Origin of the sequence: Dactylosporangium sp. NPDC000244 (assembly GCF_040300725.1) — a bacterium.
In the GTDB taxonomy this organism is placed as follows: domain Bacteria; phylum Actinomycetota; class Actinomycetes; order Mycobacteriales; family Micromonosporaceae; genus Dactylosporangium.
Genome location: NZ_JBEPEH010000040.1, coordinates 57672 through 112839 on the forward strand (window position 1 = coordinate 57672; position 55168 = coordinate 112839).

General features: G+C 72.7%; 58 protein-coding genes (2 of these 58 only partly in view). 30 read left to right on the forward strand and 28 right to left on the reverse strand.

Annotated features, from left to right (window positions below; translation table 11 throughout):
• Positions 1–63: the 3' portion of a tRNA (adenosine(37)-N6)-dimethylallyltransferase MiaA gene (miaA, locus tag ABT369_RS43880; protein ID WP_350622043.1), read on the forward strand. The gene continues 840 nt to the left of window position 1, outside the view; only the last 63 of its 903 coding nucleotides appear in the window; its start codon lies beyond the left edge, outside the window; its stop codon occupies positions 61–63.
• Positions 64–67: 4 nt separating this feature from the next.
• On the forward strand, positions 68–922 hold the full coding sequence (dapF, locus tag ABT369_RS43885; protein ID WP_350622045.1) for a diaminopimelate epimerase: 855 nt from the start codon (positions 68–70) through the stop codon (positions 920–922).
• Here the strand turns inward: dapF and ABT369_RS43890 are convergent.
• A complete protein-coding gene (locus ABT369_RS43890) occupies positions 913–2355 on the reverse strand; it encodes an NAD-dependent malic enzyme (protein WP_350622047.1) in 1443 nt (480 codons plus the stop codon). The genes dapF and ABT369_RS43890 overlap by 10 nt on opposite strands.
• Positions 2356–2583: 228 nt before the next feature.
• On the opposite strand from ABT369_RS43890, the gene hflX reads away from it, so the two are divergent.
• Together hflX and ABT369_RS43900 are read left to right on the forward strand one after the other, a co-directional pair.
• Positions 2584–3915 (forward strand): GTPase HflX, encoded by a 1332-nt coding sequence (hflX, locus tag ABT369_RS43895; RefSeq protein ID WP_350622154.1) that lies wholly within the window; start codon positions 2584–2586, stop codon positions 3913–3915.
• Between the two features lie 87 nt (positions 3916–4002).
• Positions 4003–5673 (forward strand): hypothetical protein, encoded by a 1671-nt coding sequence (locus ABT369_RS43900; protein ID WP_350622049.1) that lies wholly within the window; start codon positions 4003–4005, stop codon positions 5671–5673.
• 658 nt (positions 5674–6331) lie between these two features.
• On the opposite strand, the gene lexA is transcribed toward ABT369_RS43900, so the two are convergent.
• Positions 6332–7012, reverse strand: coding sequence for a transcriptional repressor LexA (lexA, locus tag ABT369_RS43905; RefSeq protein ID WP_350622156.1), 681 nt, complete (start codon positions 7010–7012; stop codon positions 6332–6334).
• A 508-nt stretch (positions 7013–7520) separates the two neighbouring features.
• Between lexA and ABT369_RS43910 the strand changes: the two genes are divergently transcribed.
• From ABT369_RS43910 to ABT369_RS43920, 3 genes are all read left to right on the forward strand, one after another.
• On the forward strand, positions 7521–7844 hold the full coding sequence (locus ABT369_RS43910) for a LysM peptidoglycan-binding domain-containing protein (protein ID WP_350622051.1): 324 nt from the start codon (positions 7521–7523) through the stop codon (positions 7842–7844).
• Between the two features lie 338 nt (positions 7845–8182).
• Entirely contained in the window at positions 8183–8695 is a 513-nt protein-coding gene (gene nrdR, locus ABT369_RS43915) for a transcriptional regulator NrdR (RefSeq protein ID WP_350622053.1), read from the forward strand.
• Between the two features lie 119 nt (positions 8696–8814).
• Positions 8815–11667, forward strand: coding sequence for a vitamin B12-dependent ribonucleotide reductase (locus ABT369_RS43920; protein WP_350622055.1), 2853 nt, complete (start codon positions 8815–8817; stop codon positions 11665–11667).
• Positions 11668–11716: 49 nt separating this feature from the next.
• Here the strand turns inward: ABT369_RS43920 and ABT369_RS43925 are convergent, their stop codons facing one another.
• Both ABT369_RS43925 and ABT369_RS43930 read right to left on the reverse strand, forming a co-directional pair.
• Entirely contained in the window at positions 11717–12712 is a 996-nt protein-coding gene (locus ABT369_RS43925) for an ADP-ribosylglycohydrolase family protein (RefSeq protein ID WP_350622057.1), read from the reverse strand.
• 9 nt (positions 12713–12721) lie between these two features.
• Positions 12722–14596, reverse strand: a complete 1875-nt coding sequence (locus ABT369_RS43930; protein ID WP_350622059.1) for a hypothetical protein — start codon at positions 14594–14596, stop codon at positions 12722–12724.
• Positions 14597–14645: 49 nt separating this feature from the next.
• Between ABT369_RS43930 and ABT369_RS43935 the strand changes: the two genes are divergently transcribed.
• Both ABT369_RS43935 and ABT369_RS43940 read left to right on the forward strand, forming a co-directional pair.
• Positions 14646–15740, forward strand: a complete 1095-nt coding sequence (locus ABT369_RS43935; protein ID WP_350622061.1) for an acyltransferase family protein — start codon at positions 14646–14648, stop codon at positions 15738–15740.
• Positions 15737–16138 carry a GNAT family N-acetyltransferase gene (locus ABT369_RS43940; protein WP_350622063.1) on the forward strand — a complete coding sequence of 134 codons (402 nt, stop codon included), beginning with the start codon at positions 15737–15739 and terminating at the stop codon, positions 16136–16138. Before ABT369_RS43935 ends, ABT369_RS43940 begins: the two co-directional genes overlap by 4 nt.
• Here ABT369_RS43940 and ABT369_RS43945 read toward each other — a convergent pair.
• The 4 genes from ABT369_RS43945 to ABT369_RS43960 form a co-directional block, all read right to left on the reverse strand.
• A complete protein-coding gene (locus ABT369_RS43945; RefSeq protein WP_350622065.1) occupies positions 16121–16687 on the reverse strand; it encodes a hypothetical protein in 567 nt (188 codons plus the stop codon). The two genes, ABT369_RS43940 and ABT369_RS43945, sit on opposite strands and share 18 nt — an antisense overlap.
• The gene (locus ABT369_RS43950; RefSeq protein ID WP_350622067.1) at positions 16687–16917 is read right to left on the reverse strand and encodes a hypothetical protein; all 231 of its coding nucleotides are present in this window, start codon (positions 16915–16917) and stop codon (positions 16687–16689) included. The genes ABT369_RS43945 and ABT369_RS43950 overlap by 1 nt, the downstream gene beginning before the upstream one ends.
• A 119-nt stretch (positions 16918–17036) precedes the next feature.
• Positions 17037–17486 carry a RidA family protein gene (locus ABT369_RS43955; protein ID WP_350622069.1) on the reverse strand — a complete coding sequence of 150 codons (450 nt, stop codon included), beginning with the start codon at positions 17484–17486 and terminating at the stop codon, positions 17037–17039.
• Positions 17487–17489: 3 nt separating this feature from the next.
• Entirely contained in the window at positions 17490–18524 is a 1035-nt protein-coding gene (locus ABT369_RS43960) for an NAD(P)-dependent oxidoreductase (protein ID WP_350622071.1), read from the reverse strand.
• Positions 18525–18558: 34 nt separating this feature from the next.
• On the opposite strand from ABT369_RS43960, the gene ABT369_RS43965 reads away from it, so the two are divergent.
• Positions 18559–19749 carry a LysR family transcriptional regulator gene (locus ABT369_RS43965; protein ID WP_350622158.1) on the forward strand — a complete coding sequence of 397 codons (1191 nt, stop codon included), beginning with the start codon at positions 18559–18561 and terminating at the stop codon, positions 19747–19749.
• A 93-nt stretch (positions 19750–19842) separates the two neighbouring features.
• On the opposite strand, the gene ABT369_RS43970 is transcribed toward ABT369_RS43965, so the two are convergent.
• Entirely contained in the window at positions 19843–20886 is a 1044-nt protein-coding gene (locus tag ABT369_RS43970) for a lysylphosphatidylglycerol synthase domain-containing protein (protein ID WP_350622073.1), read from the reverse strand.
• Positions 20887–20953: 67 nt separating this feature from the next.
• Between ABT369_RS43970 and lhgD the strand changes: the two genes are divergently transcribed.
• Both lhgD and ABT369_RS43980 read left to right on the forward strand, forming a co-directional pair.
• Entirely contained in the window at positions 20954–22135 is a 1182-nt protein-coding gene (gene lhgD / locus ABT369_RS43975; RefSeq protein WP_350622075.1) for an L-2-hydroxyglutarate dehydrogenase, read from the forward strand.
• 10 nt (positions 22136–22145) lie between these two features.
• A complete protein-coding gene (locus tag ABT369_RS43980; protein WP_350622077.1) occupies positions 22146–22703 on the forward strand; it encodes a hypothetical protein in 558 nt (185 codons plus the stop codon).
• Positions 22704–22776: 73 nt separating this feature from the next.
• On the opposite strand, the gene ABT369_RS43985 is transcribed toward ABT369_RS43980, so the two are convergent.
• The 3 genes from ABT369_RS43985 to ABT369_RS43995 form a co-directional block, all read right to left on the reverse strand.
• Positions 22777–23715 carry a hypothetical protein gene (locus ABT369_RS43985; protein WP_350622079.1) on the reverse strand — a complete coding sequence of 313 codons (939 nt, stop codon included), beginning with the start codon at positions 23713–23715 and terminating at the stop codon, positions 22777–22779.
• Between the two features lie 148 nt (positions 23716–23863).
• Positions 23864–24244 carry a winged helix-turn-helix transcriptional regulator gene (locus ABT369_RS43990; protein ID WP_350622081.1) on the reverse strand — a complete coding sequence of 127 codons (381 nt, stop codon included), beginning with the start codon at positions 24242–24244 and terminating at the stop codon, positions 23864–23866.
• 60 nt (positions 24245–24304) lie between these two features.
• Positions 24305–24982 carry an iron-dependent transcriptional repressor DtxR gene (locus tag ABT369_RS43995; RefSeq protein WP_350622083.1) on the reverse strand — a complete coding sequence of 226 codons (678 nt, stop codon included), beginning with the start codon at positions 24980–24982 and terminating at the stop codon, positions 24305–24307.
• Between the two features lie 55 nt (positions 24983–25037).
• Here ABT369_RS43995 and ABT369_RS44000 point away from each other — a divergent pair, with 55 nt between their 5' ends.
• Positions 25038–25841, forward strand: coding sequence for a sulfurtransferase (locus ABT369_RS44000; RefSeq protein WP_502891900.1), 804 nt, complete (start codon positions 25038–25040; stop codon positions 25839–25841).
• Positions 25838–27013 (forward strand): acetoin utilization protein AcuC, encoded by a 1176-nt coding sequence (locus ABT369_RS44005; protein ID WP_350622085.1) that lies wholly within the window; start codon positions 25838–25840, stop codon positions 27011–27013. Before ABT369_RS44000 ends, ABT369_RS44005 begins: the two co-directional genes overlap by 4 nt.
• On the opposite strand, the gene ABT369_RS44010 is transcribed toward ABT369_RS44005, so the two are convergent.
• Positions 27010–27279 carry a DivIVA domain-containing protein gene (locus tag ABT369_RS44010; protein ID WP_350622087.1) on the reverse strand — a complete coding sequence of 90 codons (270 nt, stop codon included), beginning with the start codon at positions 27277–27279 and terminating at the stop codon, positions 27010–27012. The two genes, ABT369_RS44005 and ABT369_RS44010, sit on opposite strands and share 4 nt — an antisense overlap.
• Positions 27280–27317: 38 nt before the next feature.
• On the opposite strand from ABT369_RS44010, the gene ABT369_RS44015 reads away from it, so the two are divergent.
• Positions 27318–29930 (forward strand): bifunctional acetate--CoA ligase family protein/GNAT family N-acetyltransferase, encoded by a 2613-nt coding sequence (locus ABT369_RS44015; protein ID WP_350622089.1) that lies wholly within the window; start codon positions 27318–27320, stop codon positions 29928–29930.
• Between the two features lie 121 nt (positions 29931–30051).
• On the opposite strand, the gene sigB is transcribed toward ABT369_RS44015, so the two are convergent.
• The 9 genes from sigB to ABT369_RS44060 all read right to left on the reverse strand — a co-directional run bounded on the left by sigB (position 30052) and on the right by ABT369_RS44060 (position 36973).
• Complete coding sequence (gene sigB, locus ABT369_RS44020; RefSeq protein WP_350622091.1) at positions 30052–31056, reverse strand: RNA polymerase sigma factor SigB; 1005 nt, start codon at positions 31054–31056, stop codon at positions 30052–30054.
• Between the two features lie 118 nt (positions 31057–31174).
• Positions 31175–31597 (reverse strand): D-aminoacyl-tRNA deacylase, encoded by a 423-nt coding sequence (gene dtd, locus ABT369_RS44025; RefSeq protein WP_350622093.1) that lies wholly within the window; start codon positions 31595–31597, stop codon positions 31175–31177.
• Entirely contained in the window at positions 31585–33021 is a 1437-nt protein-coding gene (locus ABT369_RS44030; RefSeq protein ID WP_350622162.1) for a DUF7782 domain-containing protein, read from the reverse strand. Before ABT369_RS44030 ends, dtd begins: the two co-directional genes overlap by 13 nt.
• Positions 33022–33065: 44 nt before the next feature.
• On the reverse strand, positions 33066–33407 hold the full coding sequence (locus ABT369_RS44035; RefSeq protein WP_350622095.1) for a hypothetical protein: 342 nt from the start codon (positions 33405–33407) through the stop codon (positions 33066–33068).
• Between the two features lie 39 nt (positions 33408–33446).
• Positions 33447–33878: a hypothetical protein gene (locus ABT369_RS44040; RefSeq protein WP_350622097.1), complete on the reverse strand. Its 432-nt coding sequence runs from the start codon at positions 33876–33878 to the stop codon at positions 33447–33449.
• 27 nt (positions 33879–33905) lie between these two features.
• Complete coding sequence (locus ABT369_RS44045; protein WP_350622099.1) at positions 33906–34391, reverse strand: hypothetical protein; 486 nt, start codon at positions 34389–34391, stop codon at positions 33906–33908.
• Positions 34392–34435: 44 nt separating this feature from the next.
• The gene (locus ABT369_RS44050) at positions 34436–34903 is read right to left on the reverse strand and encodes a heme-degrading domain-containing protein (protein ID WP_350622101.1); all 468 of its coding nucleotides are present in this window, start codon (positions 34901–34903) and stop codon (positions 34436–34438) included.
• 10 nt (positions 34904–34913) lie between these two features.
• Positions 34914–36452 (reverse strand): glycosyltransferase 87 family protein, encoded by a 1539-nt coding sequence (locus tag ABT369_RS44055; protein WP_350622103.1) that lies wholly within the window; start codon positions 36450–36452, stop codon positions 34914–34916.
• Positions 36453–36493: 41 nt separating this feature from the next.
• Positions 36494–36973: a toxin-antitoxin system HicB family antitoxin gene (locus tag ABT369_RS44060; protein ID WP_350622105.1), complete on the reverse strand. Its 480-nt coding sequence runs from the start codon at positions 36971–36973 to the stop codon at positions 36494–36496.
• Between the two features lie 113 nt (positions 36974–37086).
• Between ABT369_RS44060 and ABT369_RS44065 the strand changes: the two genes are divergently transcribed.
• The 7 genes from ABT369_RS44065 to ABT369_RS44095 all read left to right on the forward strand — a co-directional run bounded on the left by ABT369_RS44065 (position 37087) and on the right by ABT369_RS44095 (position 42535).
• Positions 37087–38136, forward strand: a complete 1050-nt coding sequence (locus tag ABT369_RS44065; RefSeq protein ID WP_350622106.1) for a thiamine pyrophosphate-dependent dehydrogenase E1 component subunit alpha — start codon at positions 37087–37089, stop codon at positions 38134–38136.
• Between the two features lie 40 nt (positions 38137–38176).
• Complete coding sequence (locus ABT369_RS44070) at positions 38177–39124, forward strand: ATP-binding cassette domain-containing protein (protein WP_350622108.1); 948 nt, start codon at positions 38177–38179, stop codon at positions 39122–39124.
• Positions 39121–39870 carry an ABC transporter permease gene (locus ABT369_RS44075; protein ID WP_350622109.1) on the forward strand — a complete coding sequence of 250 codons (750 nt, stop codon included), beginning with the start codon at positions 39121–39123 and terminating at the stop codon, positions 39868–39870. The genes ABT369_RS44070 and ABT369_RS44075 overlap by 4 nt, the downstream gene beginning before the upstream one ends.
• An 85-nt stretch (positions 39871–39955) precedes the next feature.
• Positions 39956–40984, forward strand: a complete 1029-nt coding sequence (locus ABT369_RS44080; RefSeq protein WP_350622111.1) for a virulence RhuM family protein — start codon at positions 39956–39958, stop codon at positions 40982–40984.
• Between the two features lie 65 nt (positions 40985–41049).
• Positions 41050–41628: an HhH-GPD-type base excision DNA repair protein gene (locus ABT369_RS44085; protein WP_350622113.1), complete on the forward strand. Its 579-nt coding sequence runs from the start codon at positions 41050–41052 to the stop codon at positions 41626–41628.
• Between the two features lie 56 nt (positions 41629–41684).
• Complete coding sequence (gene mscL / locus ABT369_RS44090; protein ID WP_350622115.1) at positions 41685–42134, forward strand: large conductance mechanosensitive channel protein MscL; 450 nt, start codon at positions 41685–41687, stop codon at positions 42132–42134.
• Positions 42135–42172: 38 nt separating this feature from the next.
• Complete coding sequence (locus ABT369_RS44095) at positions 42173–42535, forward strand: DUF3099 domain-containing protein (RefSeq protein ID WP_350622117.1); 363 nt, start codon at positions 42173–42175, stop codon at positions 42533–42535.
• Here ABT369_RS44095 and ABT369_RS44100 read toward each other — a convergent pair.
• Together ABT369_RS44100 and ABT369_RS44105 are read right to left on the reverse strand one after the other, a co-directional pair.
• Positions 42532–43395, reverse strand: coding sequence for a carbohydrate kinase family protein (locus ABT369_RS44100; protein WP_350622119.1), 864 nt, complete (start codon positions 43393–43395; stop codon positions 42532–42534). The genes ABT369_RS44095 and ABT369_RS44100 overlap by 4 nt on opposite strands.
• Positions 43396–44304, reverse strand: coding sequence for a pseudouridine-5'-phosphate glycosidase (locus ABT369_RS44105; protein ID WP_350622121.1), 909 nt, complete (start codon positions 44302–44304; stop codon positions 43396–43398).
• A gap of 159 nt (positions 44305–44463) precedes the next feature.
• On the opposite strand from ABT369_RS44105, the gene ABT369_RS44110 reads away from it, so the two are divergent.
• Together ABT369_RS44110 and ABT369_RS44115 are read left to right on the forward strand one after the other, a co-directional pair.
• Positions 44464–44742 carry a DUF3039 domain-containing protein gene (locus ABT369_RS44110; RefSeq protein ID WP_350622123.1) on the forward strand — a complete coding sequence of 93 codons (279 nt, stop codon included), beginning with the start codon at positions 44464–44466 and terminating at the stop codon, positions 44740–44742.
• A gap of 246 nt (positions 44743–44988) precedes the next feature.
• Positions 44989–46713 carry a DEAD/DEAH box helicase gene (locus ABT369_RS44115; RefSeq protein WP_350622125.1) on the forward strand — a complete coding sequence of 575 codons (1725 nt, stop codon included), beginning with the start codon at positions 44989–44991 and terminating at the stop codon, positions 46711–46713.
• 926 nt (positions 46714–47639) lie between these two features.
• Here the strand turns inward: ABT369_RS44115 and ABT369_RS44120 are convergent.
• Entirely contained in the window at positions 47640–47873 is a 234-nt protein-coding gene (locus tag ABT369_RS44120; RefSeq protein WP_350622164.1) for a DUF7455 domain-containing protein, read from the reverse strand.
• A 304-nt stretch (positions 47874–48177) separates the two neighbouring features.
• Entirely contained in the window at positions 48178–49842 is a 1665-nt protein-coding gene (locus tag ABT369_RS44125) for an RNA polymerase sigma factor (RefSeq protein WP_350622127.1), read from the reverse strand.
• 265 nt (positions 49843–50107) lie between these two features.
• Here ABT369_RS44125 and ABT369_RS44130 point away from each other — a divergent pair, with 265 nt between their 5' ends.
• A complete protein-coding gene (locus tag ABT369_RS44130; protein ID WP_502891901.1) occupies positions 50108–50905 on the forward strand; it encodes an inositol monophosphatase family protein in 798 nt (265 codons plus the stop codon).
• 74 nt (positions 50906–50979) lie between these two features.
• On the opposite strand, the gene ABT369_RS44135 is transcribed toward ABT369_RS44130, so the two are convergent.
• Complete coding sequence (locus ABT369_RS44135; protein WP_350622131.1) at positions 50980–51513, reverse strand: LytR C-terminal domain-containing protein; 534 nt, start codon at positions 51511–51513, stop codon at positions 50980–50982.
• A gap of 396 nt (positions 51514–51909) precedes the next feature.
• Here ABT369_RS44135 and ABT369_RS44140 point away from each other — a divergent pair, with 396 nt between their 5' ends.
• Together ABT369_RS44140 and ABT369_RS44145 are read left to right on the forward strand one after the other, a co-directional pair.
• A complete protein-coding gene (locus ABT369_RS44140) occupies positions 51910–52206 on the forward strand; it encodes a DUF4193 domain-containing protein (RefSeq protein WP_350622132.1) in 297 nt (98 codons plus the stop codon).
• Positions 52207–52364: 158 nt separating this feature from the next.
• On the forward strand, positions 52365–53210 hold the full coding sequence (locus ABT369_RS44145; RefSeq protein ID WP_502891903.1) for a hypothetical protein: 846 nt from the start codon (positions 52365–52367) through the stop codon (positions 53208–53210).
• Here ABT369_RS44145 and ABT369_RS44150 read toward each other — a convergent pair.
• Positions 53189–53659 carry a DUF3093 domain-containing protein gene (locus tag ABT369_RS44150; RefSeq protein WP_350622134.1) on the reverse strand — a complete coding sequence of 157 codons (471 nt, stop codon included), beginning with the start codon at positions 53657–53659 and terminating at the stop codon, positions 53189–53191. The two genes, ABT369_RS44145 and ABT369_RS44150, sit on opposite strands and share 22 nt — an antisense overlap.
• A gap of 51 nt (positions 53660–53710) precedes the next feature.
• On the opposite strand from ABT369_RS44150, the gene dut reads away from it, so the two are divergent.
• The 3 genes from dut to ABT369_RS44165 form a co-directional block, all read left to right on the forward strand.
• Positions 53711–54190 (forward strand): dUTP diphosphatase, encoded by a 480-nt coding sequence (dut, locus tag ABT369_RS44155; RefSeq protein ID WP_350622136.1) that lies wholly within the window; start codon positions 53711–53713, stop codon positions 54188–54190.
• Positions 54187–54972 (forward strand): DUF3710 domain-containing protein, encoded by a 786-nt coding sequence (locus tag ABT369_RS44160; RefSeq protein WP_350622138.1) that lies wholly within the window; start codon positions 54187–54189, stop codon positions 54970–54972. Before dut ends, ABT369_RS44160 begins: the two co-directional genes overlap by 4 nt.
• 138 nt (positions 54973–55110) lie before the next feature.
• Positions 55111–55168, forward strand: the start of a protein-coding gene (locus ABT369_RS44165) for an OB-fold nucleic acid binding domain-containing protein (protein ID WP_350622166.1). Its footprint extends 338 nt past the window's final position; only the first 58 of its 396 coding nucleotides appear in the window; it begins with the start codon at positions 55111–55113; its stop codon lies beyond the right edge, outside the window.

The window sequence follows — 55168 nt, forward strand, 5'->3', positions numbered from 1 at the left end:
TGGCTCGACGGCACGGCGGCCGACATCACGGGGGCGGCCCTGCGCGCCGTGCGGCAAGATTGACGCCATGCGCTTCGCGAAAGGCCACGGCACGGGCAACGACTTCGTCATCCTGCCCGACCTCGACGGCACCCTGCCCCTGACCCCGGCCCTCGTCGCCGCCCTGTGCGACCGGCGCCGCGGCATCGGCGCCGACGGCGTCCTGCGGGTCGTGCGCAGCGCCGCCCACCCGGACGCGGAGGCGTCCTCGGCGGGCGCCGAGTGGTTCATGGACTACTGGAACGCCGACGGCTCGCAGTCGGAGATGTGCGGCAACGGGGTCCGCGTCTACGCGCGCTACCTCGCCGAGGCCGGCCTGGTCGCCCCCGAGGGCACGTTCGACCTGGTGACCCGGGCCGGTGTCGTGCCGGTCACCATGGGCGAGGAGATCACGGCCGGCATGCCGGTTCCGCGGGTGTACGTCCAGAGTGAGGCCGTCACGACCGGCGCGAGCCTCGGCGGCACCGCGGTCGACGTCGGCAACCCGCACCTCGTGTGCCCCGTGGACGAGCCGACCCTGGACGGGCTCGACCTGACCCGGGCGCCCGTGATCGACCCGCTGATCTTCCCGGCCGGGGTGAACGTCGAGTTCGCCGCGGTGGGCCCGGCCCCGGCCGGCGCTGACCTCTACCGCCGGATGCGCGTCTACGAGCGCGGCTCCGGCGAGACCCAGTCCTGCGGCTCGGGCGCGTGCGCGGTCGCCGCGGTCGCGGTGCACCACGCCGGGCTCGAGTCCGGCACCGTGGTCGTCGACGTGCTCGGCGGCCGGCTCACCGTGACCGTGTCGCCTTTGGAGTGCCTGCTGCGGGGGCCTGCGGTCATCGTCGCGCACGGCGACGTCGACGCGCAGGCCGTCCGGCAGCTGGCGCCCACCTACTCCTGAGCCGAATGCCCCCCGTCGGGGGTCGAGTCCAGCGCAGGGCCCTTCGCCGCGGCCCGCACGGCCGCGGCGACCGCGGGGGAGACCCGCGAGTCGAACACGCTCGGCACGATGACCGTCGGGTTGAGCTTGTCCTCGCCGACCGTGTCCGCGATCGCCTGCGCGGCCGCGAGGGCCATCGCGTCGGTGAACTCGCGGGCCTGGGCGTCGAGCATGCCCCGGAACACGCCGGGGAACGCGAGCACGTTGTTGATCTGGTTCGGCTGGTCGGAGCGGCCGGTGGCGACGATCGCGGCGTGCTCGCGGGCCGCCCGCGGGTCGACCTCGGGGTCGGGGTTGGCCAGCGCGAAGACGATCGAGTCCTTGGCCATCGTGGCGATGTCGTCGCCGGTGAGCAGGTTCGGCGCGCTCACCCCGATGAACACGTCGGCGCCGCGCAGGGCCCCGCGCAGGTCACCCGCGTAGTTCTCCCGGTTGGTGTGCTCGGCGAGCCACTGCCACGAGCCCGACAGGCCGGTCATGCCGCGGTGCAGGGCACCGGGCCGGTCGGTCGCGATCACGTCGCCGACGCCCTGGCGGAGCAGGAGCTTCATGATGGCGGTACCGGCGGCGCCCGCCCCGCTCACCACGACCTTCACCTGGCCGATCGGCTTGCCCACCACGCGCAGCGCGTTCGTCAGCGCGGCCAGCACGCAGATGGCCGTGCCGTGCTGGTCGTCGTGGAAGACGGGGATGTCGAGCTGCTCGCGGAGCCGCTCCTCGATCTCGAAACAGCGCGGGGCGGCGATGTCCTCGAGGTTGATCCCGCCGTAGGCGGGGGCGATCGCCTTCACGATGGCGATGATCTCGTCGGTGTTCTGGGTGTCGAGCACGACCGGCCAGGCGTCGACCCCGCCGAAGCGCTTGAACAGCGCGGCCTTGCCCTCCATGACCGGCATCGCGGCATAGGGCCCGATGTTGCCGAGGCCGAGCACGGCCGAGCCGTCGGTGACCACGGCGACGGTGTTGCGCTTGATCGTGAGGCGGCGCGCGTCCTCGGGGTTCTCCGCGATGGCCAGGCACACCCGGGCGACCCCGGGGGTGTAGGCGCGGGAGAGCTCGTCGCGGTTGCGCAGCGCGACCTTGGGCGCGACCTCGATCTTGCCGCCCAGGTGCAGCAGGAACGTGCGGTCGGAGACCTTGCGCACGTCGACCCCGTCGAGCTTCTCGAGGTCGGCCACGACCTGTTCGGCGTGGGCGGAGTCGGCGGTGTCGCAGGTGAGGTCGACGACCACGTTGGCGCTGTCGGAGTCGACGACGTCCACGGCGGTGACGATCCCGCCCGACTCGCCGACCGAGGTGGTCAGGCGGCCGATGGCGGAGGCGTCGGCGATCACGGAGACACGGACGGTGATGGAGAACCCGGCGCTGGGTAATCTGTGTGTGGCTGGTGTCACCGGTCCATTCTCACCCTCCGCATCGCCCGGCGTTCGCACCGGGTGCGGATATCAAGTGCCGTCTTGCCCCCGCAGGTGTCACGATTGACGGGTCGAGTGCCAGATCATCGAGGAGAGTTTGCTTTGCGCGCACGAACGAGCTTTTCCGCAGACGCCTACGACGCGGACGCCGAGGAGTTCGAGGACTTCGTTGACGACGGCGATCTCGAACTCGAGGAGCGGCACGCCCTGCGGCGCGTCGCCGGGCTGTCCACCGAGCTCTCGGACGTCACCGAGGTCGAATACCGCCAGCTGCGCCTCGAGCGCGTCGTGCTGGTCGGGGTCTGGACCGAGGGCACCGTCACCGACGCCGAGAACTCCCTCACCGAGCTGGCCGCGCTCGCCGAGACCGCCGGCTCCCAGGTCCTCGACGGGCTCATCCAGCGCCGCAGCCGGCCCGACTCGGCCACCTTCATCGGCCGGGGCAAGGTCGACGAGGTGCGCTCGGTGGTGCAGAGCAGCGGGGCCGACACCGTCATCTGCGACGGCGAGCTGTCCCCGTCGCAGCTGCGGCAGCTGGAGTCGCGGGTCAACGTCAAGGTCATCGACCGCACGGCGCTGATCCTCGACATCTTCGCCCAGCACGCCAAGAGCAAGGAGGGCAAGGCCCAGGTCGAGCTGGCGCAGCTGCAGTACTTCCTGCCGCGCCTGCGAGGCTGGGGTGAGGCGCTCAGCCGGCAGGCGGGTGGCTCGGCCAGCGGCAACGGCGGCGTGGGCCTGCGCGGCCCGGGTGAGACCAAGCTGGAGATCGACCGGCGGCGCATCCGCACGCGCATCTCGCGGCTCAAGCGGGAGATCGCGGCGATGGCGACCATCCGCGACACCAAGCGGGCGACGCGGCGGCGCAACCGGGTGCCCGCGGTGGCGATCGCCGGCTACACCAACGCCGGCAAGTCCAGCCTGCTCAACCGCCTCACCGGGGCGGGCGTGCTGGTCGAGGACGCGCTGTTCGCCACCTTGGACACCACCACGCGCCGGGCGCGGGCCGCCGACGGGCGGATCTACACGCTCTCGGACACCGTCGGGTTCGTCCGGCACCTGCCGCACCAGCTGGTCGAGGCCTTCCGCTCCACGCTGGAGGAGGTCGCCGAGGCCGACCTGGTCCTGCACGTGGTCGACGGCTCCCACCCCGACCCCGAGTCGCAGGTCCGGGCCGTGCGCGAGGTGCTCGCCGAGGTCGGCGCGGACGCGGTGCCGGAGCTGCTGGTCATCAACAAGGTCGACATGGCCGACGAGGAGACCCAGCTGCGGCTCAAGGGTCTGTGGCCCGCGGCCGTCTTCGCCTCCGCCCGCACCGGCGCCGGCATCGACGACGTGCGCGCGGCGATCGAGGCGGGGCTGCCGTGGCCGGCCATCGAGCTGACGGCCGTGGTGCCGTACGAGCGCGGCGACCTGGTCGCCCGCGTCCACTCGATCGGCGAGGTCCTCGAGACCGCCCACCTGGCCGAGGGCACCCGCATCCGGGCACGGGTCACCGAGGGCCTGGCCGCGGAGCTCGCCCCCTACGCCATGTCCTCGTGATTACGCTGCGTCGCTGACGCCAGTCACCTGGAGTGACAGCCGGACCGGGCAACCCCAAAGCCGGTCCGGCTCTGCCAGACTTGCGGGATGCGACGACGGGTGGTGCTCAGTTCGGCTGCGGTGATCTGTCTCTCCGCCGGCGTCTCCGCACCGGCCGCGGCCTATGCGCCGTCGCCAACCGCGGCGGCCGGAGCGGGCACCACCGTCTGCACCCCGAACCCGAAGGACGTGAACGAGGTCTCCGGCCTCGTCGCCATCCCCGACGGCGGCTACTACGCCATCCAGGACAGCCAGCCCGAGCCGGCCCGGTCCAAGATCTTTGTGCTCGACGGCAGCTGCAAGGTCACCAAGACGATCAAATACGACCCGGGCCGGGCGCTCGACCCCGAGGACGCCGCCCTGGACAAGAACGGCACGCTCTATGTCGCCGACATCGGCGACAACGACGAGTCCTCGGGCGGCTCGAAGACGGCGCGGCCGACGGTGGCGATCTGGACCCTGACGGCCGGCTCCACGACCCCCGTGATCAACCGCCTGACCTACCCGGACGGCAAGAAGCACGACGCCGAGGCCCTGCTGCTCACCGGCGACAACCTGCCGATCATCATCACCAAGGCGGCGCCCAACGAGATCTACGTCGCCGAGAGCGCGCTCGTGCCCAACACCAAGGAGGGCGTGAAGCTGCGCAAGGCCGGCGACTTCAAGGCGCTGGTCGACACCAAGACCGCCAACCCGCTCGGGCTGCTCGGCTGGAAGCTCATCACGGGCGCGGCGGCCTCGCCCGACGGCTCCAAGGTCGTCGTGCGCACGCTGTCGGACGCCTACGAGTTCGACGTTCCCGGCGGCGACGTCATCAAGGCCCTGACCACGGGCAAGCCGCGCATCACGCCGCTGCCCAACGAGCCGCAGGGCGAGGCGATCACCTACACGCCGGACGGCAAGAACTACGTGACCGCCTCCGACCAGGACTCGTCGAAGAAGTCGGCGCTGCTGAAGTACACGCCGACGGACATCTCGGTCGCGGCCGGCAGCGGCGGGAACGTGCCCTCGCCGAAGGCCAAGGAGCAGTCGTTGCTGCAGTCGATCACCCTCCAGGACATCACCTACGCGGTCGCCGCGATCGGCATCGTCGGCCTCGGCCTCGTCATCGTGGGCGTGGTGGGCATCCGCCGCTCCCGCGCGGCCCGGCGCGCCGCGGGACCGGGCAACGGCCGTGGGGACGGACCCGACGACGACTTCGCGGTGCCGGCCGCGGTCGGTGGCGGTGCTCCCGGGGTCTACGGCGGCGGTGGCGGTCCGGGCGGCGGGCCCGGTGGCCCTGGCGGCCCCGGTGTCTACGGTGGCGGTGGCCAGGGCGGTCCGGGCGGCGGCCGTGGTGGCCCCGGCGGCGGCGTCTATGGCGGCGGTGGCGGTGGCGGCGGCCGGGATGGCGGCGGCAACGTCTACGGCGGCGGTGGCGGCGGCGGCCAGGGTGGCGGCGGTGTCTACGGCGGCGGTGGCGGTTCCGAGCGGCCGGGCAATCGCCAGGGCGGCGGCGTCTATGGCGGCGGTGGCGGTGGCGGCGGTGGCGGCGGCCGGGACGGCGGCGGCAACGTCTACGGCGGCGGCGGTGGAGGCGGCCAGGGTGGCGGTGGCGGCGCATACGGCGGCGGCGACCAGCGCGGCTTCGCGCAGGGCCCCCCGCCGCGCGACGGCCGCGGCGGCTACGGTCCCGGGGACCAGGGTGGCTACGACCGCGGCTACGCCCCGCACCGCTGACGGACCCGGGCCGGAAGGCTCCCGCCGGTGCTGAGGCGGAAGCCTTCCGGATCGTGTTCAGGTCACGAGTTCGGCGACAGGTGGCCGCACGTGCCGAAGCCGTCGTCCCAGACGAACGCGCGGCGGGTGTTGGGCCCGTAGACGCCGTCGGCGGCCGCAGCAGAACGTCAACGCCTGCTACCGGGACCCGAGCAACGACATCTCGGCCGACGGCAACTTCGGGCCGCAGACCAAGAGCGCGCTGCAGGCCGCCCAGCGCATCGCCGGCACTGGAACGTGAGCACCGCGTTGCTGGAGTAGCCGTGCTGCAGGTGGCAGTTGGTCGAACCGGCGGCGGTGGCGGGAACCTCGGCCCGGCCACGACGAGCCCGCGAGGCCGACGCGGGTCCAGCCGGTGCATGCCGACTGGTCTCCGTGTTGTCGCCCGCGCTGCTGCTGCTCACCGCGCTGGCCGTCCCGGCGTCGGCGGCCCCGACGGCGGCCCTGGCGACCGCGTAGCCCGTCCTCCCCGTCAGGCCGCGCACGCTACCCGTGGTGCGCGCTATCGGCATTGATCGACGGACGTCAACGTAAGCCTGCCCGGGCAGACGGGAACCGCCGCTCGGTGTGGTGGCACGAGCGGCGGTCGGCGTGGGCACTGGCCGGGGCGGGCCGCAGGTCAGATGCGGCGGACCACCGTCACGACGCGGCCCAGGATCGTCGCCTGGTCGCCCTGGATCGGGTCGAAAGCGGCGTTCTGCGGCATGAGCCAGACGTGGCCGTCGCGGTTGCGGTAGGTCTTCACCGTCGCCTCGCCGTCGAGCATGGCGGCCACGATGTCGCCGTTGTTGGCGTTGGGCTGCTGGCGCACGACCACCCAGTCGCCGTCGCAGATGGCCGCGTCCAGCATCGAGTCGCCCTTGACCTGGAGCATGAAGAGCGTGCCCTCGCCGACGAGCTCGCGGGGCAGCGGGAAGACGTCCTCCACCGCCTGCTCGGCCAGGATCGGCCCACCGGCGGCGATGCGGCCGAGGACGGGCACGTAGGCGGGCGCGGGGCGCGCGGCGCGGGCGGCCTCCTCGTCGACCGTCACGAGCTCGCTCGGCGGCCGGACGTCCACGGCCCGGGGACGGTTGGGGTCGCGGCGCAGGTAGCCCTTCCGCTCCAGCTCCTTGAGCTGGTAGGCCACGCTGGAGGGCGACACCAGGCCGACGGCCTCGCCGATCTCGCGCACGCTCGGCGGGTAGCCGTTGCGCTCCACGGCGGCGCGGATGAACTCGAGGATGCGGCGCTGGCGGACGGTCAGGTCGGCCGCGAAGAGGTCGGGGAAGGCGCTGACCACGGCGGTGACCGCGCGCATCTCCGGCTCACCGCCGCGGCGGCGGGTGGCGCGCTTGGCGCCCGCGCGGCCGGCGATGGCGGTGACCTCGGCGCCGGGGCCGTCGATGAGCTCGTCCGGCTCGCTCGCGGGTGCGTCGGTGCGGTCGTCGGCTGACACGTCGTCCTCCCTCGTGTTGGCAGTCGCGGGGCGTTCGCCGCGCCTGCTGACGAGCCGTGGGGTGGCCCGTCACCCGGGGGCCGCGCGGGTTGCGGTCCCGGTTGTCGCATCGGTGGCTCCCGCGCGCGCGGAAACCGGGGGTGTGGCGGCTCCCGCGGGTGCGGAGGCCCGGATGTCGCGTAGATCCGGTAATCCCGATCGAAAGCCGATCGTGTGTGGATCACCGTAACGCCGGGGTCGGGCAGTTTCAAACATCTGTACTACGTGGCGCGCCGATTTTTCGGCGAGTTGGCTCGACACGGGTCTTCTCCCTCTGATAAACCATCGTACGGCTGTTCGATCGAACGCGTGTACGCAAAAGGGGGCCGACATGGGACGGCGGGCCAAAAACGGGCACACAAGCGCGCCGATTCGCCTCACCGGACGGGGCCGGGTCGTGGTGTTCTGCTTCCTGCTGGCGGTCGCCGGTGGTCTCGTGGCGCTCGTCTCCGAGCCCGGGCAGGCGGCCGATCCGCCGTCGGGGCCGCCGCCGACGGTCATCGTGCAGCCGGGTGACACGCTGTGGGACATCGCGACGCGCACCAAGGGCCGCGAGGGCCGCGACGCGACGGTGGAGGAGATCCGCCGCCTCAACAATCTCGGCGGCTACGACATCGACGCCGGGCAGCGGCTCGTCCTGCCCCGCCGCCGCTGATCGTTCCGGAAAATCGTTCGCAATCACCCTTTGCCGGATATTTCGCCCGACGAGGTATAAAACCGAAACGTCAAGGCGCGCACGGTCCGGCTCCTGAGACTCGCGACACAAAAGGGTCGGGATCCTCGTTTGACTTGCGTCGACGTAGGCATCGGCATAGCGTCTACCCCTAGATGTAGTAGTTACAGGGGTGTAAGTCGTCCACAGGTTGTGGATTCGGCAGCCACTGTTCACTGACCGTAATGAGCCGGCGGGTAGGCCTCACGAGGGCGCTCGTCCGGTTTGGCGTGCCCGTTTGTCCGGACTGTCCGGCGTAGTGTTGAGAGAGGTCCATCGACATGCGGTGCCCGTACTGCCGGCACGCCGACTCGCGGGTGGTCGACTCCCGGGAGGCCGAGGACGGTCAGATCATCCGGCGCCGCCGGTCCTGCCCGGAGTGCGGCCGGCGGTTCACCACCGTCGAGGAGGCGGTGCTCGCCGTGGTCAAGCGCAGCGGGGTCACCGAGCCGTTCAGCCGGACGAAGATCATCGCCGGGGTGCGCAAGGCGTGCCAGGGCCGGCCCGTCGACGAGGACGCCATCGCGGTGCTCGCGCAGAAGGTCGAGGAGACGGTCCGGGCCCGGGGCGCGGCGGAGCTGCCCAGCCACGAGGTCGGGCTGGCCATCCTCGCGCCGCTGCGGGACCTCGACGAGGTGGCCTATCTGCGCTTCGCGAGCGTGTACCGGTCGTTCGACTCGCTCGGCGACTTCGAGCGGGAGATCGCGGCGCTGCGGGCGGGGGCGGAGGCGCCGGTCCGGGAGCACGAGTCAACGGGGGACGGCTCCTCGGTGCCGGCCGCGCGCGTCGGCTGACAGCAACGCATAGCACGGCACATGGGCCGAGTAGGCCCGGTAAAGCGGACAAAAAGCACAAAACACCAACCGGTACGCACATGCGGTACCGATGATGACGCTGACTGAGGGGGCCGCGCATGGCGGGGGAGACGAAGACGAAGGCAACAGCGCGCAAGGACCAGCGGGAGGGGCTGCGGGTCGAGCGCGTCTGGACGACCGAGGGGGTGCACCCCTATGACGAGGTGACGTGGGAGCGTCGCGACATCGTCATGACGAACTGGCGGGACGGCTCGATCAACTTCGAGCAGCGGGGCGTCGAGTTCCCGGCGTCGTGGAGCGTCAACGCCGCCAACATCGTCACCACCAAGTACTTCCGCGGCGCCGTCGGCACCCCGCAGCGCGAGCAGTCGCTGCGCCAGCTGATCGACCGCGTCGTGACGACCTACACGAAGGCCGGCCGGGAGCACGCCTACTTCGCGACCGAGCGCGATGCCGAGATCTTCGGCCACGAGCTGACCTGGATGCTGCTGCACCAGGTGTTCAGCTTCAACTCGCCGGTCTGGTTCAACGTCGGCACCACGTCGCCGCAGCAGGTCAGCGCCTGCTTCATCCTCTCGGTCGACGACTCGATGGACTCGATCCTCGACTGGTACAAGGAGGAGGGGCTGATCTTCAAGGGCGGCTCCGGCTCCGGCGTGAACCTGTCCCGGATCCGCTCCTCCAAGGAGCTGCTGACCAGCGGCGGCACGGCCAGCGGCCCGGTGTCGTTCATGCGCGGCGCGGACGCCTCGGCGGGGACGATCAAGAGCGGCGGCGCCACCCGCCGCGCGGCCAAGATGGTCATCCTCGACGTCGACCACCCCGACGTGGAGGAGTTCATCGAGACCAAGGCCCGCGAAGAGGACAAGATCCGGGCCCTGCGCGACGCCGGCTTCGACATGGACCTCGGCGGCCGCGACATCGTGAGCGTGCAGTACCAGAACGCCAACAACTCGGTGCGCGTCTCGGCCGAGTTCATGCAGTCCGTCGAGGACGACACCGAGTTCGGGCTGCGCTCGCGCCTCGACAACAGCGTCATCTCCACCGTCAAGGGCAAGGAGCTGTTCCACAAGCTCGCCCAGGCCGCGTGGGAGTGCGCCGACCCCGGCATCCAGTACGACGACACGATCAACGCCTGGCACACGTGCCCCGAGACCGGGCGGATCACCGCGTCGAACCCCTGCAGCGAGTACATGCACCTGGACAACTCCAGCTGCAACCTGGCCTCGCTGAACCTGCTCAAGTACCTCAACGCCGACGGCACGTTCGCCGTCGAGCAGTTCGTGAAGTCGGTCGAGCTGGTCATCACCGCGATGGACATCTCCATCTCCTTCGCCGACTTCCCGACCGACAAGATCGGCGAGACCAGCCGCGCGTACCGCCAGCTCGGTATCGGCTACGCGAACCTGGGCGCGCTGCTCATGGCCAGCGGCCTCGCGTACGACTCCGAGGGCGGCCGGGCCGTCGCGGCGTCGATCAGCAGCCTCATGACGGGCACCGCGTACCGGCGCTCGGCCGAGCTGGCCGGGGTCGTCGGCGCCTACGACGGCTACGCCCGCAACGCGACCGCGCACGCCCGCGTCATGCACAAGCACGCCGAGGCCAACGCCGTCATCGGTACCGTCGGCGCCGTCGACGCCGCCATCAAGGACGCGGCCACGGCCCAGTGGGCGCTCGGCAACGAGATCGGCGCCAAGAACGGCTGGCGCAACTCGCAGGCCAGCGTCCTCGCCCCGACCGGCACCATCGGCCTGATGATGGACTGCGACACCACCGGCGTCGAGCCCGACCTGGCCCTGGTCAAGTTCAAGAAGCTCGTCGGCGGCGGCTCGATGCAGATCGTCAACCAGACCGTGCCGCGCGCCCTGCGCACCCTCGGGTACCAGGAGGAGCAGGTCGAGGCGATCGTCGAGCACATCTCGGCGCACGGCCACGTCGTCGACGCTCCCGGGCTCAAGCTCGAGCACTACAGCATCTTCGACTGCGCCATGGGCGAGCGGACCATCGCGCCCATGGGCCACGTGCGGATGATGGCGGCCATCCAGCCGTTCATCTCCGGCGCCATCTCCAAGACGGTCAACATGCCGGAGGCGGCGAGCGTCGAGGACGTCGAGGAGATCTACTACCAGGGCTGGAAGCTCGGCCTCAAGGCGCTGGCGATCTACCGCGACAACTGCAAGGTCGGCCAGCCGCTCTCCGCCGTCTCCTCGTCGAAGAAGGAAGAACCGGCGCCGGTCGTCCAGGAGGTCGTGAAGACTGAGAAGGTGATCGAGTACCGTCCGGTCCGCAAGCGGCTGCCGAAGAAGCGGCCGAGCTCGACCGTGTCGTTCTCCGTCGCCGGCGCCGAGGGCTACCTGACCGCCTCGTCCTACCCCGACGACGGTCTCGGCGAGGTCTTCCTCAAGATGTCGAAGCAGGGCTCGACCCTGGCCGGCGTCATGGACGCGTTCTCGGTCGCCATCTCGATCGGCCTGCAGTACGGCGTGCCGCTGGAGACCTACGTCTCGAAGTTCGTGAACATGCGCTTCGAGCCGGCGGGCATGACCGACGACCCGGACATCCGCCTCGCCTCGTCGGTGATGGACTACATCTTCCGCCGCCTGGCGCTGGACTTCCTCGACTTCGACACCCGCTCGGAGCTGGGCATCCTGACCTCGTCCGAGCGCGCGGCCCAGCTGCGCGCCGAGGCCGCGGGCAACGGCGGCGACTCGGACGTGGACCTCACCGAGATGCGCAACTCGGCCCCGGTGGAGAAGCCGGCGGCCGCCGAGAAGGCCAAGCCGGCCGAGGTCGAGCCGCCGCGGCGGATCGGCTCCTCGACCGAGCTGCTGGAGCTGGTCCAGGGCAAGGCGGCCGACGCGCCGCTGTGCTTCACCTGCGGGACGAAGATGCGCCCCGCGGGCAGCTGCTACGTCTGCGAGGGCTGCGGCTCCACGAGCGGCTGCAGCTGACGTACGCCTGACGGTGCCCGGGTCCGCGCGGACCCGGGCACTGCCGTGTTCAGGACCAGGCGGTCGCGAGGCGGTCGAGGTCGGTGCGGTACTCGATCCGCTCGTACCAGTCCGCGGGGAAGCCCGCCTCGCCGTGGACCGCGCCGGCGAAGGCGCCCGCCAGGCAGGCGATCGAGTCCGAGTCGCCCGAGGAGGCGGCGCCGCGCGCGACCACGTCGACCGGGGAGCCGGGGAAGAGCAGCAGGCAGTACACGGCCGTGGCCAGGGCCTCCTCGGCGATCCAGCCCGCCCCGCCGGCCGTGCACGGGTCGGCGTCCGGGCCGACGAAGCGCACGGCGTCCTCCAGGCCGGTCAGCGCCGCCTTGCACTCGTCCCAGCCGGTCGCGATGAAGGCCTCCGGCGAGCCGGCCGTCGAGCGCCGCCAGAGCTGGTCGCCGAGCCAGTCGCCGCGGTACACCTGCCGCTGCGAGTCACAGCGGGCGCGCAGGGCCGCCGGGAGCTCGGCCACGGCGAGGCCGTCGAGCAGCCAGCGCACCGCGAGGGCGGTCAGCTCGGACGCGGCCAGGCCGGTCGGGTGGCCGTGGGTGAGCGCGGCCTGCAGCTGGGACGCGCCCGCGCGCTCGTCCTCGGACAGGCCCGGCACCAGGCCCACCGGCGTGACGCGCATGTTCGCGCCGCAGCCCTTGGAGCCGGCCACCGTCGCCTCCCACCACGGCTTGCCGCGGGCGAGGTCGGCGCACGCCTGCATGCACGTGTTGCCGGGCGCCCGGTTGTTCTCGGGGCTGCGCGCCCACGCGACGAACAGCCGGTTCAGGTGCGGCTCGAGCCGGTCGGCGCTCAGCGGGCCCTCGGCGAGCGCGAGCTCGAGGGCGTCGCCGACGGCCAGGGCCATCTGGGTGTCGTCGGTGACCAGGGCGCCCGGCGGCAGGTCGCGGGGGCCGCGCGGGCCGAAGGTGGCCACGATGTCCTCGTAGGACCGGAACTCCGTGGGTTTGCCGAGCGCGTCGCCGAACGCGAGACCGAACAGGGAAGCCTTCACTGACATGCGCCGAAGCTATACCCGCACGACCACCACGCGGGCCGCCGGGTGGCGGGCGCACACCGCGCGGGCGCGCTCCTCGGCCGCGTCGGACAGGGCCAGGAGGCGCACCGGGCCCGGCATCGACGCGACCGAGGCGTCGAGGCGGTCCGGGGCGGTCACCGGCAGGTGGTTGTAGATCGCGCCCGCGGTCGCGCCGGACGTGCGCTGGATCGTGGAGAGGAAGAGCGTCATCCGGTACGACTCGTAGCCCGTGTCATCCCCGACGACGAGCACGGGGGCGTCGCCGGGCAGCCGCGCGGACGCGCGCAGGAGCAGCCGGGCCTGGTCCGTGCGGGCCGCGACCGGGCCGGCCAGCCAGGCGCGCCCCCAGGAGCCGCCCGGCTGGGGCTGGTACGGCGTGTCGCCCCGCCCGGCCCCGGTGAGCGCCACGATCGCGACGAGGGCCGGCACCGCCGCCGGCAGCGAGCGGTGGCGCCGGGACACGGCCGGCGGCGGCAGGTGCAGCGCGACCGCGCCCGCGCCCACGAGCAGCAGGGCGAAGACGAGGTAGAGCGCCTTGTTCGCGTAGTACCCGCTGCCGACCCCGAACATCCGCTGCCCGGCCAGCAGCACCCCGGCGAACGCGGCGACGGGGACGAACGCGAGCGCGTAACGCCGCCAGATCCGGCTGTGCCGCCCGCGCCGGGTCAGCAGCCCGGTCGCGACCAGCGCGGCGAGGGCGGTCAGGGCGTCGCGGCTCAGCACCAGGTACCCGATCGTGAACAGCGCGCCGGCCTGGTCGGCGAAGAGCAGCCCGTACGCCATCGGCGCGGCCGCGGCCACCCCGCACAGCGCGGCCAGGGCGAGCGCGACCGGGCGGCGGGCGGCCCGGCGCCAGTGCGTGCCCAGCCAGATCAGCGCGGCCAGCCCGACCGGCGGCAGGTAGAGGTAGTAGGTGAAGCCGACCGCGGTGAGCAGCGCGGCGACGAGCAGCAGCTGGTCGCGCACGCGCGGGAGCGGCCGAACCAGCAGCGCCAGCAGCAGGACGGCCTCGGCCAGGCCCAGCACCTGGCTCGGGTAGCCGAAGCTCAGCAGTTCCAGCATCTCCCCGGCCGCGCAGACGGCGGCGATGAGCGCGGCGAGCGGCAGGCACCGGGCCGGGGTCAGCGCGCCCGCGGCGACCCACTGGGCCGCCCAGAGCAGAGCCAGGGCCAGGAAGGTGTACCCGGCGATCGTGAACCACAGATAGTGGGTCAGCATGGCGGTACCGCTGCCGAAATCGGAGCCCGAGGACCGGACGAACCCGTCGAGCAGCCCGGCCAGCAGGTGCGAGCCCTGCGGATAGTCGATCATGCCGCCGTAGACGTAGCGCCCGGCCCGCGCGTGGTCGGCGAACAGGTAGCCGCCGGTGCGCCGGATCGCGTCGAAGACCGCCGCGTGCCGGCCCAGGTCCTCGCCGTCGAGCATGATCGCCAGGCGCCGGTCGGCCCCCGCGTGCCACACCGGCCACGCCGCGACCAGGCCCACGACGCCGGCCGCGGCGAGCGCGACCGCGTCGGACCAGCGCGGCCGGGGCAGGCTCGGGCGCCGCCCGGACGCGGCGGCGAGCAGGATCAGCGCGGTCGCGGCCGTCCCGCCCACCGCGACCGGGTGCAGCCCCCACGGCCAGACCGAGAACCCCAGCCCGGCCGCGCAGGTGGCGCCGAGCAGCAGGGCGGCCGCGAGCATCAGCCGATCGAGGAGGCTGCGGCCGCCGCGCAGCAGCGACGCCGTCGCGAGCAGCAGCAGGGGCGGCACGACGGCCGCCGCGCGGGCCGCGACGAGGGCCGTGACCAGCAGCCACGCGGCCGCGACCAGGGCGGCGACGCGCAGTTGAACACGCCGGGGGGAGGGGTTCGGCACGTACATGTAACGATTTATCGGGAAACTTCGTGTCTGCCCGGTTCGTTGGTCCAACGTGACGACGCTGCGCGAGCGGTACGACCCCAAGGCCAACGGCCTCGGCCTGCTGCGGCTCACCCTGGCCCTGTCGGTGCTGGTCGCCCACGCCTGGCCGCTCGGCCTCGGCCGCCCCAACCCCGGCCAGGGCCTCACCCGCGGCCAGACCGACCTCGGCACCCTCGCCGTCGACGGGTTCTTCGTGCTCTCCGGGTTCCTCGTCGCCGCGTCCGCGCGCCGGGGCGGGGCGCTGCGCTTCGCATGGCACCGCTTCCTGCGCATCTTCCCGGGCCTGTGGGTGTGCCTGGCCGCGACCGCGCTCGCCGCCGCCGTCACCGGGCACGCGGGCGGCCTCGGCTTCGTCCGCGGCAACGCCTTCGGCGCCGTGCACCAGTGGGGGATCGGCACCCTGTTCCTCGACACCCCCTACGGCCGGCTCGTGCAGGGCAGCGTCGCCAACGGGTCGCTGTGGAGCCTGGTGTACGAGCTGCTGTGCTACACCGGCCTCACCGTGCTCATCGCCGCCGGGCTGCCGCGCCGCGCCCCGTGGGCCGTCCCGGCGCTCGCCGCCGTCGCCTACCTCGTCATCGTCGTCGACGCGTGGCGGAACCCGACGACGCCGCAGTACCGCGGCGGGCTCGGCCCGTTCCCGCTGTGGGGCTACGTCGACCTGCAGCTCGCCTGCTACCTGGGGTTCCTGTTCCTGCTCGGCGCCTCCGCGCAGCTGTACGCGCACCGCGTCCCGCTGACGTGGCCGATCGCCGCCGCGGCCGGCCTCGTGCTGGTGGCGAGCCTCGTCTACGGGGGCTTCTTCGTCGCCGGGTACCCGGCGTTCGCCTACCTGATGCTCTACGCCGCGTGTGCCGTCCCGCCCCGGCTGCACACGATCGGCCGGGAGCACGACTACTCGTACGGCATCTACATCTACGCGTTCCCGGTCCAGCAGGCCGTCGCGCACCTCGGCGGCGCGGCCTGGGGGCTGGTGCCATACGTGGCGCTGTGCGTGCCCGCGGTGCTCCTCGTGGCCGCCGGCTCCTGGCACCTGGTCGAGCGGCCCGCCCTGGCCCTCAAGCACCGCGCGTTCCCGGCGCGGCACCTAACCTTGGCCCGGTGACGCTGACCTTCTCCTGGCGGGGCGCCTTCACCTCGGCCGAGGTGTCCGCCCTGCACGCCCACTGCTTCTCGGCGCCGGGCGAGGCCGACTGGTGGGCCCGGGTCCAGGCCCACAGCCTCGGCTGGGTCGTCGCCCGCGACGGGACCGCGCTCGCGGGCTTCGTGAACGTCGCGTGGGACGGCGGCGAGCACGCCTTCATCCTCGACACGATGGTCGCCGCGCCCTACCGCCGCACGGGCGCCGGGACGCGACTGGTGGCCCTGGCCGCCGAGGAGGCCAGGGCCACCGGATGCCGCTGGCTCCACGTCGACTTCGAACCCCACCTCGCGAAGTTCTACCTGGAGTCCTGCGGCTTCACCCCGACGCCGGCCGGGGTCGTCTCACTGGTGCTTCCGTAGCGCCTTCAGGTCCTTGTGCGCGGTCTTGGCGGCCTCGCGGACCGGGGCCACCGCGGCCTTGATCGCGTCGCCGTCCGGCCCCGGCCGGATCGCCAGCAGCGCGTCGGCCTTCCCCGCGAGCGACTTCTGCACGGCGTCGGAGCCCGGCGTCCTGCCCGCCACCGCGAGCTCGGTGTCGATGGCGGCCGTCAGGCGCACCTTCGGCCCGGTGAGAATGAAGACGCGGTAGTCGTACACCATGCTCTGCGCGTCGGCCTTGACCCCGGCGGCCGTCGTCTCGCCCTGGACCTTGGTCTTGAGCGCGGTCAGGCCGCCGCGCTGGTCGGCGACGAGCTTGGTGAGCGTGTCCTTGTGCGCGGCGGTGAGCTTCCCGGCACCGGCGATCGTGCCGTCGAGCTGCTTGAGCGCGTCGAGCCGCTTGTCGATCCGCGCCGCGATCGCCTGCTTCGCCTGATCGAGGGTGGGGGCCGCGGCCGCGGGTGCGGCGAGCGCGAGCGTGGCCCCGGCGGCGACGGCCGAGGCGAGCAGGGTCTTGACGATCCGGTGCATCAGTCCTCATCCTCCGGAGCCTGGGCGTCCTTGCTGAGCTGCTGCCCGACCTGGTCGAGCAGCCGGTCCACGTCCTCGTCGCCGTTGCCCGGGGCCTGCTGCCCGGCCGGCGCCGTGGTCGCGGTCGTCGCCGGCGGGGGCGCGGTCGCGGGCTGGTGCGTGCGGCCCCTGCCGCAGCCGCCCAGGAACAGCAGCCCCGCCGCCAGCGCGATGGCGAGCGTTCGTCTCATGACGGACATGGTGCGGGCCGCGGGTAAGCGAAACCCGCGGCCCGATGTAAGCGTTTCGTCAGCGGCGTGCGGCCGCGGTGATTGTGAGCGTTTCGTCAGCGGCGTGGGGCCGCGGTGATCTAGGCGTTTTGCCGGCGGCGCACGGCCGCGGTGATCTGGGCGTTTTGCCGGCTGCGCACGGCCGCGGTGACCTCCACCTCGAGGAGCGCGCCCGGCCGGAACAGCCTCGACACCTCGACCGTGGTGCTGGCCGGGGGCGTGCCGGGGAACAGCTCGCGCCGCACGGTCCCGTACGCCGGCAGCATCCCCAGATCGGTCACGAACGTCCGGATGTGCGCGACGTCGGCGAACCCGGCGCCGTGCGCCTCGAGGATGCCGAGGACGACGCGGAAGATGTGCCGCGCCTGGGCCGCCATGTCCTCCTCCCCGACGAGCACCCCATCGTCGTCGACCGCGATCTGCCCGGCGAGGAACAGCAGCGTTGCGTCGCCGGTGTCGACGCGCGCGACGTGCGAGTAGGGCCCGGCGGGCGGCGTCACACCCGCGGGGCTGTCCAGCATCATGACCATGGTTCACGCCTCTCTGACAAGAACGGAAAGATCCGCATCCGGTACCGCCCGAGCCCCGCCCCGTTCCCGGGCGGCCTCGGCGAGCTTCAGCCGCGCGCCCTCCACGACGGGCACGTCCGTCTGCGCGCCCTCCACGACGGGCACGTCCGTCTGCGCGTCCTCCGCGACGGGCACCTCCGTCTGTGCGCCCTCCACGACGGGCACCTCCGTCTGTGCGCCCGCGTGGTGCCGTGTGGCATTCGCGACGGGGACGTTCGTCTGCGCGTCCGCGCGGGGCCGCGTGGCGGCGATGGCCAGGCCGAGGTCCTTGGCGGCCAGCGCGACCGGGAAATGCGCGGCCCGGGCCGGCGCTCCGGCGCGTTCGACGGCGGCCCCGAGCGGCCCGCCGCGCAGCAGCTCGAGCGCGTCCGCGCGGGCGAGCCCGGCCGCCCCGGCGATCGTGAGCACGTCGGCGAGCGCCGCGACCGCGGTGATCATGGCCGCGTTGAGCACCACCTTGGCCGCCGCGCCCGCGCCGAGGGGGCCGCGGTGCTGGACGGTGCCCAGCGCGTCGAGCACCGGCCGCACCCGCGCCACGTCCGCCGCGTCCCCGCCCGCGAGGATGCGCAACGTCCCCGCGGCCGCGGCCCCGACGCTGCCGCCGATCGGCGCGTCCACGAGCGCGACACCGGCGGGAAGGAGGGCCGCGACCGCGCGTACCGAATCCGGTCCGATCGTCGACATCTCCACGACCACCGTCCCGCGCCCGAGCGGCACGCGCCCGAGCACGTCGAGGACCGCCGCCCCGTCGGTGAGCATGGTGATCACGACCCCGGCATCGGCCACGGCCGCCGCGAGATCGCCGGCGACGGCGACGCCCGGAAGCGTCCCGCGGGGCGTGCGATTCCAGCCGGTGACGCTCCACCCGGCGCCGGCGAGCCGCACGGCGATCGCGGCCCCCATCCGCCCGAGCCCGAGCACGGCGACGTTCAGGTTCATGGGCCCGACACTATGGATCTCTCTCATATGCCACCAGCGAATGTCTGGCATCGCGGCCATGCGCTGTGAGAATGTCTGGTTCGTGCAGACCGAGATGCTCGAGGTGTTCCGCGAGGTCGCGCGGCAGCGATCGATCACCGGGGCGGCGGCGACGCTGCGGTACACGCAGTCGGCGGTGTCGCGGCAGATGGCCGCGCTGGAGGCCGAGTTCGGGGCGCGGCTGTTCGACCGGCTCCCGCGCGGGGTGGAGCTGACGGCGGAGGGGCGGTGCCTGCTGGAGCACGCGTCGGCGGTGCTCGACCGCCTGGGCGCGGCCCGCCGCGAGGTCCGGGCGGTCCGCGACGCCGAGACGGGCCGCCTGCGCGTGGGCGCCTTCGCGACGGCCGACGCGGCGGTCGTGCCACGGGCCATGGCGCGGTTGCGCTCGTCCCACCCGAACGTGGAGGTCTCGCTGGTGGAGGGCGTCACGGCTCGGCTGCTGTCGGCGCTGCTGGTGGGGGACGCGGACGTGGTGCTGGTGAACGCCGGCGCGGATCGGCCGTTCGCGGACGAGCGGTTTCGGCTGCATCATCTGGTGGACGAGCCGTTGTTGCTGGGTGTCGGGGGCTCGCATTGGCTGGCTGGTGGTCGCGGGGGAGTCGTACCCGGTCCGACATCCTGGCGGATGTCGGATATGTCGCCGCCGGTACCTGATTTCGGGCGGTTGCCGACAGGCGTGTCTCGGCCGGGCGCCGCCGCTTCGCCGGTCGAATCCGGTAACGGCCCGGCCGGCGAGGGCCTCGCCGCGACGGGGGACAGGCCTGCCGCTACCGGGGAGGGGATTGCCGTGGCAGGTGGAGGGCTTGCCGCGACATCCGTGCGGATGTCGGAAATGTCGCCGGGGGATGGCGAAATCGGGCGGCGGGTCGTTCGGCTACGGGAGGTGGCCGGCGAGGCGTGGGTCGCCGGGTCGGCGCGGGCGGAGGAGACGCTGCTCGGGGCGAGTGCGCGGCTCGGGTTCCGGCCGCGGATCGAGTTCGTGGTGCAGGAGTGGACGGCGAAGTTCGGGTTCGTGGCGGCCGGGCTCGGGGTGACGCTCGTGCCGGGGCTCGCCGCCCGGACCGCGCCGGCCGATGTCGTGCTCCTGCCGCTCGATCCCGCCGAGGTGCCGCCGCGAACCGTAATGGCGGCGACGTTGGCGGGGCGCACGGTGCCGCCGGTCGTCGAGGCGTTCCTCGAGACCCTGCGGGACGAGGTGGCGGCCGCGCTGCGGGACATTCCCCGGGCAGAGGTGCGATCGCGCTGACGGGTTGCGGAACGTGCCGGGTGTGCGAGTCGCGGGTTGAGCACCGCCCGGCCTGGCGAGCGCGCGGCCGGGAAGTCGTGGCGCGGGAGGCGGTCAGGCCTCCTCGGCCGGTGCCGGCTCCGGGAGCGGGGACGGGGTGTGGCGGATGCGCCGCAGGCCCACCGCGGCCGAGACCCCCGCCGCCGCCACGTCCGCGAGGGTGAACAGCAGGCGGGAGACGAGCGTGAGGGCCCATGCCGTCGGCCACGGTACGCCCAGGCCGGCCAGGGCGATCGCCATCAGGAACTCGCGGGCGCCGAGGCCCGACGGGGCGACGATCACGAAGGTGCTGATGCTCATGGCCAGGGCCATGGCGAAGACGGAGCCGACCAGGCCGTGCACGCCGGGGAGGTGGGCGCGGACCAGGAACCAGATGTGCACGCCCGCGGCCAGGTAGCCCACGGCGCACCAGGCGCTGCTCACCAGGACCGCGCGCCAGGTGATCGGGCGGTCCAGGGCCGGGCGGCGCAGGATGCGCATGGCGCGGCCGACCAGGTACGTCAGCAGCGGCGGGTAACAGCACACCAGGCCGAACGGGAGCAGGATCACCGCGCACCAGACGGCCACGGCGGCGAAGGTCTGGTGCTTCGTCGCGTCGGCGCCGTCGAAGGCCACGCCGAAGCCGGGGGCGGTCAGCACCAGGCCGACCGTCACGCCCAGGCCGGTGACCACGGCCGAGCCGATGAAGACCTTCGCGCGCGAGACGCCGACGCGGCGGCCGAGTTCCATCTGGACCACGTACGCCCACACGGTGCCCGGCAGATACTTGCCCAGAGCGCCGATGAGCTGGATGGGCGCGGCGTCGCGGATGCGCAGGGGGTGGTCGAGACTGCCGACCATCGAGCGCCAGGCCATCATCGTGGCCCACAGGCACGCCACGGCGGCGGCCAGGGACGCGGCCAGCGACGGCCACGACAGGCTCCGGAACGTCGCCGAGACCGAGGACCACTGCTGGACCGTTGTGGCGACGATGAAGTACGCGATCGCGAGCGCCGCGAGGATGCGTACCACCAGAATCACGCGGGCGCGCCACGGGCGGGCCGGTTTCGCGGGAGCCGCCGGGGCCTGCGTGCCGTCGTCCATTGCCACCCCACTCACGGTCGGTCACGCTAGCACGCCATCTGAGACCCCTAAGATGGCGCGATCCGAGGTGAAGGAGTCTGCCGTGCGGTACGTCGTCATCGGAGGAGGCATCGTCGGACTGGCGACCGCCCATCGGCTGGTCCAGGACCGGCCCGACGCCCGGGTGACCGTGGTGGAGAAGGAGCCGGGCTGGGGTGCCCACCAGACCGGGCACAACTCCGGGGTGATCCACGCCGGGGTGTACTACAAGCCCGGTAGCCTCAAGGCCACGCTCTGCAAGGCCGGCAGCGCCTCGATGGTCGAGTTCTGCGCCGAGCACGGGATCGCCCACAAGGTCACCGGCAAGCTCATCGTCGCGACCGGGGCGGACGAGCTGCCGCGGTTACGGGCGCTGTACGAGCGGGCCCTGGCCAACGGGCTCCCGGTGCGCATGGTGAGCCAGGGGGAGGCGCGGGAGTACGAGCCGGAAGTCGCCTGCGTCGAGGGCATCCACGTGGCCTCGACGGGGATCGCCGACTACAAGGCCGTGTGCGTGAAGCTCGCCGAGCTCGCCGAGACGGCGGGCGCGACGCTGCGGCTCAACACCGCCGTGGTCGGCATCCGGGCCAACGGTCGCGAGGTCGTGGTACGCACGACGACCGGCGACATCACCGCCGACGTGCTCGTGAACTGCGCGGGCCTGCACGCCGACCGGGTCGCCCGGATGGCCGGGATCAGCCCGCCGGCGCGCATCATCCCGTTCCGCGGGGAGTACTACGAACTGCGTCCCGACCGCCGCCATCTCGTCAACGGCCTCATCTATCCGGTGCCGGACCCGCAGTTCCCGTTTCTGGGAGTACACCTGACGAAAATGGTCGACGGGAGCGTGCACGCGGGACCGAACGCGGTGCTGGCGATGGCCCGCGAGGGCTACACGTGGGGGCGGATCCGGCCCCGGGACGTGGCCGACGCCGCCACCTATCGCGGGTTGTGGGCGCTGGGGCGCAAGCATCTGCGGTACGGCCTCACCGAGGTCCGCCGCTCCCTGTCCAAGCGGCGCTTCGCCGAGAGCCTGGCCCGGCTCGTGCCTGCGGTGACCGCGGCGGACCTGGTGCCGGCCGAGGCCGGGGTCCGCGCCCAGGCGATCACGCCGGCCGGCGACCTGGTCGACGACTTCCTCATCGTGACCGAGGGGCGGCAGGTGCACGTGCTCAACGCCCCGTCCCCGGCGGCGACGAGCTCGCTGGAGATCGCCAAGTACATCACCGCGCGTCTGCCGGTATAGGGTGCCCGCTGTGCGAAGGGTGCTGATGGCCGTCGTTGCCCTCTCCGCCACGTTTGTCGCCGGGTGCGACGACGCCGGCGCGAGTCCGGCCGCCCCGCCTTCGACCGCCCCGGCGGCGGCCGCGGGCGGCGCGTGCCAGCTGCTGGACTTCGGCATGGTGAACGCGAAGCTCGGCCTGAACCTGAGCGTGGCCGCGGGCGCGTCGATGGACAACTCGTTCAGCTGCGTGCTGCAGACGGCGGCCGGCAGCTATCCGGACCTGGTGCTGTCGGTGACCACGACGACCATCGCGGCCGACGTGTTCAGCTCCAGCATCGCGCCCAAGGGCGCGCAGGCGGTGGAGGGGCTGGGGCTGGTCGGGTACCAGCGGCCGACGCCCGCCGCGGAGAACGCCGGCCCCGGCACGGAGAAGGCCGGCCCCGGCGTGGAGGTGGGCTGGCTGGCCGGCAACAAGCGGATCATCAAGCTGTCGCTGCGGCTGGCTCCCGAGGCCGGGGACGACAAGGCCGCGGAGGAGATGCCCAAGATGGTTGAGCTGGCAAAACTCATCGACCTGAGCAGTCTGTGACGCTGATTTCACTGTGAGTTCGCGGTTTTTCGGTGCATGCTAGCGTTGAATTGAGCTGAACGGCCGACGCCGGTCAGCGGTGTGCCCGACGGAATTGCTCCTCCGGATCGCCGAAGTATCGCCACGGCCAGATCGCCGGACGGTCGCCCCCGAGCTCGAGGTGCGTGCGCAGGCGCTCGGGTTCGCCGGCCTGGTGGTAGAGGGCCGCGAATGCCTGGTGCGCGCTCATCGTCCACGGGTGCGTGGCGAAGTCGTCGTAGCCGGCGACGAGGCGGTCGGCGGCGGCGTCGGTCTCGCGGCGGACCTTGGTGTCGGCGAAGTACCGCCAGGCGCGCCAGAATCGGCCGACGACGTTGCCGCGCAGCATCCCGTCGACGTAGCCCTCGATGTGCGCAAGGGCAACGAGCGCGTGCAGCGGGTGACCGTCGGGGCGCTCGGCGCTTCGGGTCTGGGCGAAGGCGATAACCTTGTCCTGGCTGCCGTACCAGCGCCGGGTGAGGCCGGTCAGGTGCCGGGTGTGGGCCGCGTAGAGGTCGGACTGCAGCACGCACGCCCGCTTGAACGCGTCGGCCACCTCGGTCCTGTGTAGCGGGGCGCAGACGACGGCGCCGGCGAGCTCGCTCCACGGCACCGGGTCCTCCCGCGAGAGCGCGGCGGCCTGGCGGAGCGCGGTTCTGGCCTCGGCCACGAGGACCTGCTGCTCCTGGATCAGGCGGTCGGTCGCCCGCGGGCCGGTGTGGTTGTCCTCGCGGGCGGCCCAGGCGGCGGCGGAGAGCGCGGCGCCGAGGAGGAGCCAGCGTTCCGGGCGATACGCCTGCTGCGCCGCCAACTCGCGGAGCCGGTCCAGGCGCTGGGTGCCGGCGGCGCCGAGGATCGCCACGACGTGTTCGCGGTGGGCCGGGTCGTCGGTGTCGGCGATCAGTTCCAGGGCCGGGGTCGGGTCGGCGTCGTCTGCCAGGGCCCAGTGGGCCTTCTCTAGGGGTTCGTCGAAGAAGGCCTGATCGAATGCCACGTGCTCAGGTTAGGTGCGGGAATATCGGACTTGTGGGCTTGAGTGCGGATATCACCCGAGACTGAGGGATTAGCCCGCTTTGGGCGATATGTAAAGGTCGAAGTCGACGGGTTTGGGCGTGATGTCGCTATGTGCGCATGGTGAAAGATTAGAGCGCGCGCTCGTCGTAGCGGGCCCTCGACGCCGCTACGTCGGCTCGGTGGCGTTCGGCCCATGTCGTCAACGCTGACAGGGCGGCCTGGAGCTCCAGGGCCATCGGGGTCAGTGAATACTCCACCCGTGGCGGCACCGTCGGGTAGCTCGTGCGCAGGACCAGGCCGTCGCGTTCCAGGTTGCGCAGGGTCAGGGTCAGCATGCGCCGGCTGATGCCGGGAATCGTCCGCTCCAGGGCCGAGAAGCGGATCGGGCCGGGAGCCGCCGCCACCAGGATCGACACGCTCCACTTGGAGCCGACCCGGTCCAGCACGTCCTCGACGGAGCAGGGGCCGCACTCGGGGGAGGAGAAGGGCGGTGGTGGGTGTTGCGACATGCGCGGTCCCACCACCCCTCCGAAGAACCGAAGAAGAACCGAAACGGAACAGGACCGGGGTCAGGCCGCCGCGACGAAGACTCGCGACGCCACCTCGCGCGGCAGGCGGATGCGCTCGCCCTCGCGGTCGATGGACACGCCGTCGCGCTCCTGGGCGACGGTGACCGTCGCGCCCGGGTCGATGCCCGCGGTGTGCAGCTGGCGCAGCACGTCGGCGTCCGTCTGGACCGACTCGCAGATGCGGCTCACGACCACGGAGCCGGCCAGGCCGGGGAAGGCCAGGTTGCGCTCCGGGTCGGCGTGCTCGCCGGGGGCCTCGCCCCGCAGGCCGTCCAGGCCGGGGATCGGGTTGCCGTAGGGCGAGCGCGTCGGCCGGCCGAGGAGCTCGTAGACCCGCTGCTCGACGGCGTCGCTCATCACGTGCTCCCAGCGGCACGCCTCCTCGTGGGCCTCCTCGTAGGGCAGGCCGATCACGTTGACGAGCAGCAGCTCGGCGAGGCGGTGCTTGCGCATGACGGCGACCGCGTGCTCGCGGCCCTGGTCGGTGAGTGCCAGGTGGCGGTCGCCCTCGACGATGAGCAGGCCGTCACGCTCCATGCGGGCGACCGTCTGGCTCACGGTCGGGCCGCTCTGGTGCAGCCGCTCCGCGATGCGCGCACGCTTGGGGACGACACCCTCCTCTTCGAGCTCGAGGATCGTCTTCAAATACATCTCGGTGGTGTCGACTAGGTCGTTCACTGCCGTTGCCCTCCCGGTACGCGATGGTACTCGCTGCGTACGACAAGATTGGAGCGTGACAGCCAACCGGGCGATCTTGAACGTCGCCGCTCTCGCCGAGCTGGTGCGGTCCGCCCAACCGCCGACTCTTCTCGATGTGCGCTGGACCCTCGCGAAGGACGGCCGGGCCGCCTATGCGGCCGGTCATCTGCCTGGCGCGGTCTTCGTCGATCTCGACGAGGACCTCTGTGGGCCGCCGGGCGCCGGTGGGCGCCATCCGCTGCCCGATCCCGCCGCGCTGGAGGCCGCGCTGCGGAGACTTGGGGTCCGCGCCGAGCACCCGGTGGTGGTGTACGACGCAGGCGGGAGCAATCCTACCGGTGCCGCGGCGCGCGCCTGGTGGACGCTGCGCTGGGCGGGCATCGATGACGTGCGGGTGCTCGACGGCGGTTACGCGGCGTGGGTCAGATCCGGACTCCCCGTGACGACCGAGGTGCTGGAACCGGACGAAGGCGACGTAACGGTGACAGCCGGAGGGATGACGGTCTGGACCGAGGCCGAGGCGAGCGATCCGCGTAACACTTTGCTGGATGCCCGGGTCGAACAGCGGTATCGCGGCGAGGTCGAGCCGGTGGATCCGGTCGCCGGGCACATCCCCGGCGCGATCAACCTGCCGGCCGCGCGGACCGTCGACGAGGACGGGCTCCTGAAGGCCGTCGCCGCGCCGGCCGGGGCGGGCGCCTACTGCGGCTCCGGGGTCACGGCGGCGCAGCTGGTCCTCGCGCTGCACGAGCAGCACCAGGAGGCGCCGCTCTACGTGGGATCCTGGAGCCACTGGATCACCGATCCCGAGCGCCCCATCGCGAAGGAGAACCCATGAACACGCTGGTCGTGTGGGATGAGCGGCTCCTGCGGTACAACATGGGCGATCATCCCCTCGACCCCGTCCGGGTCGAGCTGACCATGGACCTCGCCCGCCGCCTCGGCGTCCTCGACCGCCCCGGCGTCGTGCTCGAGCGGGCGGAGCCGGCCACCGACGCCATGCTCGCCACCGTGCACGACCCCGACTACATCGCGGTGGTGAAGGCGGCCTCGACGGGCCGGCGGATCAATCTCATGGGCCTCGGTACCACCGACAACCCCACCTTCGCCGGCATGCACGACGCGAGCGCCCTGATCACGGGCGCGACCCGGCGCGCGGCCGAGGCGGTGTGGACCGGCGAGGCCGAGCGCGCGGTCAGCGTCTCCGGCGGCCTGCACCACGCGATGCCGGACCGGGCCGCGGGCTTCTGCGTCTACAACGACCCCGCCGTCGCGATCAAGCGGGTGCTCGAGCTCGGGGCGGAGCGGGTGGCGTACGTCGACATCGACGTCCACCACGGCGACGGCGTGCAGGAGGTGTTCTGGAACGACCCCCGCGTGCTCACCGTCAGCCTCCACGAGTCGCCGCGCACGCTGTTCCCCGGCACCGGCTTCCCCGACGAGACCGGCGGCCCCGACGCGCCCGGCTCCGCCGTGAACGTCGCGCTGCCGCCCGGCACCGGCGACAGCGAGTGGCTGCGGGCCTTCCACGCCGTCGTGCCCGGGGTGCTGCGCGCGTTCCAGCCGCAGCTGCTCTTCACGCAGTGCGGCGCGGACACGTACCGCCACGACCCCCTCGCCAACCTCCGGCTCACCGTGGACGGGCAGCGGGCGGCGTACCTCGCGCTGCGCGACCTCGCCGCGGAGGTCGCCGGCGGCCGGTGGGTCGCGAGCGGGGGCGGCGGCTACGCGCTGGTCGAGTGCGTGCCCCGGGCCTGGACGCACCTGCTCGCGGTGATGACCGGCGAGGCCCTCGAACCGGCGCTGGAGCTGCCCGCGGCGTGGCGCGAGCTCGCCGCGCAGCGCCGACCCGGCCATCCGCTGCCGGAGACGATGACCGACGGCGGCGTCACGAGCTACGAGCCGTGGGTGCCGGGCGAGTCGCCGGACGCGGTCGACCGCACGATCATGGCGACCCGGCGCACGGTGTACCCCTTCTTCGGCCTCGATCCGCACGACCCTCGTGACTAGTGGCGGACCGCGGCCTCGAGCCGGGTCAGGCGTTGCTTGATGCGGTCCAGCTCGGCGAGCATCTCCGTCTCGGCGGCGGCGGAGGTGCCGTAGGACGTGTCCGGCGACGCGCTCGCCCGCAGCGTGGCGAGCTCGTCCTGCAGCGCGATCAGCGTCTGCGCGACCACGTCGAGGAACTGGTCGACCTCGTCCTCGTCGTAGCCACGCTTGCCGAACGGCGCTTTGGCGAACCGCAGCGCCTGCACGTCCGCCGGGGTCAGCATCATGGCAGACACGGTAACCCAGACGGGTGGAAACTATGCGGGTGAACGACGTTTCGGCCACGCGGGCCGCGGATGTGCTGCTCTCGGACGGGACCACCGTCCACTTGCGACCGATCCGGCCCGACGACGCGGAGCGGATCGTGGCGCTGCACTCGCGGTTCTCGGAGCGGACGCGATACCTGCGGTACTTCTCGGCGTACCCGCGCATCCCGCAGCGCGATCTGGACCGGTTCGTCAACGTCGACCATCACGACCGCGAGGCGTTCGTGGTCGAGCACTCGGGCGAATTGATCGCGGTGGGCCGGTACGACCGCCTCGGCACCGGCTCCCACCAGGCCGAGGTCGCCTTCGTGGTCGAGGACGCGCACCAGGGCCGGGGCATCGGCTCGGTGCTCATCGAGCACCTCGTCGCCGCGGCCGGCACCGAGGGCATCACCGAGTTCGAGGCCGACGTGCTGCCGGTGAACCAGGCGATGCTGCGCGTGTTCATGGCGGCCGGCTTCCACATCGAGCGCGAGTTCGCCGACGGCGTCGTGCACCTGTGGTTCCCGATCAAGGCGACCCCCGACTCCCTGCGCGTGCAGCAGGCCCGCGAGCAGCGCGCCGAGGCCCGCTCGATCGCCCGGCTGCTCAACCCGCGCGCGGTCGCGGTCTACGGCGCGCGCTCGGGCGGCTCGGGCATCGGCGCGGCCCTCCTGGCCCACCTCAAGGGCGCCGGCTTCGCCGGAGAGCTGGTGCCGGTTCACCCGTCCGCGACGGTCGTCGGGGGCCTTCCCGCAAAACCGAGCCTCATCGGTACCGCCAATGCCGACCTCGCCGTCATCGCCGTACCCGTGGAGTCCGTGCCCGACGTGGTGGCCGACTGCGCCGCGGCCGGGGTGCACGGCCTGGTCATCGTCTCGGCCGGCTTCGCCGAGGCCGGCCCGGCCGGGGCGCGGGCCCAGGCCGCCCTGCTGCGGGCGGTGCGCGACCACGGGATGCGCCTGGTCGGGCCCAACTGCCTCGGGGTGGCGAACACCGATCCGGGGGTACGGCTCAATGCCACGCTCGCCCCCCTGCTGCCCCGCGCCGGGCGGGTCGGCTTCTTCAGCCAGTCCGCGGCGCTGGGCACGGCGCTGCTGGCCGAGGCCGACCGGCGCGGGCTGGGCCTGTCGACGTTCATCTCGGCCGGCAACCGGGCCGACGTGTCCGGCAACGACGCGTTGCAGTACTGGCGCGAGGACCCGCACACCGACGCCGTCCTGCTCTACCTGGAGACCTTCGGCAACCCGCGCAAGTTCGCCCGCATCGCCCGCGAGCTGGCCCGCCGCAAGCCGGTCGTGGCGGTGGCGAGCCCGGTGCGCCCGCCGGCCCTCGACGCGGTGACCGTCGGCCCCGACGCCCGCGGGGTGGCCGCGCTCTTCGCGAGCTCCGGCGTCATCCGCGTCGACACCGTCGGCGAGCTGTTCGACGTGGGCCTGCTCATCGCGGCGCGCCCGCTGCCGACCGGCGACCGCGTCGCCGTGGTCACCAACGCGGCCGCGCTCGGCGTGCTCACGGTCGCGAAGGCGCCGGCCGCGGGGCTGCGCATCGCCGAGGGGTACCCGCGCGACCTCGGCCCCGCCGTGAGCGACGTCGACTTCGTGCGGGCCGTGCACGCCGCCCTCGACGACGAGCGGGTGGACGCCGTCGTGGCCGCGTACGCCCCGGCGCTCGCCGAGCGCGACCAGCTCGGCGTGGCCGAGCTCCTGCGCGTGTCGACGGCCGGCGCGCCGCGCCCGCTCGCCGTGGTCATGCCGGCCGACCCGTCGTTCACGGTCGCGCCCGCGTACAGCGACGAGGACCCGCCCGCCCTGCCGATGTTCCCGGCGATCGAGGAGGCGGTGCGCGCCCTGGGCCGGGTCGCCCGCTACGCCGCGTGGCGCCGCGAGCCGATCGGCACGCTGCCCGACCTGCCCGGCGTCGACTCCGCGCGGGGCACCGACGTCGCGACCGCCCTCGCGCTGCGTGCCGCCGGCGACCGGGGCGAGGCCGACGAGCTGCTGGCCGCCTACGGCATCCCGGTCGTGCCGAGCCGCTGGGCCTCCGGCGAGCGGGTGCCCGACGTCGCGGTCGCGGTGGGCCTGCCGGTCGCCCTCAAGGTGGCGACGAAGCCGTGGCGGCACCGGATCGACCTGGGGGCGGTACGGCTGAATCTCACCTCCCCGGCCGCCGTCGCGGAGGCCTATGCCGAGCTCGAACGCCTCTTCGGCCGCGGGGTGGAGGTCGTCGTCCAGCCGATGGTCGCCCCCGGCGTCGCGTGCGTCGTGGAGGTCGTCGACGACCCGTCGTTCGGCCCGGTCGTCGGCTTCGGCCTCGGCGGCGAGGCGGCCGACCTGCTCGGCGACCGCGCGTGGCGCCCGGTCCCGCTGACCGACCGCGACGCGGCCGCCCTGGTCCGGGCCCCGCGGGCGGCGCCGCTGCTGACCGGCTACCGCGGCGCGGACCCGGTGGACCTGGACGCGCTGGCCGACCTGCTGGTGCGGGTCGGGCGCCTCGTGGACGAGCAGCCGGCCCTGTCGTCGCTGACCCTGAACCCGGTCCTGGCGCGCCCGTCGGGCCTGGCGGTGCTGCACGCGAGCGCCGAGTTCGCGCCGCACCAGCCCCGCCCCGACAGCGGCCCGCGCCGCCTCTGACCGCTCCCGCGCGGCCCGTCCTCAGCGGCGATGGCGCATGCCGGTGCCGGCCCCGGTGACCACGACGGCGTACGCGACAGGGCCGCCCCGGAGATCCGGGGCGGCCCTGTGTTCAGCAGTTTCAGGAGGCGTACGCCTCGAGGCGCTTCGCGCGCGACGGGTGGCGCAGCTTCAGCAGCGTCACCTTCTCGATCTGGCGGATGCGCTCGCGGGACAGGCCGAACTCGCGGCCCACCTCGTCCAGGGTGCGCTGGCGGCCGTCGTCCAGGCCGAAGCGCAGCCGGATGACCGCCTGCTCACGCTGCGACAGCGTCGAGAGCACGATCTCGACCTCGGAGCGCAGCATGCCCTGCGACACGCTGTCGGCCGGCTCCTCGCGCGGGTCGATGCGCGCCACGAAGTCGCCCAGGGCGCTCTCGCCGTCCTCGCCCACGGCCTGGTCCAGGCTCACCGGCTCGCGGTCGTAGGAGATCAGCTCGATGACCTGGTACTCCTCGACGCCCAGGGCCGCGGCGATCTCGGCCACGACGGGCTCGCGGCCCAGCGAGGCGGAGAGGTCCCGGCGGACCCGGACCATGCGGTTGACCTGCTCGACCATGTGCACCGGGATGCGGATGGTGCGGGCCTGGTCGGCCATGGCGCGGGTGATGGCCTGGCGGATCCACCAGGTGGCGTAGGTGGAGAACTTGTAGCCCTTGGTGTAGTCGAACTTCTCGACGGCGCGGATGAGGCCGAGGTTGCCTTCCTGGATGAGGTCCAGGAAGGCCATGCCGCGGCCGGTGTACCGCTTGGCGATGCTCACGACCAGGCGCAGGTTGGCCTCGAGCAGGTGGGCCTTGGCGGCGCGCCCCTCGCGGACCACGATCTCGTAGGTGTTCATCCACGCCGGGTGGACCGCGCCGCTCGAGAGCTTCTCGTCGGCGTACAGGCCGGCCTCGATCTTCTTGGAGAGATCGACCTCCTGCTCGGCGGTGAGGAGCTTGGTGCGGCCGATCGTGTTGAGGTACGCGCGAACCAGATCCGCTGAGACGCCCGTGTTGTCGAGCGCGTGCTCCTGCTCGTGCTGTTCGTCGGTCTCAACGTCGACGGCGTTGAACTCCGTGTTCTCACTCAGCGGCTGGGCCACTTCGCTCGCCTCCCGTGTGGATTGACAAGTGGCGCGATCATTCCTGCGAGAAATAGCTTCGCTGAGCGGGCGTGAAGTGACGGTGAGGCGGCGCAGCCGTGGCACGAATCCGTGAGTCTCAGACCTCCAGCAATACGGTCCGCGGTCCGACGTTCACACTTTCGACGAGCATGTGCGTGCGGAATCGCCCGGTTTCCACGGTTGCGCCCCGGTTTCGCAGGGCGGCGCAGAAGGCCTCGATGAGCGGCTCGGCGGCCTCCGGGCGGGCCGCGGCGATCCAGGTCGGGCGCCGGCCCTTGCGCGCGTCGCCGTACAGGGTGAACTGCGAGACAACGAGCAGTGGCGCGCCGGTGTCGGCCGCGGACCGTTCGTCGTCGAGGATCCGCAGCTCGTGCACCTTGCGGGCCAGCGTTTCGGAGATGTCGGACGTGTCCGAATGGGTCACGCCGACGAGCACCAGCAGCCCGTCGGCGATCGAGCCGACGACCGTGTCCCCGACGGTGACGCTGGCCCGGCTGACGGTCTGGACTAGGGCGCGCACGGCAGCAGGACCCCCCGCTCGACCAGATGCGACACCAGGGGGACGGCCACGTCGGCGAGCACCTCGGCCGGGACACCGTGGGCGGCCGCCAGCAGGTCGACCTGATCCTGCAGGGTCACCGACCCGTCGCACGCGCCCACGAGGGTCAGCGCGACCGGGTCCACCTCCTCGACCCACCGCAGCCCGTCGGGCAGGACGAGCAGCTGCTGCCCGACCTCCCAGCCGTCGGCCCCGAGCGCGGCCTCCTGGCGCAGCGTCAGCCCGGGCGCGGCGACGAGGCGGCTGCGCAGCAGGTCGGCGTGGCGCAGGAAGTCCTGGCGGTCGAACCAGTCGCCGATGAGCGGGCCGAGGTCGCCGCCGACGGTGTGCCGGAGGTCCTCGATGCGCACGGTCGGGTCGTCGTGCCCGCCGGCGCGCAGGGTGATCAGGCCGAAGCCGACCGCGTCGACGCGCTGGGCGTCGAACCAGTCGAGCCAGGCCGCGGCCAGGGCGGGCTGCCGCGACGGGTCCTCGGAGGCGTCGGCGAGCCACAGGTTGACGTACGCCAGCGGATCCGAGACCTCGCGCTGGATGACCCAGGCGTCCAGCCCGGTGCCGGCCAGCCAGTCGTTGACGCGCTCGGTCCAGTCCTCGCCCGCGACGTGCAGCCAGTTGGCCAGGAACTGCATGTGCCCGCCGTCGGCGAGCAGGCCCGGGGCGGCGGCGACGAGCTCGGCGCAGACGGCGTCGCCGGGGCGGCCGGAGTCGCGGTAGGTGTGCGCGGTGCTCCCGGGGCCGGCCACGAACGGCGGGTTGCTGACCACGAGGTCGAAGCGGCGGCCGGCGACCGGGCGGGTGAGGTCGCCCTCGAGCAGCTCCCACTCCAGGCCGTTGAGGGCCGCGGTGGTGGCCGCGAAGCGCAGGGCCCGCGGCAGCACGTCGGTCGCGGTGACCCGGCTCGCGTGGGTCGACAGGTGCAGCGCCTGCACGCCGCAGCCGGTGCCGAGGTCGAGCGCGGTGCCAACCGGGCGGCGCAGGGTGGCGGCGGCCAGGGTGCTCGACGCGCCGCCGATGCCGAGCACGTGGTCGCCGGGCAGCGGGCGGCCGGGGCGCATGCCGGCGGAGAGGTCGGCGACGACCCACCAGTCGCCGTACGGCTCCAGCTCCAGGGCGGCCCGGACGCCGTCCGGCTCGGCGGACAGCAGCGGCGCGGCCGACTCCAGGGGCAGCGGGGCGAGCGCGGCCGCGACCCGGTCGAGCGGCTCGGTCTGGCCGCAGATGAACAGCCGGATCAGGGTGTCGAGCCGGCCCCCGGCCTCGGTGACGCGCAGCGCGGCCCGGAAGTCGTTGCGCGCGCACGCGGCCGAGGCGTCCTCGCCGAGATGCCTGCGAATGCCGTCGGAGGTGTACCCGGCCGAGCCGAGCGCCTCGCGCAGCTGTGCCATGGCGGTGTTGTCCAGCAGAGCGTCCACCCTGCCATCCTGGTACGTCAGCGTTGATCGATGCTTATGCAGGCCACGACTCGCGACGCGTCCTCGGTGAGGAACAGCTGGAAGTGGGTCGGCGGGTTCTCGATCTTCGCCTCGCCGACCCGCAGCGGCTTGTCGCCCGAGGTCTGCAGCACGCCGATGGCCTCGGCGCTGCCGAGCATCGGGTTGCCGATCCGCTCCATGTGCTGGGCCCGCCGGGAGTAGCTGCGCGCGAGCTGGTCGGCGGGCAGGGTGTGGTCCCACACCACGTATTCGGCGCCGGCTCGGATCGCGGCGCGGCACGCCTCGAAGGCCGCTCCCGGCTCCTCGGCGAGGAGCCGGAGCAGTGCTTCACGCTCCATGAGCAATATGACCATAAAGCATGGAATTTGACCAGGTTCCTAACCGCAGTTCTTGAGCTCTTGACGGATCTCGGCCGGGGCCTTGTCGCACGCGTTCTTGGCGCCGGCCGCGACCGCGACCCACATCGCCTTGGCGTCGTCGAAGTGGAACAGGACCGTCGCGCGGTCGCCCTCGGTGCGGGCGGTGGCGTACTGCGCCACGCAGCTGACGTCCGTGAGTCCCTTGCCGAGCTGCACGGCCGCGGCGACCGTGGGGTCGGCGGCGAGGGCCTTCTCCAGCGCGGGCGCGTCGACGGGGCACCCGTTCGGCGCGCTGACACCGGGCTTGAGCGGCGCGGGGCCGGTCTGCGGCAGCAGGGAGGTCTGGTCGGGGGTCGGGAAGGCGGGGGACTGCGACTGGTCCGACCCGCCGGAGCAGGCCGCAAGGGTGACGGCCGCTCCGGCGAAGACAGCGAGGAGTGTGTATCTCACCCCGGCAATTTACGACACTCGATCGGGTTAGTTCTGGCAACCCTTGAGGTGTGTCGCGACATCCTCGGGCACGGTCTCCCGGCAGACGCCGTCGGTGCCGCCGATGACCGCGGCCCATGTCTTCTTCGCGGCGTCGTACTTGAACAGCACGACGGCCGGGTCCAGGTTCGTCGGCTGCGTGACGGCGGTGGCCCAGCCGGCGTAGCAGCTGATGTCCTTGAGCCCCTTGCCGAGCACGAGGGCCCCGGCGACCTCGGCGTTGCCCTGGAACGCCTTCTGCAGCACGGCGGCCGTGACCGGGCAGCCGGAGGCCGCGCCGCTCGCGCCGGCCGCCGGCGCCTTGCTGCTCGCCCCGGCGCTCGGGGCCGGCGACGTGTACGTCGGCACCACGGGCGCGTTCGAGGCGGGCGGCGCCGCGGACTCGGCGGCGTTGCCGTCGGAACAGCCGGCCAGTCCGGCCGCCGCGAGCAAGAAGACCGGCAACCAGACGGGTAATGCGAATCGAATATTCACACGCGGCATGGTGGGGCCTGGCCGCCCGCCCCCGCGCGTCGGCTTTACGACACTTGGGCGAGGAAGCGCTCGAGCACCTCGACGACCAGCGCGTGATCGTCCGCCTGGGGGAGCCCGGAGACGGTCACGACGCCGACCACGCCCACATTGCGGACACGGACGGGGAAGGCGCCGCCGTGGGTGGCGTAGTCCGCCGGGTCGACCCCGTACGCGGCGTCGAAGGTCTTGTCCCGGGCCGCGAGCCGGCGCCCCACGAGGTAGGAGGAGGCGTGCAGCCGCTCCACCACCCGGATCTTGCGCTCGATCCACCGGTCGTTGTCCGGCGCGGTGCCGGGCAGGGCGGCGTGGAAGAGCTGCTGGCCGCCGCGGCGGATGTCGATCGTGATGCCGAGGGAGCGCTCCTTGGCCGTCTCCACCAGCAGGCAGCCGAGCGCCCAGGCGTCGTCGTTGTCGAACCGGTCGAACAGCAGCCGGGCCTCCTGGGCCTCCAGCTCCTTGATCAAGTCTTCCATGGGGACGAGCCTAGGCCCCGGGGGTGAACGAGGTGAACGTCGCCACGACGGTGCCGTCGGGGGCGAGCGCGTCGAGCCGGCCGTGGGCCAGGCTGGCGCTGCGGAACGAGAACGCCCGCGCCCCCGCCGCCGAGGTCAGCAGCGGGACGGTGCGGGCCGCGCCGCCCGGGGCCGAGGACCAGCGCAGCGCGGCCACCCCGTCCGCCACGACGCCGTTGACGCGGGTCTTCGTCTTCTCGCGGCGGACCTGGAAGTCGACGGGCAGGCCGAGGCGGGCGCCGGCCGGGGTGTAGTAGAAGTACCGCGGGTTGGCGAGGTCGGCCGCGGTGTACGCCTTGAACGTCGGGTCCGCCCCGGCCGGCAGCGGCGTCAGGGCCAGCACCACCAGCCCGGCCGCCACCGCGACCGCCGGCCGCGTCCAGGCCCGCCGCCGCACGGTGACCACGGCGCCGCCGAAGCCCGCGAGGCAGACGGCCACGACGCCGAGACTGCGGGCGTTCTCGAGCAGGAACTGCCATCCGGTGTACGGCGAGAGCCCCCGCAGCACCACGCCCAGCGACAGCGTCATGACGACCAGGAGCACGGCCCCGGCCGCCCGCCGCCAGGCGCCCTCGGCCGCCACGAGCAGCATCGCCGCGAGCACCGTCCACACCTGGTGGTGCGTCCACGACACCGGCGAGGCCGCGACCGTCGCGCAGCCCACGAGCACCGCCGCCCGCACCCGCTCCCCGTGCGCGTCCAGCGTCCGCGCCCGCCACAGCGCCGCGGCGCACACGGCGGCGATGAGGACGGCCCAGACCAGCGGCAGCGCCGCGGCGGAGAGGCCGGCCCGCATGAGCATGCCCTGCACCGACTGGTTGCCCAGCGACGCGAGGTCGCCGATGCGCGACGTCTGCAGCATGGTGCCGGTCCAGTAGCGCAGGCTGTCACCCGGGAGCACCAGCGCGCCGAGGGCCGCGGCCGCCGCGAACGCGCCGAGCGCCCGGGCGGCGTCCTTCCACCGGCCGGTCACGAGGAAGTAGACGACGAAGAGCAGCGGGGTCAGCTTGATCGCGGCGGCGAGGCCGACGAGCACCCCGCGGTACCGCCGCGGCACCAGACCCATGGCGTCGACCAGCGCCAGCAGCACGATGAAGATGCTCACCTGGCCGAAGCGAAGGTTGCTCTGCACGGGCGCGGACACGAGCAGGCCGCAGGCGATGGCCGCCACGGCGAGGCGGGACGCGGACAGCCCCCGGCCGACCGCGACGGCCAGCGCGACGACGGCCGCGCAGGTCAGGGCCAGCCAGGCGACCTGCAGCGCGGTCTCGGGCAGCAGCGTGAGGGGGCGGAACAGCAGCACCGCGAACGGCGGGTAGGTGAACGGGCCGCCGTTTTCCGCGACGTAGTCGTAGAGTGGCCGGCCCTCGCGCACCGCCTCGGCCGCGCCGTAGTAGATGTGCAGGTCGGAGAGGCGCTGGCCGGCGGGGCGCAGCCAGACGAGCACGGCCGAGACGACCGCGGCGATCCCGAACACCGACCAGAGGCCGGCCACCCTGCGCTGCGACATCGGCCCAGGGTAGGAACGCGTGTCTAGCCGGCCCAGCCGATCTAGCCGACCCAGCCGACGAAGGCGCCCTTCGAGGCGCGCGGCGCGGGCGGCTGCGCGGGCTCGCCGGCGACGACCGCGGACAGGGTGCGGGTCAGCCACGCGTTGACCGACAGGCCGTCGCGCGCGGCCGCCTCCTCGATGCGCTGCTTGAGCTGCTCCGGCGGGCGGAAGTTGATCCGGCCCACGGGGCCCTCCGGCGACGGCTCGGGCGCGCTCGCGGGCGCCGGCGGGGGCGCGGGCTCGCCGTCCGGGGTGGTGACCACGAAGTACGGGTTGCGGTCGCGCACCCGCACCTCGACGGAGCCGGGGGCCAGGTCGCGGGTGATCTCGTCGGCCGCGTCCGACAGCACGTCGAACATGGCCAGCCGGGTCGCCGAGGCCACCGCGGCGGCGAGCCGCTCGGCCAGCGCGGCCTCCTCGGGACCCGCGGCCGCGAGCAGTTCGGCGCGCAGGCCGTCGACGTAGCGGGTCAGGTCCATGCCCGCCAGTATCGCGCAACTATGGGAAATTCCATGGCGCCATCGGCGCCATCGACCGGCCCGCGCACGGCAGGATGAGGAGGGCACCCCCAGGCCATCCACGGGAGACGCACATGATCCAGTTGCTGGCGCCCGACGGGACGCTGCGCTCGGACCCGGAAGCACCCCTCGACGTGACCCCGCAACTGTGCCGCGACCTGCTGCGGGACATGGTGCTGGCGCGCCGGTTCGACGAGGAGGCGCACGCGCTGCAGCGCCAGGGCGAGCTCGGGCTGTGGCTCATGGCGCTCGGTCAGGAGGCGGCCCAGGTCGGCTCGATGCGGGCCCTCGACCCGGCCGACTACGTGTTCCCCAGCTACCGCGAGCAGGCCGCCGCCCGCTGCCGCGGCATCACCCCGGCCGAGCTCATGGCGCAGTGGCGCGGGGTGGCGCACTCGGGGTGGGACCCGCGGCGGTACCGCTTCCACATCTACAGCCTCGTCCTGGGCACGCAGGCGCTGCACGCGACGGGGTACGCGGTCGGCGTACGGATGGACGGCTCCGACGAGGTGGTGCTCGCGTACTTCGGCGACGGAGCCAGCAGCCAGGGCGACGTGAACGAGGCGCTGAACTGGGCGGCGGTCGCGCACGCCCCGATCGTGTTCTTCTGCCAGAACAACCAGTGGGCGATCTCCACCGCGGTCGGCCGGCAGATGGGCGCCCCGCTGCACCGGCGGGCGGTCGGCTTCGGCCTCGAGTCGTTCCACGTCGACGGCAACGACGTGCTCGCGGTGCACGCCGTCACGGCCCGGGCCGCCGAGTCGGTGCGCCGCGGCGGGTCCCCGGTGCTCATCGAGGCGATGACGTACCGCATGGCCGGCCACAGCACCTCCGACGACCCGCGCCGGTATCGCTCCGACGCCGAGGTGCAGATGTGGCGCCAGCGGGACCCGATCGCCCGCCTCGAACGACTCGTGCGCGAGCGCGGGTGGGCCGGCGACGACTGGTTCGCGGCCCTGGCCGCGGAGTCCGACGCGCTCGCCGCCGAGACCCGCGAGGCCTGCCTGTCGATGCCGGAGCCGCACGTCGGGGACATGTTCGCGCACGTGCTGCACGAGGAGACCGCGCTGGTGCAGGCGCAGCGCGAGTGGATGGACGCCTACCAGAAGACCTTGGCGCCATAGCGCCTTGAAATGGCGCCATTGATGGTGCCATAGTGATGCCATGACTGACTCGGGCATCACGGTTTCCGGGCTGCGCAAGTCCTACGGCGATCGGGTCGTCCTCGACGGCATCGACCTCACCGTCCCGGCCGGCGCCATCTTCGCGCTGCTCGGCCCCAACGGCGCCGGCAAGACCACGATGGTGCACATCCTGGCCACGCTCATCCCGCCGGACGCGGGTGGCGCCACCGTGGCCGGGCACGACCTCGCGACCGGGGCCGCGAAGGTCCGGGCCGCGATCGGCGTCACCGGCCAGTTCTCCGCCGTGGACAACCTGCTCACCGGCGAGGAGAACCTGCTGCTCATGGCCGACCTGCTGCACCTGCCGCGGCGGGCCGGCCGGCGGCGCGCGGCGGAGTTGCTGGAGCGCTTCGAGCTCACCGAGGCGGCGCGGCGCACCCCGCTGACGTACTCCGGCGGCATGAAGCGCCGCCTCGACCTGGCCATGACGCTGGTCGGCGAGCCGCGCGTGATCTTCCTGGACGAGCCGACGACCGGCCTGGACCCGCGCAGCCGCCGCACCGTGTGGGAGCTGGTGCGCGGGCTCGCGGCGGGCGGGGTGACGATCTTCCTGACCACGCAGTACCTGGACGAGGCCGACCAGCTCGCCGGGCGCGTCGCCGTGCTCGACCAGGGCCGGCTCGTCGCCGAGGGCCGCCCCGACGAGCTCAAGCGCCGCGTGCCCGGCGCGCACGTCCGGCTCGGCTTCACCGCCCCGGAGCCGCTCGCCGCCGCGGCCGCCCTGCTGCCCGCGGCGACCCCGGACGAGGAGGCGCTCGCGCTTCGGGTGCCGGGGGACGGTACCGCCGCGGATCTGCGCGCCCTGCTGGACCGCCTCGAGTCCGGCGGGGTCGAGCCCGACACCCTGACCGTGCACACCCCGGACCTGGACGACGTGTTCTTCGCCCTGACCGGCCACGCAGCCGCCACGAAGGAGCCGGTGCGATGAGCGACGCCCTGACCATGCTGCGGCGCGACCTGCTGCACAGCCGCCGCAACCCGTCCACCTTGGTGAGCGCGCTGATCGCCCCGATCCTGATGCTGCTCATGTTCGTCTACATCTTCGGCGCCGCCACCGACCTCGGCGAGGACTACCTCGGCTACGTGGTGCCGGGCATCCTGGTGCTCTGCATCGGCTACAGCGTCGGGCAGACCGCCGTCGCCGTGGCCACGGACATGAACGAGGGCATCATCAACCGGTTCCGCACGATGGGCATCTCCCGCGCGGCGGTGCTGACCGGCCGCGTCCTCGGCACGGTGCTGCGCACGCTGCTGTGCGTGGCGATCATCCTCGGCCTGACCGTGGCCATGGGCTACCGTCCGCACGCCGGGCTCACCGGCTGGCTGGTCGTGGCCGCGATCGTGGCCCTGGCCGCGTTCGCCGGGGCCTGGCTGACCACGGCGATGGGCCTGTCCGTGCGCACCGTGGTGGCCGCGAGCTACGCATCCCTGCCGGTGACCCTGCTGCCGATCCTGAGCAGCGCGTTCTCGCCCACGGCGCGGATGTCGCCGGGCGTGCGGGCCTTCACGGAGCACCAGCCCTTCACGCCGATCATCGAGACGCTGCGGGGCGCGCTGAACGGCACCCCGATCGGCGGGCACCTCTGGTGGGCGGCCGGCTGGTCGGCGGCGATGGCCCTGGGCGGATATCTGTGGGCCCGGGCGCGCTTCACGCGTCCACCAACCCCGCGGTGAGGCGGCGTGCGCGCGATTCGCCTCTAGTGGCCACACGGCCTATAGTTGGGTCCGCTCGGAAGCCCCGGAAAGCGGACGGAGACTCATGGTCGACCATGCGGGCGAGATCATTCTCTATCGGGGTGAGGACGGCGGCTCGGTCGTGCAGCTGCGTGCCGTCGACGGCACGATCTGGCTGACGCAGCTGGAGATCGCCGACCTGTACGGGACCTCGAAACAGAACATCCAGCAGGTGATCGCTCGTGTCCTGGCCGACGGCGAGGTCGGTGAGGCAACTGTCAACGCTGAGTTGACAGTTCGCATCGAGGGCTCGCGCAGGGTGCGGCGCGAGGTCAAGATCTACAACCTCGACATGATCCTGGCGGTCGGGTACCGGGTGACCACCCCGCGCGCCGTGCAGTTTCGGCAGTGGGCCACCACGGTGCTCACGGAGTATCTGGTCAAGGGCTTCGCGCTGCAGGACGAGCGTCTCAAGGGCGCGCAGACGGCCGACTACTTCGAAGAGCTGCTGGCGCGCATCCGGGACATCCGCGCCTCGGAGAAGCGGTTCTATCAGAAAGTGCGAGACATCTTCGCCGCCACCAGCGCCGACTACACACCCTCCAGCACCATCGCCAAGACGTTCTTCGCCACGATCCAGAACAAGCTCTTGTACGCGGTTACCGGCCGAACCGCCGGCGAGCTCATCGTGGCTCGGGCCGACGTCGCCGCACCGTCGATGGGGCTGACCACCTGGCACGGCCGGCAGGTGCGAAAGTCGGACGTCACCGTTGCGAAGAACTACCTGACCGAGGACGAGGTCACCGAGCTGAACCGGCTCACGACGATGTTCCTGGACTTCGCTGAAGACCGGGCGCGCAGGCGCCAGCAGATCCTGATGGCGGAGTGGATCGAACGTACGAACGCGTTCCTCAAGTTCAACGAGCGTGAGGTGCTGGCTGACGCCGGTCGCGTCTCGACGGTGGACGCCGAAGCGCGGAGCCGGTCAGGTCTATGCCGATTTCGACGATCGCCGGCGCAAACGCGAGGCGTTACAGGCCCGCGAGGAGGAGCAGCAGGACCTGGCCGTGCTCATCGAGATCGAGCACAGACGCGAAGGGGCGGCGGGAGCTGACTGAGTAGGGCGGAGGGTGGCGAACCCGCCTGCGCGATCGCCTCGGCGCGGTGCAGGATGTGCGCATGGCCATCACGCTGCCGATCGACGACGCCGCGAACGAGTACCTCACCCGCAGCCCCCTCGCGCTGCTCGTCGGCATGACGCTCGACCAGCAGATCCCGCTCGAGAAGGCGTTCTCCTCGCCGTACGTGCTGGCCCAGCGCCTCGGGCACGAGCCCACCGCGCACGAGCTGGCCGAGTTCGACCCCGAGGCGCTGATCGCGATCTTCGCCACGCCGCCGGCGTTGCACCGGTTCCCCAAGGCGATGGCCGCGCGGGTGCAGGAGGTGTGCCGCGCGCTCGCCGAGCGCTACGACGGCGACCCGGCCGGGCTGTGGGACGGCGTCGCGGACGGCGGCGAGCTGCTGCGCCGGGTGCAGGGGCTGCCCGGGTTCGGCAAGCAGAAGGCGCAGATCTTCGTGGCGCTGCTCGGCAAGCAGTACGGCGTGCGGCCCGACGGCTGGCGCGCGGCCGCGGGCGGGTACGGCGAGGACGGCTCGCACCGCTCCGTCGCCGACATCGTGGACGGGCCTTCGCTGGTGAAGGTGCGTGAGTACAAGAAGCAGGTCAAGGCCGAAGCCAAGGCGGCTAAAGGGAACTAGGCAGATGTAGCGCGGCAACGGATGCGGATGGCGCCGACCGGCCGTAAGGTGCATCCGTGCTCAAGGGATTCCGGGATTTCATCTCTCGTGGCAACGTCATCGAGCTGGCCGTGGCCGTCGTCATCGGTGCCTCGTTCAACAACGTCGTCACCGCGTTCACGGACGGCTTCCTCAAACCGCTGATCAGCCTGACCGGCGGCATCGGTGTCGACGACAAGCAGGGCCTGCACATCGGCAAGCAGGTGCTCGCCTGGCCCAGCTTCGTCAACGCGGTCATCACGTTCCTGCTGACCGCCGCCACCGTGTACTTCCTGGTCGTACTGCCCATGAACAAGCTCGCCGAGCGGCGCAAGCGGGGCCTCGCGCCCGAGCCGGCGGCGCCCAGCGACGAGATCCGGCTCCTCACCGAGATCCGCGACCTGCTGGCCACCGGCACCACCGAGCGCGAGCAGGCCACGGTCGGCGGGGTGAACCCCGGCGCGCCGGTCAAGCCCACCGACCTCTGATGCGACGTCTGTCACGCGTACGTGGCAGACTCGAACCAATGGCCCGCAGGGATCGCCCACAGCTGATCACCGACGCGCCGCGGAGTCCCGAGCAGGAGCTTCGCGCCCGCGAGGTGCGCTACGTCCTGATGATGCTCCTGCGCGCCGCGTGCGTCGTGGTCGCCGCCATCCTGGTGGCGACCCGCCCGCCGCTGACGTGGCTGTGGCTCTCGCTGTGCGTCGCCGGCGGGGTCTTCCTGCCGATGATCGCGGTCCTGCTCGCCAATGACGCTCCCGTACGTCCCGAGAACCGCTTCCGCAACCGCTTCAAGCGGCGGCAGACCTCGCACCCGGACCCGGGGCACGCGCTGACCGAACGCGAGCACAAGGTCATCGACGCCGACTCGGAGCAGAAGAGCTAAGGGCGCGCGCCCAGCTTGGTGACCGCTCGGGCGCCCAGTTCGTTGCCCGCCTCGAGCGAGGCCCGGGGCCCGTGCCCGGCCAGCCACGCCGTGAGGAAGCCCGCCGCGAACGCGTCACCGGCCCCCGTCGGGTCCACGATGCCACCGACCCGCATGCCGGGCACCCGCGCGGTGCCGTCCGCGTCCGCCCACGCCGCGCCGGCCGCACCCGACTTCACCACCACCCCGTCCGCGTGGGCCAGGAGCTCCGCGGGGTTGTCCGAGCCGAGGACCCCGGCCTCGTCGCGGTTGGCGAACAGCAGGTTCGGGCGCGGTACCGCGGCCAGGAAGCCGGCCCCGCCACGCTCCCGCAGCGGGGCCGCCGACGCCGCGTCGAGGCTCGTGGTCAGCCCCCGGCGGCGGGCCTCGGCCAGCGCGAACCGCCCGGCCGGCGCGCAGTCGGCGTCGAAGAGCACGTAGGCCGACAGGTGCAGGTGGCGCAGGCCCGGCAGCGCGAGCGCCCGCTCCACGTCGGCCCGCTCCAGCAGCCGGTTGGCGCCGCGGTCGGTGAACATCGTGCGCTCGGCGTCGGAGGTCAGCACCACCACGGTGCCCGTCGCCACCCCCGGCACCCGGCGCACGCTGGTGGTCACCCCGGCCTCGGCCAGCTCGGCGACGCGCGCGTCCCCGGGCTCGTCGAGCCCCGCGACCCCCGCGAACGCGACCGGGCAGCCGGCGGCGGCGAGCCAGACCGCGGTGTTCGCGGCCGACCCGCCGCCGGCGATGCGCACCGCGGCGATCGTGTCCGAGCCGATGGCGAGCGGCCCCTCGTGCACGGTGAGGATGTCGGTGACCACGTCACCGATGACGAGGACCGTCATCTAGATCGCGGCGGCGATGCGGGCCGCGAGCTCGGCGTTGCGCAGGATGATGCGCACGTTGACGTCGAGGCTCTTGCCCTCGGTCGCGGTGTGGAAGTGCGAGAGCAGGTACGGCGTGACGTCCTTGCCCGTGACGCCCTCCCGCTCGAGCCCGGCCAGCCCCTCGGCCAGCACCCGGTCGTGCAGCGCCGGGTCCAGCTGCTCCTCGGCGGGCAGCGGGTTGGCCACCACCAGCGCCCCGCGGTGCACGTCGTGCCCGCGAGCGGCCCGGATGATCTCGGCGACGGCGCCCGGGTCGCCGGCCGACCAGTCGAGGTCGAACCCGGCGTCGGTGAGGTAGAACCCCGGGAAGCGGCGGGTGCCGTAGCCGACGACCCCGACCCCGAGCGTCTCGAGCCGCTCGAGCGTGGCGCCCACGTCGAGAATCGACTTCACGCCCGCGCAGACGATCGCGATCGGCAGGCGCGACAGCGCGGTCAGGTCCGCGGACTCGTCGAAGGTCGTGGCGGCGCCCCGGTGCACGCCCCCGAGCCCGCCGGTCGCGAACACCGAGATGCCGGCGCGCACCGCGATCGCCGAGGTGGCCGCGACGGTCGTGGCCCCGTCGGCCCGGGCGGCGGCGGCCGGAGCGAGGTCGCGCACGGACAGCTTGACGACGTCATCGCGCTCGGCCAGGTGCCGGATCTCGTCCTCGGACAGCCCGACGACGATCTCGCCGCCGATCATCCCGATGGTGGCCGGCACGCCACCGGCCGCCCGGACGGTGGCTTCGATCTCCTTGGCGACGGTGAGGTTGGCCGGCCGCGGGAGCCCGTGCGAGATGATGGTGCTTTCGAGCGCGACGATGGGCGCACCGCTGCGGCGGGCGCTGTCGACCTCGCTTCCGAACCGAATGGCATGGTTGATCACCAGCTCACGATAGCCGTTGCGGTTCGCGGCATTTCCCGTGCTCGTTCGCCCCTTTCGTCCCCCGCGCGCGCCGCCGCCCACCCGGCCGCCGGAGGTGGGTTGTCCACAGGGCGACGGCGATGCGCGCTTATTCCGGGCGGGCCTGGCAGACTGGGGGTTGTGACGACCACTCCCGAGAACGGTGGCGGGACTCTCACCGACGAGCGCGTCGACGAGCAGACCAGCACCGATTACCGCTACGACGCCGGCGACCACGAGAAGTTCTCGCACTACGCGCCGAAGGACAAGATCATGCAGGCCATGATCGAGGGCACGCCGGTGCGGGCGCTCTGCGGGAAGCTCTGGGTGCCATCGCGCGACCCGAGCCGGTTCCCCGTGTGCCCGGTGTGCAAGGACATCTACGAGAACGTCGTGCAGAACGACGACCCGAGTTCGTGACGTTCGGCTCGGTTCGGCGCATCGCCGGCCGATGCCCGCTAGGCTGTCAACGCCTTCGCGGTCCGCGCTGACGCGAGGGCGTTTTCATGCGCCTGGCTGGGTGCACCGGGCCGTCCCCCTCCTGCTGGGTGCATCGCCGCGCCGGTAGCTCGTTGGCCCGGCGCCGCTGCGGCGTGAGCGTGACGGTGGAAGGCGGCCCGGGGGAGTGCCCCGGGACGTGAGGTCCGTATCGGGGAGGGGTGCCGCATGCCGCCGCGTCCGGTGGTGCAGCAAGGTCAGTCGCTTCGGGTGTGGCAGCGCAAGGCGCTCATGGAGTATTTGCGGGGCAAGCGCGAGGACTTTCTCGCGGTCGCCACGCCCGGCGCCGGGAAGACCACGTTCGCGCTGCGCGTGGCGTTGGAGCTGTTCGGCGACGGCACCATCGACAACCTGACCGTGGTCACGCCGACCGAGCATCTCAAGACGCAGTGGGCGCAGGCGGCCGCGCGGGTCGGGATCGACCTCGACGCCGGGTTCCGCAACTCCGACGTGCACACGTCGAGCGACTTCCACGGCACCGTGGTGACCTACGCGCAGGTGGGGATCGCTCCTGCCGTACACAAGCGGCGCACCGTGACGCGAAGGACCCTCGTGGTGCTGGACGAGATCCACCACGCGGGAGACTCGAAGTCCTGGGGCGACGGGGTCAAGGCGGCGTTCGAGCCTGCCGTGCGGCGCCTGATGCTCACCGGCACGCCGTTTCGCTCCGACGAGAATCCGATCCCGTTCGTCGAGTACGAGCGCGGGTCCGACGGCATCCAGCGATCGCGCTCCGACACCGTGTACGGCTACTCCGACGCCCTCCGCGACGGCGTCGTGCGCCCGGTGATCTTCCTGGCGTACTCCGGGGAGACCCGCTGGCGCACCTCTGCCGGCGACGAGCTGTCCGCCCGGCTCGGCGAGCCGATGACGCAGGACCTCATCTCCCAGGCCTGGCGCACGGCCCTGGACCCCAAGGGCGACTGGATGCCGCAGGTCCTGCGGGCCGCCGACGCGCGCCTCAACAAGTTGCGGGCCGGGGGCATGGCGGACGCGGGCGGCCTCGTGATCGCCAGCGACCAGCAGAACGCGCGCGCGTACGCGAAGGTGCTCGGCGAGCTCACGGGCGAGAAGGCCGTCGTCGTGCTCTCCGACGACGTGGGGGCGTCGGGCCGGATCGCCGCGTTCTCCGCGTCGCAGGACAAGTGGATGGTCGCGGTGCGCATGGTGTCCGAGGGGGTGGACATTCCGCGGCTCGCCGTGGGGGTGTACGCCACCAGCGCCTCCACCCCGCTGTTCTTCGCCCAGGCCATCGGCCGCTTCGTGCGCGCGCGCCGCACCGGCGAGACGGCCACCGTCTTCGTGCCGAGCGTCCCGCACCTGCTGGAGCTGGCCAGCGAGATGGAGGCCCAGCGCAACCACGTCCTCGGCGAGCCCAAGACCAAGGACGGCTACGACGACGACGAGATGGAGCGGGCGAACCGCGAGGAGAAGGCCAGCGGCGAGCTCGAGGGCGCCTTCGAGGCCCTGGGCGCCACCGCGGAGCTGGACCAGATCATCTTCGACGGCGCGACCTTCGGCATGCCGGCGGCAACCGGGACCGCGGAGGAGGAGGAGTACCTCGGGCTGCCCGGCCTGCTCACCCCCGACCAGGTCACCGCGCTGCTGAACAAGCGCCAGGCGGAGCAGATGGCGGCCGAGAAGCGTCGCTCCGCCGTCGCTCCCGCGGGTCCGGCCGCGCCGGAGATCCCGGCTCAGCCGCGTACGGCCGGCGAGAAGCGCATCGTCCTGCGCCGCCAGCTCAACACCCTGGTCGCGGCGCACCACCACCGCACCGGCCTCCCGCACGGCAAAATCCATGCGGAGCTGCGCCGGCTGTGCGGGGGACCGCCCAGCGCCCAGGCGACGATCGAGCAGCTCGAGGAGCGGATCGCGACCATCCAGACCCTCTGACGCGCTCTGAGAGTCCCTCCCGCACCCGCCCTGGCCAACTCTGGCCAGCCGCGGCGTCGAGTCGCTCCAGCGGGGCTCTGACGCCTGTCCCCGGGTCGCGGCGTTCGGGCGGGTGTCGGTCGCCGCGGCTCATCCGGTCGCAGCCCTCGGTGTGCATGTGCCTGAGGGCTGTGGGGCTCGCTCGGGGGTCGCGCTGTGAACTTCGAGTCCCGCTCCGCCTCCAAGCCGGCGACGACCCGAGGCTCGTGAATGCCGGGCGGGCCGCAAAGCCCTGAGCTGACGTGTGGCGGGGTTGGTGGTCGCGGACCGGTGTGGGGTCGTGTGGGCACTTGCCCGGCGGCTGCAGCGCGCCGTGCGGGCCCGAGCCGACGTGCGGCGTGCCGGGCCACCGCAGGGGGAGTCGCGACCGCCTGGCGGTGTGGATCAGCCCGCCGGTCGGGGCGAAACGGCGGTCGCGGACCGGCCCGGGGTCGTGTGGGCAGTTGCCCGGCGGCTGCAGCGCGCCGTGCGGGCCCGAGCTGACGTGCGGCGTGGTTGGTGGTCGCGGACCGGTGTGGGGTCGTGTGAGCAGTTGCTCGACGGCTGCAGCGCGCCGTGCGGGCCCGAGCTGACGTGCGGCGGGGTTGGCGGTCGCGGACCGGCCCCGGGCCGTGCGAGCAGTTGCCCGGCGGCTGCAGCGCGCCGTGCGGGCCCGAGCCGACGTCCGGCGTGCGGTCCGAGGCTGTGCGAGCGGCTGCCCAACGGCCGTGCGACGCGCCCGGTGGCGGCCCACAAAATCCGGCCAATCGGATTTGTCGCCTGGCAGGTCATAAATCCGATATGTCGTGGCGCGCCAGCGCCCGACATATCGCGTCCAACCGGCCTCCGGGCACAAAAATGACCGCAGGGGACCCCGGAGGGTCGCCCTGCGGTCAGGCGTATTGGTCTCAGCCGGCCGAGAGTTCGGAGCCGCGCCACGAGAAGTCCGGGGCCACGGCGTACTCGACAGCGATCTTGACCAGCTGGTCGGCGTACTTGTTGGCGTGATGTCCACAGAAGATCAGATCGCCGCCTTCGGCGAGCCGAACTCGAAGTTTCCCTGCCGCGTTGCAGCGGTCGCACCGTTCCTCGGCGGCGGGGGGCGCCGCCGTCTCCGGCGGCGGCGTGAGGGTCGGGGTCATCGCCTTCCTCCTCTGATCGTCACCGACGAACGCTTCCTTGCGTCGTTCCACAGATGGTTCAACACCGTCTTGCCCGAACTCGTTCCCACTTTATCGGCGGGACCGATGTCACATTTGCGTCGTACTTCGCGGGCCGGTCCGGCTACGAACCGAATACCCGCTACGTGCTTCCTATCGCGCCAGGCTTGCGATCACAAGTGGGTTGGCGCGCCGCCACGGGTCTGTAATGCCCTCGGTGACCCGAAACACACCCGGGCCGCCCCGTTTGGGACGGCCCGGTTCGCGCAGAGCGAAAAACGATCGTTCAGTCCAAGTAGTCCCGCAGGACCTGGGAACGCGACGGGTGGCGCAGCTTCGACATCGTCTTGGACTCGATCTGCCGGATGCGCTCGCGGGTCACGCCGTAGACCTGGCCGATCTCGTCCAGGGTGCGCGGCTGGCCGTCGGTGAGGCCGAAGCGCAGCCGCACCACGCCCGCCTCGCGCTCGGACAGGGTCTGCAGCACCTGCTGGAGCTGGTCCTGCAGCAGCGAGAAGGAGACCGCGTCGACGGCCACGACCGCCTCGGAGTCCTCGATGAAGTCGCCGAGCTGGCTGTCGCCCTCGTCGCCGATGGTCTGGTCGAGGGAGATGGGCTCACGCGCATACTGCTGGATCTCCAGCACCTTCTCCGGCGTGATGTCCATTTCCTTGGCCAGTTCCTCCGGGGTGGGCTCGCGGCCCAGGTCCTGGAGCAGCTCGCGCTGGATGCGGCCGAGCTTGTTGATGACCTCGACCATGTGCACCGGGATGCGGATGGTGCGGGCCTGGTCGGCCATGGCGCGGGTGATGGCCTGGCGGATCCACCAGGTGGCGTAGGTGGAGAACTTGTAGCCCTTGGTGTAGTCGAACTTCTCGACGGCGCGGATGAGGCCGAGGTTGCCTTCCTGGATGAGGTCCAGGAAGGCCATGCCGCGGCCGGTGTACCGCTTGGCGAGCGACACGACCAGGCGCAGGTTGGCCTCGAGCAGGTGGTTCTTGGCCCGCTCGCCGTCGCGCGAGATCCACAGGAAGTCGCGGCGGCCCGGCATCTGCATCGGCTCGCCGGCGTCCTCGGCCGCGCGCAGGCGCTCGGCCGCGTAGAGCCCGGCCTCGATGCGCTTGGCCAGCTCGACCTCCTGCTCCGCGTTGAGCAGCGGAACCTTGCCGATCTGCTTGAGGTAGGCGCGGACCGAGTCGGCCGAGGCGGTGAGCTCGGCGTCGCGCCGGGCCTGCTTGAGCGCCTCGGACTCGTCGTCGTCCCACGCGAAGTCGTCGTCGGTGGCGGTCGCCTCCGCGTCGGCCTCGGCCGCCTGGGTCTCCTCGACCGGCTCGTCGACGACGACGTCCTCGATCTCGGCGGCCAGGGCCGCGTCGTCGATCTCCTCGAGCTCGGGATCGCCCTCGCCCGGCGTGCCGGTCGGGTTTGCCGGGTCGGCGGCGGTGCCGGGCGCCGCCTTGGCGCCCGGTGCGGCCTTCTTCGCCGCCTTCTTGACCGGCGCGGCCTTCTTGGCCGGTGCCGTGGCCGAGGCGGCGGGCGCGGCGGCAGCCGCGGCGGATGCGGTGGGCGCCGATGGCGCGGCCTTCTTCACGGGGACCTTCTTCGCCGCCGCCGGCTCCGGTGAAGCGGATTCGACGGCTGTGAGCGGCTTGGCAACGGGTGCCTTGCGGGCCGGCGCGGCCTTGGCGGTGGCCGCCTTGGACGCTGGAGTGGCGGAGCGGGCGGCGGCGACGCGGCGGCGGCTGTTCGCGGAGTCGTCGACCACGACGGTCACGCCCGCCTCGGCCAGGCTCCTCAGCAGCTTCTTGGCGTGCGCCGGTGTTACGTCTGCGGTGTCGACCGCCTGCGCGACCTCCGCCGACGTCAGGTGCCCGCCGTTGGCGGCGGCACGCGCGATCAGCGTGTCGGCGAGGGAACGTACGTCAACGCTGGGCTGGTGAGCTGCTGTCACGAACGACCTTCCGGTGCGATGAGCGAGCGACGGCCGATGCGGCCGGGTTCGCGCACGGCGCGGCCGTGCTGAGTGGCCGGGTTGCTTGTTTGGTGGCGCCCGTGTGGGTCGTGGCTCCGGGCGGATTCACGAACGACAGCGGGCAGCGCGTGAATTGTAACGCTCTCTCGCCCCAACATCCCCTCTTGAGGGGGCGGGACGCGCGTCTTGTGACCGAACGGATGGGCTGTGCGGTGCTTTCCCGGGCTTTGCCAGGATGGTGACCATGGACCAACCGGCCGAACTTCTGGCTCTCGCCGTCTCCGTCGCCCGTTCCGCGGGCGACCTGGCCAACCGCATGCGAGCCGAGGGCGTCGACGTCGCGGCGACCAAGTCGACCGCGACCGATGTGGTCACCGCGGCCGATCGCGCGGTCGAGCAGCACGTCCGCGACGAGCTGCACAAGGCGCGCCCGGGCGACGCCGTGCTCGGGGAGGAGTACGGCGGCGGCCAGGCCCGCTCCGCCGTGCGCTGGATCCTCGATCCGATCGACGGGACCGTGAACTACCTGTACGACCTGCCGCAGTACGCGGTGTCGCTGGCCGCCGAGGTCGACGGGGTGGTCGTGGCCGGGGTGGTGCGCAACGCCGCGACCGGCCGCGAGTGGACCGCGACCCTGGGCGGGGGCGCCTTCTGCGACGGGCGGCGGCTGCGGGTCTCCGGGGAGACCGAGCTCGGCCAGGCCCTCGTCGGCACCGGGTTCGGCTACGCGGCCGAGCGCCGGCTGCACCAGGCCCGCGTGCTGGCGGGGCTGATCGGGCACATCCGCGACATCCGCCGGCTCGGGGCCGCCTCGCTCGACCTGTGCCTGGTCGCGGAGGGGGTCCTGGACGCGTACTACGAGAAGGGCCTCAACCCCTGGGACCGCGCGGCCGGCGGGCTCGTCGCCGCCGAGGCGGGCGCGCTGGTGACCGGGCTGGACGGCAACCCGCCGGGCCTCGACATGGTCATCGCCGCGCCGCCGGCCCTGCACCCGCGGCTGCATCAGCTCCTCAGCGACCTGGACGCGGCCGGGGGCCCGTGAGAGCAGCGCCGACAGCGTCATGGCCGGGAGCCGTAAGGCTTCCGGCCTCAGGAAACCGTGACCGTACTGGTACCTCAGCCCTCGTCCTTGGCGCAGGTGCCCTCGGGCAGCTCCGGGTTGCCCAGCGCCGCGATCGCCTGGTTGACCTCGGTCGTCGTCGGCAGCTGGCGGAACCTCCCGCCGAGGATGATCTCGACCTTGTCGTCCTGCCGCGCCTTGTCGAACTCCGGGCGGGCCTGGTCCAGGAAGTACGCCCGCACGAGCCAGGCCGCGCCGACCGTCGAGGGGCCGTAGCGGATGATCGCGACGACGTCGTTGGGCTTGTTCGCCGGCGGGTTGGGCGCGGCGGTGACCACCTTCGCCTCCTTGAACCGGCGGCTCAGGAAGTCGTTCGCGACGTCGGAGGCCGCGCCGGGCCGGTTGGTCGCGTTGAAGATGGTGACCTTCACGTCTTCCTGCGTGGGCAGCTTCGCGTTGGCCATCACGGATCCCGCGGCGCACTGCTTGGCGTCACCGGCGGGGCCGGTCTGATGATCCTTGACGACGGCGACGATCACGAACACCGCCGCGGCGACGATGAGGACGCCGACCACCGCGAGTGCTCTCACCCGCGCAAAACTCATGGCTCGCTCCCCGCGCCCGCTCTTGCTGTCACCAGAGAAGACGCTCTGGCTGCCGGAGAGGTTAGCGCCTGGGCCGAAGAAGCGCTGAAGTCCCCACCGGACATACCACAAAGTTCCTCCTCGCCGTTGCGGTACGACTCCCGGCGGGATGCAGCGCCGGAAGGTATCGTTCCATCGCCGCGGGGCGGGTCTGCGGGCGCGTTCGACCCGCGCGAGGCATGATCGTTGTGTCGCCTCGGTCACAGTGGGAACAACTTTCCGCGAGCGGGCGTACAACTAGCGCACAAGAGCGGTAAGGTACGCCGCCCTTGGACGTTGAAGACGACGTCGCTTCGGGCGCCCTACCTGCCCGGCGACATGAAATTGGGAGTGTGAACACCGATGGCCACCGACTACGACGCGCCACGTCGCGACGAGGTCGACCTCGGCGAGGACAGCCTCGAGGAGCTCAAGTCCCGCCGCACCGACGCGCAGTCCGCGACCGTCGATGTCGACGAGACCGACCTCTCCGAGAACTTCGAGCTGCCGGGTGGCGACCTCGCCGACGAGGACCTGACGGTGAAGGTCCTGCCGATGCAGTCCGACGAGTTCCGCTGCTCGCGGTGCTTCCTGGTGCACCACCGCAGCCAGCTCGCGACCGAGCGCAACGGGGAGCTGATCTGCCGCGAGTGTGCGTGACCGCGGTCACGCATGCCCGCGGCGTGAAACGGGCATGAACACGGCGGGCCCGCGCGACGCGAGTCGATCACGCGGTACTGGCGCCGGCGTGCTGCAGTGGTGAACGTGCTGCAGTGGTGAAGCGGCCGAACACGGCGTGGACCAACATGGAGGTTCCCATGGTCGAGCAGCCGGTGCCCGCCGACGAGGCGGCCGAGAACGCGCCCGTCCAGCCGGAGGGGCAGGCCGGGCCAGGTTCACTGGCCGGCCCGGCGGACGACGCGGAGCTTTCCCAGGCCGTGGTCGCGCTGACCGGCGACGACGTGCCGGTCAAGGACCGCCGCCGCCTGCTCGGGCGCCTGGTGCGCCTCGAGGTCGGCGAGCGCGGCGTGAGGGACCTGTTCCAGCCGCGCAAGGCGATCGGCTGGGTCACCGACGCGGTGACCAGGGTCGCGCCGCACATCCCCGTGCGCGACCTGGACACCCTGCGCGCCCATTACCCCGGCCTCGAGGGCGACGCGCTGGCCGAGCGGCTCATCCGCAACGCGTCGATGGTCACGGCCGGCATCGGCGCGGCCGGCGGCGGCGTCGCCGCGGTCGAGTGGGTCGCGACCCCGAGCCTGCTCTCGGCGCCCGTCCTGCTGGCGGCCGAGACGGTCGCGGTCGTCGCGGTGGAGATGAAGCTGATCGGGGAGCTGCACGCGGTGTACGACCGCCCGATCTCCGGCTCCGGCACCCAGCGCGCGTTCGCGCTCATCCAGGCCTGGGCCGAGCGGCGGGGCGTCAACCCGCTGCGGGTCGGCGGCAGCGTGGCGGCGGCGATGGGCACCGCGCTGCGCAAGGAGCTGCGTGACCGGCTCCTCAAGCGCTTCGGGCGCAATCTGAGCACCATGGGACCGTTCCTCACCGGCGCGGCCGTGGGCGGCTTCCTGAACCGGCGGGCCACGCTGTCCCTGGGCGACGAGGTCCGCAAGGACCTCAAGAAGGGCCCCGGCGGGGGCGATCAGCGCGCGATCGAGGCCTGAGCGGCCTCGCGCAGCGCCGCGGCGAACTCGTCCGGGTGGCGGGTGCTGATCAGCCAGTACGGCGTCGGGTCGGCCTCGTCGCGGACCTCCACCCGCACGGCCGGGCCGATCCAGGGCCGCTGGATCACGAACGCCTCCGGATCCGCATACGGCCCCAGCAGGTCGTGCTTGTCCGACGGGCTCACCGTCGTCACCTCACCGACGTACCGCAGCGGGATCCGCGCGTCGTCGACCCGCAGCTCCCCGTTGGACACCTCGATGCGGATGCGGCCCAGCCACCAGAGCCCGGCGACGGTCAGCGGCAGCAGCACCAGGTAGGCGACCCAGGTCGCCGCGCCCGGGGCGCCCAGCTTGACCTCGGCGGCGAGCGCCGCGGCGACGGCCACGGCGGGCAGCCACAGCCACCACGACAGGCTGAGCCGCTCGCGGTACGGGTTCGGTGCTGCCACACAGCCGAGGGTACGTGAACGCGCCCGCACACGACCCGGCAGGATGGAGGCATGGGGATGGACGTGCTCGTGCGGCAACTCGACCCGGGCCTGCCGCTGCCCGCCTACGCGCACCCCGGCGACGCCGGCGCCGACCTCTACGCGGCGCAGGACGTGGAGCTGGGGCCGGGTGAGCGGGCGCTGGTGCGCACCGGGATCGCGATCGCGCTCCCGGAGGGGTACGTCGGCCTGGTGCACCCGCGCTCCGGGCTCGCCGCGAAGATGGGCGTGACCGTCGTCAACGCCCCCGGCACCGTGGACGCGGGCTACCGGGGCGAAATCCTGGTGAACCTCATCAATCACGATCGAGTGATATCGGCGAAGATATCCCGTGGTGACCGAATTGCGCAGCTTGTGATCCAGCGCGTGGAGCGGGCACACTTCCACGTCGTCGAGGACCTTCCCGATACTGTGCGCGGGGCCGGCGGCCACGGGTCGACCGGCGGGCATGCCGGGCTCGTCCCGGCAGCGAACTTGGAGGCAGAGCAGTGATCTTCTCGCGCAAGGGCGGCAGCGGCCGGCACGCCAAGTCGGACCCGCGCGGCTCGGCCGACCGGGAGTCGTTCGACCTCGACGATCTCGACGACGGCCCGGACGCGGCCGAGGACGGCGAGCCGCGCACCGGCAAGTCGAACCGGATCGAGGGGCCGTACGACATCAGCGAGGCGCCCGAGGGCATCGCCCAGCTCGACCTCGGCTCCCTCAAGGTGCCCGCGGTCGAGGGCGTCGAGGTGCGGGTCCAGGCCGACAACGACGGCAAGATCCAGCAGATCGTCCTCGTCTCCGAGGACAGCGCGCTGCAGCTGGGCGTGTTCGCCGCGCCGCGCAGCGAGGGCATCTGGGGCGAGGTCCGCGCCGAGATCCGCAAGCAGCTGTTCACCGACGGCGTCGCGGCCGAGGAGGCCGAGGGCGACTACGGCACCGAGCTGCGCGCCCGGGTCCGGACCCCGGAGGGGCTGACCGACATCCGCTTCGTCGGCGTCGACGGGCCCCGCTGGCTGGTGCGCGCGGTGTTCCAGGGCCCGGCCGCGGTCGACCCGGAGGTCGCCCCGCCGCTGCTGGAGTGCCTGCGCAACCTGGTCGTCGATCGGGGCAACGAGGCCATGCCGGTGCGCGAGCCGCTGCCGCTGCACCTGCCCAAGGAGGTCACCGAGGGCGGCGAGGCGGCGCAGGCCGAGCCGGCCGCCGCCGGGGCCAGCGGAGCGAACGGGGCGAACGGGGCCGACGGCGGGGCCCCGCCGCGCCGGCGGCCGTCGCCGCGTCCGCGCAAGTAGGTCGGGGAAGCGGGCGGCATGGTAGCGCGTGAGCGCGCCGAAAGCCGTCACCGAGGCCACGTAGCCAGCGGCGAAAAAGCGCGTACCGTTTTTGATGAAGGTGTCATGGCAGCCGAAAGGGAGGGTGGCACCGTCATCATGGCCACGGACAGTGAGAGCGCGGTCGGGGAACGCGGCGGCCTGCGAAAGTTTCTTC

Coding starts and splice junctions, on each gene's coding strand:
- ABT369_RS43960 (WP_350622071.1), bottom strand. CDS start 18,524: ATGGCCGCGATGCCAGACATTCGCTGGTGGCATATGAGAGAGATCCAT.
- ABT369_RS44115 (WP_350622125.1), top strand. CDS start 44,989: ATGCCGCCGCGTCCGGTGGTGCAGCAAGGTCAGTCGCTTCGGGTGTGG.
- dapF (WP_350622045.1), top strand. CDS start 68: ATGCGCTTCGCGAAAGGCCACGGCACGGGCAACGACTTCGTCATCCTG.
- ABT369_RS44010 (WP_350622087.1), bottom strand. CDS start 27,279: ATGATGCTGACCCCGGCGGACGTGCAGGCGCTGCGGTTCGCCAAAGCG.
- ABT369_RS44035 (WP_350622095.1), bottom strand. CDS start 33,407: ATGGAGCGTGAAGCACTGCTCCGGCTCCTCGCCGAGGAGCCGGGAGCG.
- ABT369_RS43900 (WP_350622049.1), top strand. CDS start 4,003: ATGCGACGACGGGTGGTGCTCAGTTCGGCTGCGGTGATCTGTCTCTCC.
- lexA (WP_350622156.1), bottom strand. CDS start 7,012: ATGCGCGCGGTCACCGCCGTGGTCAGCGCCTTCCCCGACCTCTTCGCG.
- ABT369_RS44075 (WP_350622109.1), top strand. CDS start 39,121: ATGAGCGACGCCCTGACCATGCTGCGGCGCGACCTGCTGCACAGCCGC.
- ABT369_RS44070 (WP_350622108.1), top strand. CDS start 38,177: ATGACTGACTCGGGCATCACGGTTTCCGGGCTGCGCAAGTCCTACGGC.
- ABT369_RS44050 (WP_350622101.1), bottom strand. CDS start 34,903: ATGGAAGACTTGATCAAGGAGCTGGAGGCCCAGGAGGCCCGGCTGCTG.
- ABT369_RS44065 (WP_350622106.1), top strand. CDS start 37,087: ATGATCCAGTTGCTGGCGCCCGACGGGACGCTGCGCTCGGACCCGGAA.
- ABT369_RS43965 (WP_350622158.1), top strand. CDS start 18,559: ATGCTCGAGGTGTTCCGCGAGGTCGCGCGGCAGCGATCGATCACCGGG.
- ABT369_RS44140 (WP_350622132.1), top strand. CDS start 51,910: ATGGCCACCGACTACGACGCGCCACGTCGCGACGAGGTCGACCTCGGC.
- ABT369_RS44030 (WP_350622162.1), bottom strand. CDS start 33,021: ATGGCACAGCTGCGCGAGGCGCTCGGCTCGGCCGGGTACACCTCCGAC.
- dut (WP_350622136.1), top strand. CDS start 53,711: ATGGGGATGGACGTGCTCGTGCGGCAACTCGACCCGGGCCTGCCGCTG.
- ABT369_RS43925 (WP_350622057.1), bottom strand. CDS start 12,712: ATGTCAGTGAAGGCTTCCCTGTTCGGTCTCGCGTTCGGCGACGCGCTC.
- ABT369_RS44095 (WP_350622117.1), top strand. CDS start 42,173: ATGGCCCGCAGGGATCGCCCACAGCTGATCACCGACGCGCCGCGGAGT.
- ABT369_RS44060 (WP_350622105.1), bottom strand. CDS start 36,973: ATGGACCTGACCCGCTACGTCGACGGCCTGCGCGCCGAACTGCTCGCG.
- ABT369_RS43955 (WP_350622069.1), bottom strand. CDS start 17,486: ATGGTCATGATGCTGGACAGCCCCGCGGGTGTGACGCCGCCCGCCGGG.
- ABT369_RS43920 (WP_350622055.1), top strand. CDS start 8,815: ATGGCGGGGGAGACGAAGACGAAGGCAACAGCGCGCAAGGACCAGCGG.
- ABT369_RS44085 (WP_350622113.1), top strand. CDS start 41,050: ATGGCCATCACGCTGCCGATCGACGACGCCGCGAACGAGTACCTCACC.
- ABT369_RS43910 (WP_350622051.1), top strand. CDS start 7,521: ATGGGACGGCGGGCCAAAAACGGGCACACAAGCGCGCCGATTCGCCTC.
- nrdR (WP_350622053.1), top strand. CDS start 8,183: ATGCGGTGCCCGTACTGCCGGCACGCCGACTCGCGGGTGGTCGACTCC.
- ABT369_RS43990 (WP_350622081.1), bottom strand. CDS start 24,244: ATGTCGCAACACCCACCACCGCCCTTCTCCTCCCCCGAGTGCGGCCCC.
- ABT369_RS44100 (WP_350622119.1), bottom strand. CDS start 43,395: ATGACGGTCCTCGTCATCGGTGACGTGGTCACCGACATCCTCACCGTG.
- ABT369_RS44080 (WP_350622111.1), top strand. CDS start 39,956: ATGGTCGACCATGCGGGCGAGATCATTCTCTATCGGGGTGAGGACGGC.
- ABT369_RS44005 (WP_350622085.1), top strand. CDS start 25,838: ATGAACACGCTGGTCGTGTGGGATGAGCGGCTCCTGCGGTACAACATG.
- ABT369_RS44145 (WP_502891903.1), top strand. CDS start 52,365: ATGGTCGAGCAGCCGGTGCCCGCCGACGAGGCGGCCGAGAACGCGCCC.
- ABT369_RS44055 (WP_350622103.1), bottom strand. CDS start 36,452: ATGTCGCAGCGCAGGGTGGCCGGCCTCTGGTCGGTGTTCGGGATCGCC.
- ABT369_RS43945 (WP_350622065.1), bottom strand. CDS start 16,687: ATGCACCGGATCGTCAAGACCCTGCTCGCCTCGGCCGTCGCCGCCGGG.
- ABT369_RS43950 (WP_350622067.1), bottom strand. CDS start 16,917: ATGAGACGAACGCTCGCCATCGCGCTGGCGGCGGGGCTGCTGTTCCTG.
- ABT369_RS43930 (WP_350622059.1), bottom strand. CDS start 14,596: ATGTACGTGCCGAACCCCTCCCCCCGGCGTGTTCAACTGCGCGTCGCC.
- ABT369_RS44120 (WP_350622164.1), bottom strand. CDS start 47,873: ATGACCCCGACCCTCACGCCGCCGCCGGAGACGGCGGCGCCCCCCGCC.
- ABT369_RS44130 (WP_502891901.1), top strand. CDS start 50,108: ATGGACCAACCGGCCGAACTTCTGGCTCTCGCCGTCTCCGTCGCCCGT.